The following is a 57,671-nucleotide window of genomic DNA, read 5'->3' as shown; positions in this document are numbered from 1 at the left end:
CCCGGTGTATCCACGAGAACAAATCCTTCCGCAAAAGGCGCATTCGCCAGCGGCACCTGTACTTCTCTGACATAACAGGCCAATGACTCATCTGCAGTGAAAGAACGCAGCTCGTCCAACGTTGCGTTCCATGATTGTCCAAGACGATGACGCATAACAGGATAACCTTTGCTGACCGCTTTGAGATAGGAAAGGGAAGTTCTCGCTGTTTTGCCATACTGAGCTGGCTGCAAACTCTCTGCTTTGGCAAGCGCAGTCTCGAGAGAATCTGCTTCTAACTGGATGCGTCGACAGGCATCAGATACATCTTGCCAAACCTCATCTTTCGATTTAGCTTCAATCCATAATTCACCCTGACGACCAGCAAGAATTTTTGTCACTGTCGCTGTCGTAGGATTGGGAGAGACGGTTAATACAGGTTGCTCCAGCAAAGCGTTGAGCAAAGAAGACTTGCCTGCTGAAAAAGCACCAAAAACAGCCACCATGACTTGACGATTCTGAAAACGTTCCTTTGCTAAGACAAGGCTTTCCTGAAAAGGCTGCCCGTGCGGTAAATCCGCCAGTAAATTTTGAGCTGCTGCAATTTTATCTTGGATGGTATGTTCAACACCCATTACCCTGCGCCCACCTCCGAAAATACAGGAATTTCATTTAATTTCTGGCGCCATTCCCGTTCAATACTCTCATAAACCTGCAACCAAGCATTCAAGGCGCGACAGGCTTCCACATCAGGAGCAAATGTTTGTTTGATAGACTGTTCTTCTTCCTGCAGTTGAACAATGGCCAATTGTTGATAATCGTCCAGCATCATTTGCAAACGCGCCAATGTCTGGCCGCGAATTGCCGCTACCACATCCCGAACGTACTGATAACCGTAATCTGCAGAAACCAGCGCACCAGATTTGATTTGTCTCTGCAGCAATTCAGAGCTTATGGGAACTGTCAAATTGTCAAGTTGCGCAGCATCCCAGGTTCCGGAACTGAGTTCCTCCTGAAGAAAGGCGCGCAAAGCAGACTGAAGCGGCCAAAAAAGATTTTTTTGAGCGCGATCGGTTAAATCATTCAAGAAGTTCTGGATACGCTGTTCGCGTTCCTGCTCCGTTTTTTTCTCGCGACCAAACCAGCCTACACGAAAATCACTTCGCAAACTCTCAACATATTTTCTGCCCAGTTCCGTTGTCTCATAAGGAGAAATCTGCGCCAATTCAATGAGACGAGCCAGTTCAATACGCTCATGATTCCATTTGTCCTGTAGCTCATCCAGCCGCAATTGGTAGTCTTTTTGTACTTTTAGAATAGATTTCGATCTCGTTTCTAACCACTGCCTGGCTTCTTGAGCGTTTTCCGGGAATTGCCCAAAGATGTCCATAACATCTTCCTGTACCTTTTGCCATTCTTCTTGATGACAAATTTGTGCGAATTGACGAAGGATTTCCTGCACACGAATATAGATGGAAAACTGTTTCTCCCAAGGACTGATATGCGCTAATCCTAGAAGGAAAGATTGGAGCTCGACAATTTGTGAATAGGGTGAAGGACGCGTGGAAGTATAGAAAATCCGCTCGGGCTCCACACCAAAAGCTGAAAATGCTGTTTCCACCCGTTCTTGATATTCTTCAAACGACAATTCAAAATCGAGATGTTTGTCAACCTGGTGGACAATTAAAATGAGCCGCTTCCCCTCATCTTGTAAGCGTTTTGCCCATTCCAGATGCTCGTCAGCCTCCACGTGTTGGTAATCCATGACAAGCGCCACGAGATCTGCCAGGTAGAGGTGTGCAAGCGTTTCCGCTTCGTGACTCGCATCCGTTGAATCAATGCCCGGTGTGTCCAGTAGATCGATTTCACATCCAAGTTCTTCATTGACCATTGCCGCTGTTTCTACTTTGGCAGTTGTAGGTACGGCACCAGTCGCAAGAGAAGCACCTGTAAGCGCATTGATGAGGCTGGATTTACCAGCGGAAAACAGGCCACAAAAGGCCACCACTATCTTCCATTGACCCTCCCGTAATGGACTGACAATAGCGCGCAAGCGCTCAGACAATTCATTTTGACCTTGCTTCTCCATCTCTGCGCACACTTGATTCAATGCCCGCTCTGACTCAGGTGTCCATGCTGTGTCAGCGACTGTTCTTTGCTGTACCATACCGTCTGCTTCCTTTCATTTATCACAATCTCCACTCAATGATCGTAATCTCCACCTACACTATGATACGCAAGTTTAAGAATCTGTGGAGATTTTGTTGTGATACAATGAGGCGGAATTCTGACAATAGAGCGACATTGCCTCATCTATCACAAAAAGGGAGGATAAGAACATGCTATTTTCGCAGGAAGACTTACAGTATACTCAAGATTTTTTGCTGCGCCTGTTAAATATTCCTAGCCCTACCGGAATGACGAAGACTGCCATTGACTTTGTTGAAGCAGAAGCCAAAAAGCTCGGAATTCAGTCGACCAGAACACATAAAGGTGCGCTTTGTTTTACCATCCAAGGAAAACAATCTGAGTCTAGCCGTTTGCTCACGGCTCATGTCGATACGCTCGGTGGCATGATTAAAGAAATTTTGCCCAGTGGACAAATGCGCATACAAAAAATTGGCGGCTATGCCTGGAGTACTATCGAAGGAGAAACTTGTCGCATTTTTTCTGAGAAAAAGACATTTACAGGCACTGTTCTCCTGGAAAACACCTCCGTCCACGTTAACTCCAAAGTCAACGAAACTGAACGCACTGCTGACAATATGGTGATTGTGCTTGATGAAGTCGTACACTCAGCAGAAGATGTCAAGAAACTCGGTATCTCCGTAGGAGATTTTATCGCTTGGGATCCACGCGCTGTTTTGACTGAAAGTGGATATATCAAGAGTCGGCACTTGGATGATAAAGCGAGTGTGGCCATACTCTTTGGTGTGGTTCACGCATTGCAAAGAAACAACCGCGAATTAGCTGTAGATTGTACTTTTCTCATCTCAAACAACGAAGAGATTGGCTATGGCGGTAATTCCAACATTCCGCAACAAACTGTAGAATATGTCGCTGTAGATATGGGGGCTATTGGCAAGGGTCAGACAACAGATGAGCACTGTGTTTCCATATGTGCTATGGATGGCTCAGGACCTTACCATTTCGGATTACGTCAGCACCTTGTACATATAGCTCAACAACACCAGCTTCACTATGCAGTTGATATTTATCCACATTACAGTTCTGACGCTTCTGCAGCAGTCCGATCCGGTGCAGACATCAAGCATGGTCTGGTGGGACCCGGCGTTGCCCATTCTCATACTTATGAACGCCTGCACTCAGACGCTTTAATCCACACGTCCGAATTGCTCATTCACTACCTGCAATCACCGCTTTGCGAAGTTTAAGCATAAAGGCATGTGGATTCCGCTTAGCATGACTGAGAAATACAGAACATGCATAGAATGTTAGACACAGAGCAGTGAATGAACGCACATCAGGAATGAGGCGGTTGTCCGCTACTCGCACACATCAGTTGCATATGGTAAAGCAGAAGCCAATGAAGAATTACCCTAATGCGAGGTGTATGAGCATGCAATTGAACACCATGCTAAAATTTGGGGGAATGGCTTTTGATGTGGCGCGCGATGAGCGAATTCAAGAATTAGTCAAAATGGTTCATCAGGGCGCAAAAAGGCGCGGACTTTACGGACAAATTCATGGACATGCGTCTGTGCCGAAACCGGCTATCCCCTTTGCTCCCAAAACTCAACAACCCATTCCGTCTCAGGCAGGTTTACCTAGTTGGCTAAATGCCGAGAATGCCAAAAAGATGTTAAGTGTGGCAAGCGATGTAGGTCAATTGCTGTTAAAGTAAAAACAGTTGTAGCCACTGTGTTCAACGAAGAGAGGAGGCTGCTGTGACGAAACGATTGTCTGTAATAGCTCCACCACAGTTCCTCTATCGTTTGTTTCATGATGTGATGCCAACGGCGCGCGCCGAATTAATGTATTGGCGCCGCCGGGCTGAAAACATTCCGGATACAGAATTGCGTGTTCAAGCACTTGCCAGTTTGACTGACAAGCGTTTTCACGCTGATGGAGGATGTGTTTACGCAGCCGCCAAGCCTGAATCGAGAATCTTGCTCGTCAAGATTATTGTTGCATTACAAACCATCAGCGATTATTTGGACAACCTCTGTGACCGATGTCAACGCACAGATGCCAATGATTTCCGCGCATTGCACGACGCTATGCGCGATGCCGTACGTCCAGGACAAGCTCATCAAGAATACTACCGATTTCGCAAATCTTGTGATGATGGCAATTATCTGGACGATTTAGTCAGTACATGTCAAAATGCTCTGGAAAAATTGCCTGGTTATGCAGCAGTCCAACCTGATGTAGAGTGGCTTGTAGAACGATACTGCGAATTGCAAGAAACTAAGCATATTGAACCTCACTTGAGGGAAGCAGCTCTGATTGCATGGAGCCGCCCCTATCTGCGCGAATTTCCGGAAATTGAATGGTGGGAGTTTGCTGCAGCCACTGGGTCTACCTTAGGTATGTTCGCTTTATTTTTAGCCGCTACAGAGCCATTGGAATCAGATTTGGCCAACCAGGTACGGGCTGGTTATTTTCCCTGGCTTTGCGGCTTGCATATCCTACTGGATTATCTGATCGACGTAGAAGAAGATATTCGTGAAGGTGACTTTAATTTCGTGCTTTGTTACCCTTCCCCCCGCGCTGCTCGCAAAAGGTTGCGCCGTTTTATGAAAACAAGTCTATGGGTTTCTCGACGGAAGCCCTTAGAAAATAAAATTCACCAGTTTGTTGTCAAAGGTTTATTGGGGATGTATCTTTCAGATCGGAAAGCATTGCGGCAAAAAGGTATTCGCAAAGCGCAATGGCTGCTGTTGCAAGCTGGCCCAACGGCCTGGATGTTCTACTGGGCTTGCCTTTTGTATCGGATCATCCGGTGATCAAGAATTTACCACTGAATCAATGTGTTTTTAGTTTGTTCGGGGATCTTCCGGCCGTTTGGTCAATGAGTTACACTGGCATAGAAGGAGTTGCTTAAGCGACAGAATCGTTTGAGTAGGGAGAGATCGTGCGTGCCTGCGATTTTTATGCCAGTACTGGTTGTCCATCTTATAGCTGTTTGTTCGAAACTTACCATTTTCTTCGCCATTCCTAGATTGCGTTCGGTAGCTGGTGTGACACGTTTCATCCAACGCTACCGCCCTTTTGAAACCACCGCCAATATTTTGTTGTGGATTACGGGCGGCTTACTCGTTCTTTTTTCCAGTCTAAAAATGCTTGAACAAGCATGGATGATTATTTCATTACTCCTCTATCTTCTGGTATTTGTCGCTATTCGTTACGGCCTATTTCGAGAGTTACAAAAAATATCTGACAGCCGCAAGATTTTGGCTGAAGCCGAATTAAAACGCTTGCGAGTCAGCAACTGGTGTATTGGTATTCTTGCTGTCGCCCTGCTTGCCATTATCGCCTATTTAATGAGTGTCCAGCCCTAATGCACAACCTCAAGCATCCCAGCATCATAGCATCCAACTCAACGGGTTTAATGACGGCGTCGCGTCATAAGCACACTCACCGTTTCAAAAATACCGGGGATAGGCGCCCCCGGTTTTTCAAGTTCCACCGTGACTTCTTCCACCAGCAGAAATCTTTCCAAAAGCACTTTCGCAACATCTTCTGCTACAGCCTCAATCAGTCGACGAGGAACTCCAGTAACAACTTCCTTTACAGTGCGATAAACAGCTGCGTAATCAACGGTATGTTTAATAGAGTCGGTAAGACCTGCCTGTTTTAAATCAATTTTTAAATTCAGATGAACGATAAACCGTTGACCTGTAACTGTCTCCTCTGGCATCACACCATGATAACCAAAAAACTGCAGACCACGTAGACGAATTTCATCCACTTGCTCATTCTCCCTTTCCTTGTCACATTGCCCTCATTCATACATCTGCTGGATGCGGCCAACTCTATGGTTCAATGCCAACCTTGCCAAATCTCTAGCGAACCATCCCAAAAAACTTCTGGCGAGTCACGGTATTTTGCCAACTCAGCCACTTCCGTCATTCTCCAGAAATTACTGCTTGGCAAATCTGGCAAGTGATGTTTTTCAATAAGACGTTCTAAAGAGGAGCGCATACTTTCAGGTCGGCTTGATTGGTTATGCCCAGCGAGCGATATTTGATAGAGCACACTGCAACCTGGTATGCGAACAGGAGATATTAGACGAGCCAAACGCAGCCATAAATCCCAGTCCCAATAATGTTCCATATTCACATCCAATCCACCAGCTCGCTCGAGAAGTGAAGAATGGACGGCAACAGCCGTAGCAAGCAAAGTATTGTAGTGTAAAAGCAGCCTTTCTCCATGCTGAAATGCAAACGTCCGACGTTCACGAACAACACCAGAAGCATCTCTAGCTACCATTTCCGCGTCTGTATAGACAAAGTTCATACCGTTTAGCAGGGCTTGGGCAAGCCGTTCTGCATGCTGAGGCAACCACCGGTCGTCATCATCACAAAAGGCAATCCATTCGCCATTGGCCCGCTCTATAGCGAGCTGACGAGCCTTTACTTGTCCAACCGGATCGCGCAACTCTAAAGCATTCACACGAAGGTTACGAGGTTTATCCAGCACCGACTGAATAGACTCGCCGCCATCGTTCACTACGCAAGCTTCAATCACACCTTCATAAGTTTGATGAGCCAGAGCATCTAGACAAGCAGACAAGTCTGGAAGTCGATTTTTTGTAGGAATAATGACTGAGAAAGTTGATTTCTCCAACCTTAACGTCCCCCCTTGATTTTATCCAATGAAAATGTTGGGTCGTTCACGATTCAAACTGAAGCATCCATTGATGAGATACTGCGGCACCAAACAAAGCGAGCGTGCTTGCCACATACATCCACAAAACAATAATCATTAAAATCGCCAGAGTGCCATATACCATCTCATACCGTACAAAACTCTCTGCATACCAGACAAACATCTGGCGAGCGATATCGAGAAGTACCGTTGCCACAAAGGCGCCAATCAATAACGGACGCAGTGGTGCATTATGGGTAGGTAGCATCCGATACAGAAGCACACAGGTAACAAACAGAACAAACGGAAACAAAAAATTAGTAATCGAAGGATAAGGGAGATGATGAAAGATAGAAATTCTCCAGAAAGCTGAATGGGAAAACGCCGCAGGAAACATGGCAAGCGCAATAGAAGTGACCATCATGACCAAAAGCAATAACGCAAACATGGCAAACCCTACCATACGCCGAGAAAAATAAGAGCGCGGTATCTTCACTTCAAAGATGACGTCAAGTGCCTGTTGAAGTGCAATAAAAGCGCTTGTGGCGCTCCACAGCAGCGAAATCAAGGAAAACAGCGTCACTTTAGCCCCAAGTCCAGCCAAACGTGTAATGTTGTCAGCAATAAATTTTTTCGCATCAGGAAGAGCAGGAAAAAAAGGCCTAACGGATTGAACCAAGGCGTGTTCCACCAAGTCGTTAGGAGCTAGAAAAGAGAGCGAATATAGAATTAACAACAAGAGAGGAAACATGGAGAAAAGTCCATAAAAACAAATCACTGCTGCAAGTGAGGCAATGTCTTTACGCGTCACATCCAACAACAAAGCCCAACAAAATCGTATGGTAACCTGAACTCTTTGTATCATGCCTGTACCTCTGCCCCATTCAGTTCTTTGTAAAGATGATGCAATTTTCTATCGAGTCGATGGTCTCCCACAAGTTCAAGCACAGGTTGCCAAGCTTGCGGCCAATGAGCAGTCAATAAATGAGCCTTCCCAGTATATGGATGGACAAAGGATAAAGCGTGAGCATGCAAAAAAAATGCTTCTTTGGTTGACTCTATTGCAGAATGATGATTCACTTGTCGAGCGGAGGACAACCTAGGCTGCAGAGCACCATACAAGACATCTCCCACAACAGGACAACCCCGCGAAGAAAGATGAACCCTTATCTGATGAGTGCGTCCGGTTTTTAACTGACAAGCAAGCAATGATACTTTCTGCTGACCATAAAAGAGTGGCGAGAAGAGCGTATGATACTCTGTAACTGCTGGCTGACCGCCTTTAGATACTCGATATCGTCCCGCATGGTGGCGATCCTTTCCTATAGAATCATTCAAGGTTCCATTCAAAGGCGACAGATTTCCTTCCACCAGAGCTACATAAAGCCGACGAATTTTATGTTTTGCCAACTGATGGTCAAGCGATCGCAACATCAGCGCATGCTTGGCGTATAGTACGATGCCACTCGTACCGCGATCGAGCCTATGCACATGATAGACAAATGGACTGCCCAGTTGTATAGAAACTCGTCTATCCAATGTGTCCTCTTCTGGTCGTTCACTATGTATCAGAATACCAGCTGGTTTTTGTACGGCCAGCAAATGAGGATCTTCAAAAAGAATCTCCGCACCAGGTGACTGAGTGGACACACGCTTCAAGTCGAGTTGTTGCAAAGTCGTAGGTGGTGCAAAAGCAGATAAATCTATAACGATTCGGTCGTCTGGATATATTTTGCTTTCAACATGCAAACGATTGGCGTCACGTGAAACGAGTCCTTGAGCATGCAGTCTACCAACGAAACCAGGAGGCAAAAACAACGCTTGTTCGAGCCATGCGCGGCTTGTACAAGGCTCATGCAAATCTCGTGCCAAGATTTCTAATTTCTGACCCTTGAGTTCCACTTTCAAGCGTTGCACCTCCTTCCTATCCATAAGATTAAAACGTAACCCATCCGTCAGCAACAGAAAGGCGCGTCGATTCACTGAACGACACGCCCCTGATGCCTGTTATGGTAAAATCTATGTCCAAGCAGTCTTCAACATGCCTCCACATGCTCAACTTCGGGTATTTGCTGGCGGATGGAGCGCTCAACTCCCATTTTCAAGGTCATCATACTGGCCGGGCATCCTACACACGCGCCAAGCAGGGAAACATAGACCGTTTTGGTCAAACTATCATAGGAAACAAACTCCACATCACCGCCATCTTGTTGAATGGCTTCCTTGATGGGAACCAACACTTCCCGAATCCGATTTTCCACATCCATATGCGCTCAACCCTCCTCACTTCGAGGCTCTACAATCTTTTCCCTAGTAGCATACCCCGAATGGCAAAAGGCTGCAACTGCTCCTGCTGATAGCTTTCTGCAGATCAGAACCACGATATGCGAAACTGGCACAGGAAAATTTCCGGTTTTTGCTCAAAAACTGGACACATGGAAAAGTCTCGCGGAGCGCATACTCTTTGTCGAAGGGGGTGGAGTTCCCATGAACAAGACAGCATTAGTTCTAGTTATCATTGGGGCACTCAACTGGCTGCTCGTTGGATTGTTCAAATTCGATCTTGTAGCAGCCCTGTTTGGTGGCACTACCGGACTTATCAGTCGTGTGGTTTATGTCATCATTGGGCTGGCTGGCCTCTATTGCATTTCCCTGCTCTTCTCTGATAGGGAAACCGTCTAGACACTCCAGCACTTATCCCCGCTAGCTGCATGCCTTCTGGCAGGCAGCTTTTTTGTTATGAGTCTTTTGTTGCGGGGACTGGCCATACGCATTGGCGCCACTCGTGCTGAACATGATGGGGAAAATCATCGACGATAAAAATTGTGCCTGGGTAAACGAGATCGGCAGATACTTGGCAACCATCCTCTTGACGAAGATGGATACGAGTTATTGACTCGGCGTGTGAACCAATAATTTTGGCAAAGACAGCCAAACCTGCTTCAATGTTGGAACCCAGAATGACGCCCGGCTTACCGAGTGCTTTTACAGTACCGCCAGCCCGCACGCGACATTGGTAAACTCCCTGATGTGTAATATCCACATCCCCCGCAGCACGCAAATCAGATGACTGCGCATAAGCGCACTGTATGGCGGCCAGTTCAGCTGACACTTCCCAGTTTTCTATCACACTCAACCACTTTTCCACTTCAGTACGATGAAGTACCCAACGCTGTATTGTAGTTGATTCCAAATACGCTTGGCGCATCCATTCTCCAGCCCGGCGCAATCTCCCCAGCCAGGGACCGAGATCGAGCGTAGGGTGCAACTCTATAAATTCTTGAAATCGCGTTGGCCAAACCAGTATCTCACGATATTTATCTGCCAAAAGAGAGGCAACAATGCGCGCATGGGAAATTTCTGAACCACGCGTCTTAACTGCTTCTTGCAAGCGTTCAACGGCCGATTGAAAAATTTGCCATTCTTGTAAGAAATCCTGAAGAAAATGGTATAGTTCTTGCAGGCAATGATAGCGCAGACCCGCATACAACTCTGACTGAAAAACTCCACCCGATATGATAATTCCCGCATCTCCAACAATTTTAGCCCGTGATACAATCCCTTGGACAAAAACTTGTCCTGAAGCAGCAATTTCTACACCTTGCTCCACATTGCCACGTACCAAAACATCGCCGTCAAACTGCACATGACCCTGCTTCGCCGTAAGAGATTCATTAAATTCCAACGTGGGAGCCACATCAAGCAAATCAGGACGGTGAATTACACGTCCTCCTCGCACAGAAATGAAAACTCCTTCATCGTTTTCTGCCAGCCCATCTCCAATACGTGGCAATTTGGCAGGAGGCGTATAAGGAGGGATGGCCGTACCATAAACACTGACGCCTGCCTCACCGCTTTCTTCCGGCAGACGTTTGGCTACGGAAACACCTTTTTGTACAGAAAGAATGGGACGCACTGGAACAATTCCATAGAGAGGTTCATGAACGGGCTGAACCAGAATGGTTACTCGCTCCGGCAAACCATCCACCGGCGGAGTACCGGAAGCGCAAACACAACTACCAGATTCACCGGAAGCGAGCAAACTATCAATAGCTTTCCAATCCACACCTTCAACAATTCTCTGTTCAGCAAGCAATTGTCTCACGTCGCTTCGCGTATAGGGCTGCGGCAAAACAGCTTCTTGAATGACATGCAATAGACAGACTGCAGTTGGAGGAGAATCGCCCAAGCGAAAGTGTTGCCCTTTTTGATATTCAATTTCGAGTGTAGCGTGAAGCGTATCTGGAGAGACTTGTATGCGTATCTCCCGATAAGGTTCCACATCAATGACACTGACCTGAATTTCCTGAAAGGCGTGCACCTGTACACGACCCACAACCTCCACACCGTCCACAAGCACATGCAAAGAAGGGTGACGAGCAACAATCAATGTCGGCGGCAAATCTTGTGGCTCGGCGAGTACCCGGATTTGATTATGCTCCACCTGTATGCGCCCTTGTGACAGTGTTTCTGACATCTGTGACGACTCCCTTTTATGTCCCGATCACGCTATTTTCTTTCTCCTCTCTATCAAATTCGACAAAATCCGCACGAATCCTTGCCTAAAGAATGCGTTTTTGGAAAGCAATTGAATGCGGTTCTAAACGAAATACTTCTTGAAAGCCAAGTTGCCTTGTAAAGTTGAGACTCTTTTCGTTATTCTCTTGCACAAAAACCTCAAGTACTTGAATTCCCTGTTCCTTTGCTCTCTTTTCAATACGCGCCATAACCTCGCGACCAATGCCGGATGACTGATACTGAGGCTCTAGCACCATTGCAGAGATATGCATTTTTTCTGCTGGCCCTACCAGATAAGAATAGTAGCCAATCCTTTTTCCGTCCTTTTCAATAATGACTGTTGGCGCCCCAGATTGCAGATAGTGCAGAAAAGTTGATTCTGGAAAAGGTTCACCAAATGCGTTCTGATGAATTCCTCCTAATTGTTCACTGGTCAATTTCACAATATATTCATCATCTTCTGGACGGCGCAGACGATAGGTTAACGCTGTTGGTAAACTGACGGAAGGCGTTTGACCTGTCGTTTGAGCTGTTTTTCTACCTTGCGGACGCTTTTTTTTGCGCACACTCTGTAATCCGGTAGACGTACGGCGTTTCTGTTGCATGCTAGTTCCTCCTCGCTTCGCGGGCTTCATCCAATCTCCACTGGAGACCACTGCCCCTCGCTTCACGGATCTCCATACAATCTGAATCGAAGACCCAGCCCAACTCACAACAGCCTATGCAAAAACATAGGCGTTGGTCCGTAGAAGAAGCATTCAGCATGCAAATTCATGTAAAAAGCTGTTCTCCTGTCCATCCTGCGGATGACTTTGAGAACAGCTTTGAATTTACGATTTCACGTTTGATTTCTTATTGTTTTTGCCTTTGCTCTCCGATTTTTCTCCAGTCGTTTTGGACGACGACTTTTTTTGTTTAGAAGGCGTCGGTGCTATCACATTACCAATATAATTTCCCGCAATGTCCATTTTGTATTTATGGTTGATCTCGATTTTATCGTATTCCTGTTTGGTGGTCCGAAATGTGACTGTCTGCATCTTACTCATCTGCATTCCACGCATAGCTTGAGAGACAGTAACTCGGCCTACCACTTGATAAGATTTCATTTTCATAAATCGCGCCCAACCCTGTTGTGGTCTTTCTTTAGTAATTTTCTTATTGAGAACGAAAACTTCATGTCTTTCTTTCATAGATAGGTATTGCTCATCAAACGCTTTTTGTTTTTTCCTCGTGTAGAGAAATACACCCAGATAAACTGCGACAAAAACCACAAAAAGGATGCCAATGATTATCCAGTAACGCACACTGATTTGCCTCCTGACCGCAAGCCTGTCGGTTCTTCATTATTGTATAAACTTGCGATGGAAATGTATCCGTATTGTACCACGCTCACTGAACAACGGAAACGAGATCGGCCTATTACGCTTTTTTTCGTTCCACAGCAGGCTTGGCGTAACGTTTGGGAAACGTCTTCATCCCAATGCGCGGATGACACATTACAGTTAACTGTTCTTCACCCGTTTTGACATCTTTGCCAATTTCCAAAACAATACCTTCTCCAAACTGTGGGTGAATCACTTTATCTCCCGCTGAATAAGAGTAAATGACATCATTGGTTAATCTTTCACGCTCCACAAGTTGGGCAGGTAACTCGGCCAAAAAACGCGAAGGCTCACGCATGCTGGTCTGTCCAAAAAGAGTACGCTCGCTGCAATACGTTAAATATAACTTGTCTTTAGCTCGCGTTAACCCAACATAACAAAGGTTGCGCTCCTCTTCTATGCCCTGTTCATCATCTAGAGAACGCGCATGAGGAAACAGCGTCTCTTCCATGCCAACCAGGAAAACGACAGGAAACTCCAGGCCTTTACTCGCATGCAAAGTCATCAGTCGAACACTGTCCCGCTCCTTGCCTTTATCTTTATCCACATCACTCAGCAGAGAGACTTCCGCCAAAAACTCAGCCACTGAACCACCCCGACGCCGATCAAATGATTGGCTGACGGTCAGAAGTTCATCAATATTTTCAAGGCGCTGCTGGTCTTCTGTTTTGTTGCTCTCCGCATACATCTTGCGATAGCCTGTCCCATGAAGAACTTCGGCCAGAAATTCTGTCACACTCATGCCTTCCATCCATAGTCTAAGCTCTTCGAGTGTCTGATAGAACTGTTCAGCGGCTAATGCCGCTTTTTCTGTCAAACCTGCTTCCCGTCCAGAGGCAAGTGCCTCATACAAAGTTTTATTTTCAGCATGCGCATAGTCTAACAGTTTTCCCAGCGTACCATCACCGAGTCCACGTCTTGGTACATTGGCAATTCGCAACAAGGAAATTTCATCTTTGGGATTGACAAGAACACGTAGATAGGCAAAGACATCTTTAATTTCTCGACGATCGTAAAAAGTCAATCCTCCTACTATGGTATAAGGTATGGCTTGACTCATCAAAGCTTCTTCAATAGCCCGTGACTGAGCATTGGCACGATATAGTACAGCACAATCTCCAGGGCGTCCGCCGGATTGCAGGTGCGCTTGAATGGTGTCAGCCACATATCGCGCTTCTGCTTCGCTGTCTGTTAACTCGGCCACACGGATGGGCCAACCTCCTTCACGAACGGCTCGCAGGTTTTTTTCCTTCCGGCGTTTGTTCTGGGCAATCAAGGCATTGGCCGCATGGAGAATGGTTTCAGTAGAACGATAATTGCGTTCTAATAAGATAACCTTCGCTTCTGGAAAATCCTTCTCAAAACGCAGCATGTTTTCGATATCTGCTCCACGCCACGCATAAATCGCTTGGTCAGAATCACCAACAGCGCAAAGATTACGATATTGATCAACCAACATCCGGACAAGAAGATATTGGGCACGGTTGGTGTCCTGGTATTCATCAATATGCAGATAGCGGAATTTTTCTTGATAGTATTGGAGAACATCCGAATGATCGCGAAAAAGTTTGACCGTCAAACCTATTAAATCATCAAAATCCATACTTGAAGCGGCAAAAAGACGATCTTGATAAACGGGATAAATTTGTGATGCTACCGCCTCTGTCAAATTTTTGGCCGATCTCGATTTGGACAATTGTGCTTCTGTCACCAATTCATTCTTCCAACGCGAGATGACAAAATGGACTGCGGCTGGATCGAATTTTTTCGGATCGTAATGTGCATCCAGTAACGACTGAGCAATTAATGCTCGTTGGTCATCACTGTCGAGAATTGTAAAATTCAAATCATAGCCCAGTCTGTCAGCATGGCGGCGAAGAATTTTTACACATATTGAATGGAAAGTCCCCATCCACAGATCGCGCGCAGCATCTCCAACCAGTTTCTGCACGCGTGTTTGCATTTCGCGAGCCGCTTTATTGGTAAACGTGATCGCCAAAATTTGATGAGGGTTAGCCAAGTGTTGGGCAAGCAAATACGCTATGCGGCGGGTAAGCACACTCGTCTTGCCACTACCTGCCCCAGCCACCACAAGCACTGGTCCCTCTGTTGTCTGAACGGCTGTACGCTGCTCATCATTGAGTCCGCCAAGCAGTTCCTCAACGCGCACGGGTATTGATGTTTTGTCTTTCATAGAGAAACAGCAACTCCTGCATGACTTTTTTTCCTGCTGCGTGTACGATGCAGATGAAGAAGAAAGCGAGGTGTACACAAATGAAAGCAGCATTGTTGGCATTTGAAGGTTGTTCTCTCTGGCAGATGGGTCAAGTCAACCAGAGTTTAACAGACGCGGGCATCGTCATTCGCACCCTAACTCCGGGAGGAAATAAAATTCGTCTGGATGGGCAGCAATGGTTGCTTGCTGATAGCGCACTGGAACCATCAGCCGCATTTGATTATACCATCGTTCTAGTACCAGGCGGGCGATATACGCCAACAGTTGCTGAAAATCCTCACGCCATCCGTTTTTTGCGCCAAGCAGACAGTCATCACGCCTGGATATTAGCTACAGGCCAAGGCGTTGGTTTATTGGCTACGGCTGGTTTGCTTGGCGGTCTGCAAGTGGCTATTGACGACGAATGTGAACAACTCTATTCCTATCGACTGCAAAATGTGCAAAAATCAAATCAAGTACTGGCTGTCCACGGAAATATTTTGAGCGCGCACGCGCATGCCGGAGCCAGTATGGCCAGTTGGTTTTACAGGCACGTTCTTTTAAACGACTATTTAAAGAAAGGATGAGAAGGCTGGCAAGAAAAAATTGGATTTGGATTATTTTATTGGCAGGTTTTCTAATCATCTATAAGTTGCATAGCACTCCGAGTGCAGAAATACCTGCACATTATAGCGACGGTTCATCTATTCGCATTCCCGTCAAAACGCAAAACGTGACAACCCAAAATGAAACTTGGACACTGACGCGAAACAGCGCTGGAGCTGCTTTTGTCAGCGTGTATAACCATCAGCGACTGGTACAGATTTTCCCAAGCTCTGGGCATCCCGAGCACCGACATCAGGATCTGGTATTTGCCACGCATGGAAATATCACCTTGAGTGGTGTTCTGTATCAAGCAGAACAGATTGTTGTCGATCCGGCAAATCAATCAGGATTTATCATTCTCAAAAAGGTTAATTAGGGTCTGCTGAACGGGTCGTGCATCAGCTGGATTGGGCGGCGTGACAGTAGTATGGAACAACAATGCAAGAAATAGAGTCATGAAACCGTTCAGCAGATTCTAATAAAAAGCAGAACCTAAGAACTAGGTCCTGCTCCAAGAGGAATTTTTTTGTTCTTTGTTGCGCAATTCGACACGCCGGATTTTCCCACTGGTTGTCTTCGGCAAATCTCTAACAAATTCAATTTTTCGGGGATACTTGTAGGGTGCTGTCAGTTGCTTTACATGATTTTGTAATTCCTCAACTAACTTCTCACCCAGAAATTCATCTTCCGGATTGCGCAAAACGACAAAAGCCTTGACAATATGGCCACGCTCTTCATCTGGACTGGCAACTACTGCACATTCTGCTACTTTGGGATGCTTGACTAAAGCGTCTTCAACTTCAAAGGGCCCTATTGTATATCCCGCAGATATGATGATGTCATCTGAACGACCTTCAAACCAAAGATAGCCCTCTGAGTCTTGACGACCTTTATCCCCGGTAATGTACCATTCTCCTCGAAATGCCGCCTGGGTTCGTTCTGGATCATTTAAATAGCCACGGAAAAGTGCTGGAAATGACTTATGCACAGCAATATGCCCAACTTCTCCTACCGGTAGCGGCTGACCTTCCTCATTGACTATGGCAATACGCATTCCAGGAAAAGGTTTGCCCATGGAGCCGGCACGAACTTCCATATCTTTGAGCGTACCCACCAAAAGACTATTCTCCGTTTGACCGTAACCATCTCGAACTAAAACTGAAAATTCTCTCTGAAATGTATCAATAACCTCACGATTTAGAGGTTCTCCGGCAGAACAGGCTGATCTTAACTTTAACTGGAACCTTTGCAAACCATTCACTTTGGCCATCAAACGATATTCTGTAGGTGTCGCACAAAGTAAAGTGATTCCGTAATCATTCAGCAATTGCAAATAAGTTTCGGGTTGAAAACGTCCGGTATAGACAAACCCTGTTGCGCCATTGCCAAGCACCGAAACAAATGGGCTCCACACCCATTTAGCCCATCCAGGACCAGCTGTAGCCCAAGCTAAATCTTCAGGTTTCGCATCAAACCAGTATGTTCCTGCTACTTTTAAATGTTCTCGAGGCCAACTGTATACGTGCTGAACTCCTTTAGGACCACCCGTCGTACCACTGGTATAGGAAAGAAAAGCCAATGCTTCATCATCCATAGGTTGAACCAGTGGATGATGAGAAACTCCTTGCACAATGTCATCTAACGATTTCCAACCTTCATGCGCCACTCCAGCCACAAAGCGATATTTGACCGGTTGTTGCTCAAGCGCCTTTTCAACCTCAGAAAGCAGTCCTTCATCCGCAATGACAGCTTCTACACCAGCATGTTGGAGTCGATAGACTATATCATGAGAACGCAACATTTCCGAGCCTGGCAATATTGTGGCACCAATTCGCAATAAGGCCAAATAGACAGTGTATGGCAAAATACCACGCGGCAATAGTACAAGTACTCGTGAACCCATATGCAAACCCTGCAGTTGTAACGCTCTAGCCAGTTGAGAACTGTGCGCAGTCAACTCGGCATATGTAAGGTGGCTTTCCTTTCTATTTTCGTCCACACAAATCAAGGCCAGCTTATTTCCAGCTAATTGGGCAATTTCATCAATTTTCTCGGCAAAATTATATGTCACATAACCATCTCCAAAGGAATGATTTTCTATGATTATGTATTCAATCTACCTTATTTAACGCTACACGGAAAAGAAAATTTGGTCAATATTGAATAGTAGAAAATTTTTATGGGAGCATTTATGTATGAGACGTTGAAGGAAAAACAAACTAATTCAGTAACATGTGCAGATTCGATGCGATTTGCGACAATTTCAAATGAATGGCAGGAGGTCTTCATGAAAAACTATCGATACGTTTATCGCTCTATTCAAACTGGCGCTTTTTTTTCTGTCGTCTTAGGATTGATGTTGCCAAACATCGCTTCCGCTAAGGATAGCCCATCAACTTCCTCCTACCGGCTTGAAGTTTCTCTTTCTTCACAACATGTGCTCGTCTATCAGGGAGATCGGCTGCTGGCCGACATGTTAGCGTCAACAGGCAGTCCGCATGAAAAAACACCTCTTGGCCACTTTCACATTCAAGCAGAACGCGGGGTGTGGTTTTACTCACCTTTATACAATGAGGGAGCAAAATACTGGATTTCCTTTAAAAATCACGGAGAATTTCTGTTTCACAGTATTCCCATGGATATCCACCAGCACATTTTAAAATCAGAGGCGCAAAAATTAGGTCAACCAGCTTCACACGGCTGCGTGCGTCTCTCCCTGAAAGACGCTCAATGGCTGTATACACATATTCCTAATGGAACGGACGTATACATTCACCCCTAGCTTTCGTCTATATCGACATGCCTTTTTGACCCATCTGATCACACTTAGAATAAGGGTAATCTTGAATCACTGTTGCGAGCTTTCTGTATTTCATTGACAGCTGCTTCGGAAAGCATACGCAAAACCACATCATCCATAGGCGGATTATGCAATCCCGCGCGCACGTCACGATAAAACCGTTCTAAAGGATAAGAACGGGAAAGACTTTGTGCCCCCACTACACGCATAGCGAGATCGACCACATCCATCGCAGCTTGGACTGCAATTGTTTTGACCGCACCAAGAGCAGGCCTCAATGTAGGACGATCCGATTTACTCGCTCTATCCCATCGTCTCGCCATGTCGTACATCAACGTTCGAGCGCTTAACAATTTCATTTCCATCTGTCCCAATTTTTCTTGGATATGCGGAACATGCGCAATGGGTTGGGCTAGACTATTAGGCTGATACTCCGCAGCATAGCGGACAGCAAAATCTCTGGCAGCCATTGCAATACCAAGATAACAAGCCGGAATATGCAACATCCAACCACCACCATCACGATTGCGCGGTGATTTTTCTCCCGGCTTTAAGCGTGCAACCAAATAACGATGGGGCACAAAAATATTTTCCATGACAATATCATGGCTTCCTGTTGCTCTCATACCCATCATATTCCATGTTTCTACAATTTGGACTTGATTGCCGGTAATGAGAAATTCGCCGACATCTTCAGAATCTTCAATACCAGCTGTAATTAGAATCCAGTGTAATTCAGGAGAAAGTGTGCTAAACGTTTTTCGGCCAGTCAATAGAAATCCATCTTCCACTTGCCTGGCAGTTGTTTGCGGTCGTCCGCCGCGACTTGGACTTCCTGTGGCAGGTTCCGTTGCGCAAGAGTTCATGAGCCAGCCGTTTTGAACAGCGGTTGTAGCAACTTCCGCAAACACTTCTTCTGGTAATGCGTCGGTGGCTGATAAATTCAGGAACAAGCCCATATGCCAACCAATCGCAAGCGCGGTAGACCCATCGCCCTGAGCTAATTCTTCTTGATGAGCCAGCAATTCATATAATGATAAACCGAGACCACCATACATTTCTGGAACTGTCCAACCCACATAACCCGCCTGTCGCAGTGCTGCAATATTTTCGTGGGGAAATGATGAATCTGTATCGTGAAGTGCTGCCCGATTTGAGAACTGCTGCGACAATTCACGAATGATTTTAAAACGCTTTAACGCCTTTTCATCATCCAAAAACCAATGAAGTTGACTCATACTCCCACCTCATTTTGGAATGCTTGCCTTCTTTCTCGAATAAACAGACTGCCTATCACGCCGAGCAAGGTAAAACCTGTGGGCACCAAAAAGGCAACCGCATATGCCGTATGGATACCTTGGCGAAGGTGAGCATCATACAGTGCGCCAAACAGTACAGGTAAAAGAACTGCTGATAAAAAGCCGCCCGTATTGGCAAATCCAGAAGTCACACCAGCACGCTCTGCAGGAGTCTGATCTCGAATCACGGCAAACGTCAGCAAACTACCTCCCGATCCCAATCCGAGTACAAACATAAGCATATAGGCAATCAGTACGGGTGGTTGCCCAGCAAAAAGCGGAACAGACAGCCAAGAGAGACAAATGAACACTTGCAGGACAATATAGGTACCACGACGCGAACCGATACGGTCAGTCAGCGTACCCGCAAGCGGGCCACCGATCAAGGCACCTACAAAGGCTGTCAAAGTAAACGTTGTGGCTAAAGAACGGTTGACTGCATACGTATGTTCAAAATAAGGAACAGCCCAAAGCCCCACAAAACCGATATACGTTCCAACCGCTGAAAAATGGCAAAAAAACGTAGCCCAAGCATTTCTGTCTTGAATCACAGTAGATAAAATGCTTCGAATGGGAACAGGTTTAATTTTAAACTGCTCTGGTTGATCCGATAGGACAGACACCCTATCCAAGGTTGGCCTTTTTTTCCGAATCACTGCAAAATCAAATACGGCCGTGATGACGAGCAAAATTCCAAGAAGAGCAAAAGGTTCACGCCAACCAGCAACTGTCGTCCAGGCGGCAAACGGAATCGTGGTCAACAATGCGCCCACATTTCCTGCTGTGGACACAATACCAAGTAAAGCGCCAAATTGAGACGGGAGAAAGTAGCCTCCGATGATCAATACAATATTCACCCAAATGAGCGCATCACCTAAGCCAACGACAGCTCTACCGACTAGAAGCATGGCAAACTGGTGGCTATCCGCAAAACAAAGCGTTCCTATGCCGTCTAAACAAACGCCGGCTGCCAGAAGCTTCTCAGGGCCAAGTTTGTCTCCAGAAAGCCCAACTGGAATCTGCAAAATCATATAAAGCAAATATTGCACGCTGGTCATTGTGCCTAATACAGCGCCACTTACATGGAAAGTATGCTGCAAAGTGGTCGACACAACACCCGGTCCTGTCCGTTGCATAAAAGCCAATAGATAAGACATACAGAGAAGTAGCCCTATCCAAAATCTTTTCCCCAACATAGTCTGAATTCGAGCTTGCCAGGGCATGTTCTTTCACCTCTCTCGGCAAGTCAAACGGCGCCCCGGAATATTTTCCGGATCGCCGTCGCCTGCTCTCCCAGCTCTTTTTCTTTTCTTACACTTGATATATATCGCTCATTTTTTGTTGCAAGTAACGAATGAGATAATCTGCAGACAGCGGTTTCCCTGTAGCCTGCTCGATCAATTCGCTTGGTAAAAGCACTTTTCCGTGACTATGCACTCGAGTTGAAAACCATTCCAAGACTTGCGAGAAATCCCCTTCTGACCACTGTTTTTCAATATCGGGAATTTCTTTGTAAAGCGTCTCTCGAAACTGAGCTGCGTATAGATTGCCAAGCGAATAAGTGGGAAAATATCCAAAGTCTCCCCCCGACCAGTGTACATCCTGCAAAACGCCCAGCGCGTCGTTTGGCGTCTCAAGCCCTAGATAATCGCGAACCTTCTCATTCCAGAGTCGAGGCAAATCACCAACTTCACACGTTTCTTCAAAAAGTGCACGTTCAATTTCATAACGAATCATAATGTGTAAATTATAAGTCAATTCATCTGCCTCAATACGAATGAGTGATGGCTCAACATGGTTTGCTGCTTGATATAGAGTCTCAAGATGGACATCAGCAAACAATCCAGGAAATGCTGCTTGAAAGTCTCCATAAATCGCCTGCAGAAAAGACCGGGATCGACCCAACATGTTTTCCCAGAAACGAGATTGAGATTCATGAATACCCATAGAAGCTCCATGACAAAGCGGTGTACCAATCAGTTCAGCACTGACGTGCTGTTCGTAAAGAGCGTGGCCGCCCTCGTGTAAGGTGCTGTACATAGCGTTCAATACGTCATCGAGAACAAACTTGGTGGTTACGCGCACATCATAATGATTGAGGGATTCCTCAAAAGGGTGAGCGGTCTCATCCAAACGTCCAGCCTGAAAATCATATCCAATTCGTTCCAAAAGTTTTTCACTAAAATGACGTTGCTGATGAATCGGCGCTTCCCGACGCAACGAAACAGGGAATTTAGGAAAACCTTTCTCGCCGATCCGTTGTACCAAATCAACGGTAGCCTCCCGCAGTTGTTTAAAAATCGGATCTATTTTGGCTACTGTCAGTCCTGGCTCATATAAATTGAGCAAAGTGTCGTAAGGGTGATTTTGAATCCCCCAATATTGAATAAATTCTCGCTTAAAAGCGATGATTTTTTCCAAATAAGGCTTTAAAAGACTAAAATTAGCCTGTTTTTTAGCCTCTTCCCATACAGATTGCGATTTAGCAACAAGCATGACATACGCTTGGTGCCGTTCGGGAGGGATTTTTTTGCTGCGCTCATACGTTTCACGCACCACGCGAAGCAGAGCGCGATCGACCTGAGACAGTTCCGCTTCCGCACTGGTCAGTTCATTCAGATAACGGCCCATATTTTCACTGGTTAACATGGCGAAAATCTTTGCCGACAGTGTTCCGAGCGCTTCCGCACGCAATTCATGTCCTTTTTTGGGCGCTCCAGTACGTAAATCCCATTCCATCAGCCGTGTAGCTTCCTCGTAATGTCCAATTTCTCGCAGTTCACTTCGAAACTTTTGCAGTAAACTCTGCAAGTCCTGATTCATATAGAAAATTCCTCCTCACCTGGTTTGTAGAGCATTTTCCCTATGAGATATCACTGTCAAAAGTCACGGCAAGATGTACTTGTTTTCATCCTTTTCTCCTGTGGCTATCAGAGCATTGTGATGACTGATGTAATCGCTCCAACTTCCCGGATAGAGACGAATCTGGCGAAGCCCAGCCCGACGCAAAGCAAAAATCAACGAGCAAGCCGTTACTCCAGACCCGCAATAAGCAATAACTGGCGTATCTTCAGACAGTTGCAAAGATGCAACAATTTCTTTTGCTTCTTGCGGCGACTTCCATGTCCCATCGCTATGAAGGAAATGCGTCCAAGGTAAATTTTTGGCCGTTGGTATATGACCGGCCACGGCATCAATAGGCTCGGATTCACCACGAAAACGAACCGCGTCACGAGCATCCAGCAACTGAAACAACCCATTGCCTGCTTCTGCAAGGGAAGCAACTTCCTCATAATCGACAGTCCAACCTTGCATCGGCATAGCTGTAAAAGTTTGGCGCGTCTTCTGCTCTTCTCCTTGTCGAAGCGGGTACCCAGCCCTCAACCAAGCATCTATTCCGCCATCTAGCAAAAACACATGCTGATGTCCAAGATAAGTCAATAACCACCATGCACGAGCCGCCATACCCTGATTATCATCGTAAACCACAATAAGACAGTCCTGATGAATTCCCTTCTCTGCAAAACAGGCAACTAAATCGTCTATTTCAGGCAAGGGGTGACGTCCACCCGGACGAGCTGCTGGCTTCGACAATTCCTTTTCCAAATCAATATATACTGCGCCAGGAATATGACCCTTTTGATACATTTCCAAACCCGCTTCTGGTTTCCCCAGTCGAAACCGCGCATCAAGCACAACGATATCTTCTTGTTGCTGCATAGCAGCATGCAATTGTTCTACAGAAATGAGCAATCCTAGTCACATCCTTTGCAGACCGAGACTATTTCTGAACGGGATGTCTTGCTACCTTCCCTGCACCCGCTTGATCGGTCGGTTTGACCACAATCATGTCAATATTGACATGTTGTGGCCGAGTAGCGGTATAAACCACACAATCGGCAATATCAGAGGCCGTCAGAGGCTGCATACCTGCATAGACCGCATCTGCCTTGCTTTTATCACCGTGATAGCGAACAACAGAAAATTCCGTTTCAACCATGCCTGGATCAATCGTACTGACACGAATCGGTTGACCCAGCAATTCTTGACGCAAAGCGTCTGTTATAGCTCGAACAGCAAATTTGCTGCCGCAGTACACAGAGCCTCCTGCATATGCCTCATGTCCAGCAATTGAGCCAATATTGATGATATGTCCACTACTGCTTGTCTGGATATGCGGTAAAAATAATCTTGTCATTCGCAATAAACCCATAACATTGGTTTCCAACATCTCTTGCCAATCCGTTTCATCTGTCACTTCAGCCACATGCGCAGTGCCTCGAGCCAAACCAGCATTGTTGACCAATATATTTACTTGTTGGAAATGTCCAACGACACCCTTGACAAACGCCTCAGCACTCTCCCGCCTTGTCACATCCAATTCAGCTATGTATACTTCAGTCTTCCATCGCTCTGCGATTTGCTGAGCCACTTGCTCAAGACGTTCTTTGCGTCGCGCGCCTAACGCCAAACGAAAGCCAGCTTCTGCCATACCATAGGCAATAGCTTCACCGATTCCTGAACTTGCTCCAGTAATGACAGCAACGCGATTTTGTCCCTGAAATCCCATAAACAAAACCTCCCCTCTCTATTGTAAACCAAACTCAGCCCCTGCCAAGTGTTCAAGAATTCACCGTTTTCTTTCATACTGGTATACTCATATCATGAGACCTTGGACTGATTACAGCACCCTTATTTTTGATCTTGACGGAACATTATTGTCGTCTGCTTCCTTCATCCTGCCAATTTACAAAAAAATCATTGCCCAATATGGCGACAAAGCGCCGGATGACCTAACCATGACGCGCACATTCGGGTTGCCCGATGAGCAAATTTGGGAAGTATTGATGCCCAACTCAACTGGGCAAATTCGTAGGCAGGCTGAGACAGACTGCGGAAAAGAGGTAGCTTTTACCCTGTCTCATTGCGATATTCTTTTTCCTGAAACAAGGTTTACTTTAGAAGCCCTAAAACAAGCAGGTTATACTTTGACCACAGCTAGTAATTGCGGTTGTGATTACTTAGACGCTGTTCTGTCAACCCAACACCTTGATACGTTATTTACGCTTCCACTTTGCCTAGAAAGCGTTCACGGTAAACGAAAAGCGGATATTTTGCGTGCACACTGCAAAGTATTCGATATAGAGAGTATGGTGATGATAGGTGATCGACAGAGCGACGTTGAGGCTGCGAAAGAAATTGGAATTCCTTGTATAGGTTGCGCATTTGGATTTGGACATGATGACGAATTGACAAACGCAGACGTAATTATCACGAATTTGTCACAATTGCTCACCTTATTCAAGGTTCAGAATGAACGGCCCTAACGTAACTTAGATGACGCGACTTTGTAACATTTCGCAAAGTCAAAACGTCTAACAGAGTAGAGAAATAAATATGAGAAAAACCGCCTTGACCATAACGAAGCCATCGGGCTTGAGCGGGGATCCAACTGAGCTATGAGCAGTTTGGAGAGGGGTGTCTGTATGACCAACAAAATCCTTCACTGGTATCGAATGATTGGGCAGGAACGTCCTGTCGATTCGTCACAAGAAAAAAATCGTTCCATTATTACTTATGTAGAAGCTTCTTCGCCAAAACGAGTGATTCGAGAATATGGTGGTCTTCATCGTATTTTAAGTTATGCGGGTGAGATGATTGTTGTCGATTATCCGCAACACCCAAATCACTTGGAGATCCTAGAAAAAAACTGGCATCCCCCCACTTTAAAATCAATGATTCGGCAAGTCGATCCGATGACACTAGAAAGATATATCCCCGCTATTCGTTATCTATGTACTTGTGGACGGATGCATATATCTGAACATCCGTACCCTTCTGTATGGTGTACTTGCGGACAGCGGGCTTATCCAGTGGAACCTAAATCTCCAGAAAACATTTTACCTAGCCAGGACAGCCATTTGACTCATTAATCAGCTATTGAAAATTGCGAAGGGACGGGCAGAGGTTCAATCTCTGCCCGGACTGTATCCCTCTGCATACCATACGCAGGCACAGCACCACTCTGCCACTCAATAATTGCCAAAGCGGAGTCTTCATTCATCTATTTGAAACACTTTTTACTTTTTCTGCTTACTCTATCATCTAACGCTGTTTCTCCCACATCGATGGCGGCAACTTGCCCACCGACTCCAACAGGAGAGAATATAAATCTTTTTGTAGAGCTTCTTCCAAAGAGATACCCAACAATTTACATATATCTTCCAATCGATAAGATTCTTTTCGCAATGTACGCATGGCTTTTTCCCACTGTTGTAAATGAGGCCCATGATAGTCAACCAGAACTTCCCATTTCTGAGGATCGATTTGCATGCAACATTCCATCATGTCACTGACCACTTCAACAGTCGCCCCTTGCGCTCCCCTTTCAAAGAGTCGCTGACGAAAGACATGTTTGATGAGCGCTTCTTCAGAGAATTCAAAGAGAAAGGGCGGCATGATATAGCCCACAGGCAATTTGGCACGCGCCGCCTGCATTTGTTCAACCCGATCCGTTTTAGCCAATTGAATAACACGACGAATGCGGTCAAGTTCTTCCGCATACTCTTCTTCATTCCTCGCCTCTACAGGCAATTCAAACCCCCAGGGCACATTAGCTCGCTGCCCACCAGCAATCCGAGTGGGTCGACCGACCGTATAAGTTACCAGATGATCGTAAACCGGTTTGCCAATACCAATAAACAGAAAGAGTATGGTTTCCCCTCGAATCGGTTCGTAGGAATGTCCCGCAGATACCATGCTTTTCAAAAACCGTTCTGTATTCGCCATATCTTTATATTTGCCAAGATATAGGCTTGCCTTGAAAGCTGATGAAAGTCGTTGTTCATCAGTAGCCCTTAGAGCTATCACTCGTCCATGTTGAACCACATTCCAACCTTCGTCGACATAACACAGGTTAATAAATTTTTCGATCCCGTCCATATGTTCATCAATAGGTACTACATCTTGTAAAAATTTTAATCTTGGATGTTCCAAGATAACTTGGCGATTGATTTGAAACATTTGATTCTCTCCAATCCTGTTTAAACACTCGCTGCAGCGGAAATTACCAGTATAATCATCTTGAGTTTCGACAAAAAGAACGCGTATCCTCCAGTCACCCTATGGAGGAAAAGTTCATATCGAAAACAGTTTACCTCTTCTTGACCGCATAGATAAAATTGCGCAAACTACTAAGGTACGAGCGCTTGCATGGCAAAAACCGTAAGATGGTTATGCATATGAAAAGCCCAAGCCAAGAAATAAGGAGGGAACAACATGCACAAGGCTTCCTCTCCAAAAAGAATTGTTGTAGGCATGTCAGGCGGAGTGGATTCTTCAGTGGCTGCATGGCTTCTGAAACAAGCAGGACATGAAGTGATTGGAGTCTTTATGAAAAATTGGGACGATACAGACGCGGAAGGACGCTGTACTGCCACAGAAGACTTTGAAGATGTGGCCAAAGTTTGCGAAATCATTGGCATCCCTTATTACGGTGTCAATTTTGAAAAAGAATATGAACAACGCGTCTTTCAATATTTTCTTCAAGAGTATCAACAGGGAAGAACGCCTAACCCAGACGTTCTTTGTAATCGTGAAATTAAATTCAAAGAATTGTTGGATGTTGCCCTCCAACTTGGGGCAGATGGACTCGCGACTGGTCACTATGCCCGTATGGAACAACAAGATCAAGAAGCCATCCTGTTGCGAGCGGCGGATGACCAAAAAGACCAAACCTATTTTTTGCACTTACTCAGTCAGGAAGCTTTACAAAAAGCTGTTTTCCCAATTGGTCATTTGCCTAAACCAGAAGTGCGTAAAATTGCCGCCGAAGCAAAATTGCCGACAGCAAAGAAAAAAGACAGTACGGGCATTTGCTTCATTGGCGAAAAAAACTTTAAACAATTTCTACAACAGTATTTACCAGCTAAGCCTGGAGAAATTATAGATGCAGACGGACATGTATTAGGAACACACGATGGCTTGATGTACTATACTCTCGGCCAACGTCATGGATTAAACATCGGTGGTAAACGTGAAGGTAATGGTGAACCGTGGTTTGTGGTGGACAAAATATTATCTACCAACCAGCTTGTGGTTGCTCAAGGATTGAACAACCCCTTGCTCTACAGTACTTCATTACAAACCCGTGAAATTCATTTTATCGCTGGTCATTCACCTGCTGAGACTTTTCGCTGTACAGCCAAATTTCGCTATCGCCAGCCTGATCAACAAGTTACTGTCTATATGCACGCTAAAGGTGCGCACGTCCTCTTTGATACACCCCAAAGAGCTATTACTCCCGGACAATCGGTTGTACTCTACAATGGAGAAGTTTGCCTCGGTGGTGGTATCATTGAGTCGTTCGAACCATACGTCAAGTCATTCTCTCCGCACGTCGTCCGCCCGTTAGCTGCTGATATGGCTCTATAATCTGTTGATATTGTCAAACAAAAAAGGTTGCCCTTAGGGACAAGCCAAGCTCTGCCATCTGTGACTAATTGTAAATGCACAGAGCGATTTGACTTTTTCCGTGAGGGACAACCTTTTTTGCTGACTTCTTACTACCAAGTTGCATCAGCATCCCTTTCCCATTTGTCGAGACAAGAAGAACATACTTGGCGATAATTTACTTCCCGCTCTTCTTGCTCCATTTCCGACCCGCAAAATGCGCATTGTGAATGATTGTATTCCATCTGAATTCCTCTCTTCCCCAGGCTTGTATTCATCGCAATCCGCAAATATTTCAAAATTCACAGACATTGAATGCGAACGCGATTTCAGCCTTTTTTCTCGATTCTCTAAGGAATCGTTTCTTAACATTATATTAGAAATTTTCAATTAATTCAATCTTCTTTTGCTCAAAAGTTACCCATTTCTTCATAGACAGCCTCTTATAGAATAGAAAGCCGCAGAAACCTGCTCATATGCAGGCTTCTGCAGCCTTTCTAATAAGACAGATTAGGGCATAACACCCTTTTCTGGTTGTTGAGCAGCAAAAGTTGAGCTCCAATTGGCCGGAAATTGGGGATTAATCCATTGACTTTTAGGGAAAAACTCGTGATGCAATTGAAAATACGCATTAAATAAACGATGAGCTATATGTGAAGCAGTGGTTGTACTCGCTCCACCACCTGGCACCATGACAGCAATAGCAATTTGTGGATGGTTATAAGGCGCAAAAGCAATGGTCACGGAGTCGTCCACATTGCGCCCGTTTTCAGAGATCTGAGCAGTTCCTGTCTTACCAGCAGCGTGATATGGAGATCCAGCAAATCCACCCTGGTAAAGTAATCCCATAGGATTATTGGCCATCAAATACATACCTTGCAACGCAGCCTGCATATACGTTGGATTAATGTTAAGCCGTGCCTCTACTTTAGGCTTAAAAGTGTATATCGGTTTACTGCCAGGACTGCCAGGCGCTTCGTCCGCTGGATAAATGGCTTGAAGAACATGCGGCTGAAGTTTTACTCCGCGATCGGCCAAAGTCATCACATATTGGGCCATTTCGATAGGCGTAAATTCTTGTGACTGGCCTATGGCTGCAAACGCTAAATCAGGTACTGCCCCCCAGTTATCATAATAGCCTTTCTTCTTTAAAGAAGCTTCTGCTTGCTTTAAGTCATAAGGAACTTCCAGATAGTTCTGCTGCGTGTCTTCTTCCCAGAACATACCAGGTACTTCTCCCGGCAAATCAATGCCGGTCATGGCGCCAAGACCAAACCGATATTCCCAGCCAAACAGTGTATTCAGGGCTTTGACAAAACGAGTTTTTACCCACTGATTGTAGGATTCTCCATTGGGGTAACCGGTATTGTTATTCCATCCCCCCAGCCATAATCCAAGCTGGTAGAAAAACGTGTCATCGGAAAGTTCAATAGCCTGCGTCACATTAACCGGTCCAAATCCAGGAAGATACCAGTTGTGAAAAATGCGGTTACCAATTTGCAAGAAACCGTGATCGTACACTATCGTATTCGGTGTAATTGTTCCCGACTGCATACCTGCAATCGCGTTTGCAGGTTTGACAGTAGAGCCAGGATATTCAGGGCTTTGAATCACATTGTTAATCAACGCATCAGATTTTTCTAAGTAAGTAGCGTGTTTTAAATAATTACCATTCAAAAACCAATTGGGGTTGTAATAAGGATAACTGACCATAGCTTCCACCCCGCCTGTTTTGACATTCAAAACAACAGCGGAAGCTTCTGAAATCTCATATTTAAGTGGTGAATTTTGAATATAATTGGCCACAATTTCTTGGGCCAACGCCTGATAGGTAGAATCAATTGTTAACTGCAAATTGTCTCCCGACTGTGCTGGTGGCTGCATGCCAATTGACTTTATAGGCACACCTGCACTGTTGACCAGGTCTTCCTCTTCTCCTACATGTCCCTGCAGATAGGACTCATACTGCGCTTCCACGCCCGTTTCACCAACAATTTGTGAATCAAGATACCCCAGTTTGTTATAGTAAGATTCAGAACTGGAGGTAATCGGTCCGACATATCCAAGGATATGCGCTGCCAAATCGCCATAAGGATAATAGCGAATTGGATCGACCTCAACACGCACTCCCGGCAGTTCGCTTCGATGCTCATAAATGTAAGATACAGCAGCTTCAGAAAGATTTCGTTTAATGAGCACTTGAGTAGCAAGCGGGCTCGTTTTCATGGCCGTCAATACTGCTTTCGGACTTTCACCCAACCAAGGCGCCAACTTGTCTGCCATATTCTGAAGATTTTCTGAAACATTGGGCAAGCGAGTTAGATAGGCATCATATACTGGCTTGTCCTCAGCGAGCACAGTTCCGTTACTGCTATATATAAATCCGCGGGGTGGTAAAACCGGGTAAGAAACCACCTGAACATTCGTTGATTCTCCGCGAAACTGCGAACCTTCCTTGACTTGCACATAGCCTAGGCGCAATAAAAGTCCCGCCAGAGCAAGAGTGGTTATACCGGATACGACCCACAGGCGATTAGCAGGATTGTGTCTTTTCACGCGTTTGCCTCGATTCTTTCGTTTCAGCATGACAATCCTCCCTGTGTAAATATCAGTTTTCTCGTATCTATCAGCCATTTTCATCGTCAACAATTGACAGTCATCGACACGAAAAAACCCACATTCTCTAGTTTACTCTGAAATTGCGAAAAGAGGATGGAGAAATCTTGGCAGCATGACGAAATTCTCATCAATATCTAATTGTTCCTTTCAAGCAGCACATGATAGAATGCAGAAAAAGGTCAGTTGGGTGATGATGTGGATACACGTGATGTAGAGCTTTTTTTGGCTATAGCAAGGCTAAAATCGATTTCCAAAACGGCCGATAGCCTATTTATGTCACAATCCACCGTCACTACACGTTTGCAGCGACTGGAACGAGACTTGGGCTATGCTTTGTTCGATCGCGTTCCGACAGGAGTTGAATTAACTGTTGCAGGACGACAGTTTTTACCCCTCGCTGAGCGTATGCAACGGCTGGTCACTGAAATGAGCAAGCCCGAAAGTTCACCTTTACCTATTTTGCGCATCATGTCCGGCCGCGCTTTTGTCTCTACTGACGTGCCTAGTTGCCTTGCCACCTTTCACCAACAAAGTCGGATTCGCCTGCAAGTACAAATGGGACTTTACGATGAAATGGTGGAAGCCTTGACCACTGGACGCGTGGATTTTTGTTTTTTAGGTGAGCCGATTTATCATCCACGTGTGCGTCTTGTAGAGTTTGTTCCAGATAAAATTGATTTGGTAGTTTCGAAAAACCATCCTTTTACACATCATTTTCCTGGTCCTCAGGCACTGGTCAATGAACCTTTCGTCGCATTCAGCCGGGAAACAGCGCCTTTTCGCAAGCGTGTTATGGAACTCCTTGCCAAATCACATGTCTATCCCAAAGTGAGTATGGAACTCGACAGTCTTGACGCTATTAAAGCCATGGTTGGACTCGGTGTTGGATATTCTCTGTTACCAAGAAGAACTCTTGCAGATGCGGCCCACAAGGGCTGTTTAGCTATTGATGTGGGACTGGAGGATTGGGTGCGGCCGACATTACTGGCTTATCCAGAAGAAATGGCCGAACATCCTATCACCCATCAGTTTTTAAAAGTCGTGCGTGATCATTATGCATCACTGACATAAAACATTCTCTACATACCGCGCGGGGGTACATTACGTAACTATCATTTCAGCGCAGTTGAAAAAGGAGCTTCTGAAATGCGTCAATCCATGACTAAAGAGCAACGTCATCAACACATTCTGAATACTGCCAAATGGCTCTTTCAAGAATATGGCTATGACGATATTACGATTGCCGATGTCATCAAAGAAAGTAACATTGCACGCGGCACCTTCTACCTGCATTTCAATTCACTCGAAGATTTGCTCACCGCTTTATTTGACGAGATGGTGGAGCAGACCTGGTCTCGAATTTCTCCCATTCTTGACAATCTTGAAAACTCTTTTGAAGAGGCAACTGAAGCGACAGTCAGAACCGTTCTGCGCATGTTTGACCATGATAAAGCTATGGCGTCAGTTTATTATTCGGGTGGCGGCCGAGCATTTATGGAAAGAAAGCAGGAAGCTATGTATGGTTCTCTCGGTGACAAACTGCTAGAGGCTCTCAATCGTCGCCACGAGGGACGTTTTCAAAGCAAGGAAGATCGCTGGACGATTCTCATGCTTATCTCATTGGTGGGAGACATGGCTTATTATGCAGCAATGCATATTGAGGAGTCAGATAAAACAACATTTGAAAACCGTATTATTCGTTTTGTCATGGCAGGATTACAAGCTCATTTACAATCATCGGAAACTCTTTCCTGAAATTACTGAAAACAATCATGATTGTTTGAAGAGAACAAGCGATTTCTGTCCTTCGAGCATTGAACAAATGGGGCGTCCACAAGGACTGCCCCATTCTGCATAGAAATTGACGTTTAACGATTTAAAATGGCTTTTGCTTTTGCGATGACGTTTTCCACGGTAAATCCATATTCTCGCATCACAACTTCTCCAGGGCCAGAAGCGCCAAATCGTTGTATGGTCAACGTATCACCATCCAACCCCACATACTTGCCCCATGACATGGGGTGAGCCATTTCCACGGCAAGCCGCTTACGCAATCCACCGGGCAGGACGCTCTCTCGATACGCCGCATCCATTGATTCAAACAATTCAAAAGATGTGACGTTAATCACACGCACCGCGATTCCTTCAGCAGCCAAACGCTTGGCAGCTTCGAGTACAAGGTGCACCTCAGAACCAGTAGCCATGATGGCTAATTGTTGACCATCCCCATGTTGATACAAGACATAAGCACCCTTGGCAAACTCCGTTCGATGTTTTTGGATTTCAGGTAAAACCGGGAGTTTTTGTCTGGACAAGGCTAGCACAATCGGTGCCTCCCGATGCGTCAATGCATATTCCACCGCATAACCTGTTTCCTGAGCATCTGCCGGACGAAAAACCACTAATCCTGGGATAGCGCGCAGAGAAGCCAATTGTTCAATCGGTTCGTGCGTCGGTCCATCTTCACCAACAGCAATACTATCGTGTGTAAACACATATAGTGCTGGTTGTTTCATCAGTGCAGCCAAGCGAATGGATGGACGCAAGTAATCGCAAAAGACCAGGAAGGTCCCAACATAAGGGAATATACCTTGATGCAAACACAGTCCGTTGATCATGGCTCCCATGGCATGCTCACGTACTCCATAAAAAACATTCTGACCGGCATAATTTTCTGGTCCAAAATGATCTTTTCCAGCAATTAAAGTTTTGTTGGATTCTGATAAATCGGCAGAACCGCCAAGCATTGTTGGAACGTGAGGAGCAATGGCATTGATGACTTTTGCAAAAGCATCGCGTGTCGCTATTTCACCTTCAAACTGCGGCATGACTTGCGGAAAATCAACACGAACTTTCCCAGAGCGGGCTGTATCTAGTTCTTGAGCCAGCTCAGGATATTTCTTTTGGAACTCCACGTAGACAGCGTTCCAAGCTGCTTCCCGAGATGCACAGGCTTTTTTGAGTTCTGCAAACAATTCTCGAACTTCGGAGGGAACATGAAACGGATCGTCATGACCCCACTGATAAAATGCTTTTGCTTTAGCTGCTTCCTCTTTACCCAACGGGGAACCATGAGCTTTGGATGTCCCTTGCTTGGTAGGCGCGCCATATCCAATGATGGTCTTGACTTGAATGAGTGTAGGGGCGTTAGCGTGGCGAGCTTCTTTGATAGCCTCCTCAATTTCTTCCAAATCGTTACCATCTTTCACATGCAAAACGTTCCAGCCGTAAGACTGATAACGCGCTTTTACATCTTCCGTAAACGACCAAGAAGTAGGCCCATCAAGAGAAATATCGTTAGAATCATAAAGAACAATGAGTTTGTTCAATTTGAGATGACCTGCTAGTGAAGACGCTTCACCCGAGATACCTTCCATTAAATCGCCGTCGCCGACAATCACATAAGTGTAATGATCAACCACTTGCGCATCAGGACGATTGTATTTAGCAGCCAAAAATCTTTCCGCAACAGCCATACCCACAGCTGTCGCAATTCCTTGTCCAAGCGGTCCAGTTGTAGTGTCCACTCCCGGCGTGTGTCCGTATTCTGGATGTCCTGGTGTACGTGAGCCGTATTGTCGAAAAGATTTCAAATCGTCTATGGTCACATCGTAACCAAAGAGATGGAGCAGGCTGTAGAGTAACATAGAACCATGACCAGCTGACAGCACAAATCGATCACGATTAAACCAATGGGGATTTTCAGGATTGTGTTGCAAAAAACGGGACCATAATACATAGGCCATAGGTGCAGCACCCATGGGCAATCCTGGGTGGCCGGAATTCGCCTTTTCAATGGCGTCAATAGAAAGTGTACGAATCGTTTGAACAGCTAACAAATCTTTTTCTGTGTACGGCATTTCTCCACTCCTCTGCAACAAAAGATGGGCAACGGAAAATATGAGTGCAACGTGGACAAAACGCGCTGCTTCTCCGCATATGATAACATTTACAAAGTAAAATTTGGACAACAGGGCTTACGAACTGTAGAGGTGAATCCGTCATTTTACAGGAAAAAACCAACAAACTCCAAAAACGTTTCTGGCCGATAACCTATCTTACCCGTTTTCAACATTCTAATCTCTTCTGGGTCGTCCTCATCAACATTTTGCTAAGAGGAGCCTTTCTTTTATACATGCAACCGCCACAACGCGCTGATTTTGAGTGGTATTTTATCCATGCTAGAGAAATGGCGCTTGGACAAGGTTACCATTGGCGCGGACAGGCAACCGCATACTGGCCGATTGGCTGGCCATTTATCCTGTCCATCATTTATCGTCTGACCGGTCCGCTAATGATTTCTGGGTTGATTTTTAATACGCTCCTGAGTATTGGAATGGTCATCTTGATTTACAAATTCATTGAACACTTTACCCATCATGCTCGGCTAGCTACTATTGGTGCCCTGTTTTACACTCTCTTGCCAAGTCAAATAGAATGGAACGCTGTCAACGGATCGGAAGAATCGTTTACTTTTTTACTTGTGGTTGTACTCTTTGCCTTAACCTTGCTTTCAAACAAAAAAGAACACCGTTGGTGGCCGTTTGCGCTTGTAGGTTTACTACTTGGTCTAGATATTGATATACGTCCCATCCCGCTGTTGTTTCCTATCTTTTATTTATTTTCTGAACGTTGGTTAGGACAAATTGCATGGCGTATAGCCTTTCAACGAACGGTTTCATTCGTCCTGGGCATGGTCGTTGGCATCTTTCCAGTGACGCTGCGCAATTGGCTGGCCATGCATCATTTTGTCCTGGTATCGACAAATGGAGGAGTCAATCTTTGGCAAGGGATTATGACAAATTCAGGATACTATTGGTCATACAATCCCAACATCAATCCATTACTTGCGGCTGGTAAAAACGAAGTTCTAGAAAATGCAATTGGCGAAAAAGTAGCGTTTCAATACTACTGGACTCATCCCTGGCAGACATTCCTGAATGGCTGGGCAAAAATTTATCATCTATACAATAATGACGTAAACGCTGTTCGTTATACATTCATCAATGCTGGAGCCCAACCATGGTTGGTGACAACCATGCGTAACGTGGATACAATTGCCTATTGGATTTTTATGCTCTTTGTGCTACTCGGCCTGATGTATTTGGCCACCCAAGCAGAAAAACGCCCACTGCTTCGACAATGGGCCGTTATTCTCTGCTTTTTAGTTTACTATACGCTTGTTTTTTTCTTTTTCCCTGCTTGGGATCGTTTCCGTTATCCATTGATGCCTTTATACGCTCTCTTTACGCCCATGGGTTGTGCAGCGTTCCCGTGGATCTGGCATAGGACCATTCGCCACAGGTTTAAGGGTGAGCAAAAATCATAAGCAAAGCGAACACTGAAACAGGAAAAGCGAGAGCAATAAAAATATCCAAAGTTCCATAGGACACATCACGGTAAAAGCTGCGTTCCTTAGCGGACGCAGCCGCATCACCCTGCAAACCACGAGATTCCATAGCCATGGCTACACGCTCGCTCATGCGTACAGCCTGAGCCAATAGCGGCAACGCAAAAATACCGATGCGCCATATCATCCGTTTAGGGGATAATCCTCGCACGCGACGTGCATCTTGAATTTTATTCCACTCAGTGTGCAGCAACGGCAGTATGCGAAAACCTGCCAGAAAACCATAGGCGAACTTAGGCGGCAAGCGAAAATGTCGCGTCAGTCCAATGGTCAATTCTGTTAAATCCACGGCATCCACATAGAGCAGGCCAAGCGCCAACGTGCCAATCATTCGTGTGGCGAGCACGATACCATTGAGAAGTCCGGCTATACTTGGATGCCACCAAAGAATCGTCACGCTGGCACTTCCAGACGGTACTGCTGAATTCAATGTCAAAGAGACAAGGGAAAGAAAATAAATAAGGACAAATGGCGCAAGAATTTTTAATACACGCCAAGGAGATTGATGTCCCAAGGTCATGAGCAAAACCATAGGAAAGAGTAACATCGCCAAACCTTGTTGCCAGTTGTTTGCAAATACCATCAAGACCGCTGCCACCAGAATACCAATGAATAGCCAGACTGGGTGAATTTTACGAAACCAGGACAAACGAGCATGATTCTTAGGAACACTCTTCGATTCCCAAGCATTCCAAATATCTTTCATGCTCAATTCCGTTCGTTGCAACTCTGCCGCAATCAATTCCTGTTCCGATAAAAGATGAGCTTTTGCTCGAATCGCTTGATGATTTTTTAAATCCTGCGGCAAACCATCCCAAATCAACCGACCATTGACCACCACCCAAACGCGCGTAGCATAACGATAGACGAGTGACAAGTCATGGCTAACCATGATCAGAGTTTTACCGCGAATGTGCAACGACTCCAAACGTTCCATAAGAAAACGGGTTGTCGCAGCATCCTGACCAAACGTTGGCTCGTCAAGCAAATACGCCTCATGTTCCTTACGTAACATAGAAGCAACAGACAAACGGCGTTTCTGGCCTTGGGAAAGCATATAAGGCGATTGTTCAGCTAAACCTGCCAGGCCAAAATCACTGAGCCAGGACTGGACATCATCAGGAATGTCACCTGACAGACGTTGATTGGCTATCTCTTCTCCCACTCGTTCATAAACAAACTGATGCTCTGGATTTTGAAAACTCACAGAAATTCGTTGATACAATTCTTCTGCCGACCAATCCTTGAGTGGACGTCCAGCATACGACAACTCTCCAGACTCAGCCGGAACCAATCCCGCGAGCGCTTCAAGTAATGTCGATTTGCCCGATCCGTTTGGACCCACAATGGCTATCCATTCGCCTTGCCGTATTTCTGCATTAACCTGCTTCAACACTTCACGCTTTCCACGCTTTACGTCCAACCCACTCAAAGTCCATAGCGAATTGCCCAAAGACAAACTGGACGCATCATTAGCGCGCCGCACCGCAGTTTGGACAAGCTCATGACTTTCTGCTACTCCTTCTGCCAGCATCCATGCCCATTCTTCAGCAACCACTTCTCCAGCAGGACCTTGGCGATGAATGCTACCATCTCGATTGAACAAGACCACCCTATCCACATAGGGCAGAAGAGGTTGAAAATGATGCTCAATTATCAGCAAGCTAGTCCCTTGTTCGCGCAATTTTTGAATGGTCGTCAATACCTGTGCACTAGCTAACGGATCGAGATTAGCTGTAGGTTCATCCAGGACACAAAGTTGAGGACGAAGTGTCAAAGCGGAAGCAATTGCCAATTTCTGCTTCATTCCGCCCGAAAACTCATGATGAAGATCGTTTGGAGCAACGGGCAACAAAACATTGGCCAAAGCTTCTTTCATTCGTTCACGCATCTTGGCGCGGGGAATTTGCCGATTCTCCATGCCAAACGCCAATTCGTCATCCACTTGCAGCATGCAAAACTGTGTATCCGCATCTTGAAAAACATAGCCAATATTCCCCGGCTTGCGCAAAGAATCGCTAGAAAAGACTTCTCCTTTGACTTCTGCCTCAAGAATCCTGGGTATCAGACCAGCAAGTACCATAGCTAATGTGCTTTTTCCCGATCCGCTTGGGCCAAGCAGCAATACAGATTCACCTGGATGCAGGACAAAATCAATATGGCGCAAAATCCATGGCCCATGCTCCTCATAGCGCAAACAGAGATCCTTTACAAAGAGAAGCGGACTTGCCATCTCTTCGAGGGTACGAGGACTCTGCTTCAGTTGGCTACTCACTGTGAAATCCCCTTAGCTCGCTGACCAATCGCGTAATTGCGAAGAAGCCCTGTACGCGCAAGAGCATCATCAATCCATTTCGGCACAAATCCAGCAAAAAATACTCCTGAAATACAGTTGATGAGAACGGCAAGAATAAAATCCAAATGAGTGAGGTGATTACCGCCATACTGATAGTAATATTGCACAGCGTACCCCACACCGGCCAGCGCACCTGAGAGTGATAAGACGCCGAGATTGTAGCGACGATAAGCAAAGAACAGATAGGCCAATTCGCCGCCAAGACCTTGCAATAAGCCAGAAAGAACGCCACTAATTCCATAAGGACCAGCGAGCGCCCATTCAACGACGGCAGCAAGCACTTCTGCCAAAAGCGCAGCCCCTGGTTTACGAATGATATAAGGTACCAAGCCGACAGCAATAAACCAGACACCGTTTAAAATATTTTGACCAGGCGGCCAGACAATATTGCCGATTTGCAGAATGTTGTACAAGAAATCGAAAATACGGAAAATCAGACCACTGACAACCGCGAGAATGGCTAACAAGACAATGTCTCGCAACTTCCAACTCATAAACATTCCCCCAAATTATGATTGTTTTGCGAGAGTAGACATAAAAAAACACCTCTCCCGCTAATGGCGTGAAAAGAGGTGACTCTCCCCGAACTTGGCACTTCCTCTCGCTGGCATTATCCAGATCGAGTCTAAAGGGTTGACATAGGTCTCTCAGCCAAAGGGCACCCCTAGCGCCTCTTTTCTTTATGCTGTTTGCAAGCAGTGTAGCAAATCCGCGTCTGAGTAACAAGAGACTCGTTCACAAACCGCTTAAGCGAGTCCTGCTACTAACATTCCGAAATAGGTAGGACACTCATATTCGCATTCTATAATTTTACGATCCGCTTTGGACACAGCACCAGCTAACATTAAAATTTGTGGGATTCCGTCGGGTTTAGCAGCTTCAACAAATGAAGAATCCCAATCTGCCATTTCTTCCCATTCACCACGCATAAGTACATCCCGAACTTTTTGATCCAACTCCACGGCTTCTTTGGCAAAACCATAAGGTCCGCCCTCATGGTGCGTATGCGCCCAGTCACAGGAGGCAATCAAGCCAACACGTTTTTTCTGACGCACTGTCCACTCTGCCAATAGCTCTCCACAGCGAATGTACGACGCTTTATCCAAATTTCGCGCTGGGGTGATAATAACAACAGGAACATCAGGCATAAACCAGAGCGGAACCATACTTCCCCAATCAAGCGGTAAAACAGAGAGCGGTCCTGCTGCCGTGGCAAACTGAACACCCAAAAGTGGTAAACCTGCAGCCTCAGCAGCCTCTACGTAACCCACTGCAAAAGACTGCGCTACAGGACATTCCATGCTGGCTTCTTCTCCGTCGTATTCCGCTAACCCGCGTACCCAAGTGCTGGTTGTTACTGTAGTGTAACGGGTCGTGCGCAGTCCATGCGGTGTCAAAACCACCAATAAATCAGGTTTAGCAGCTGTCATACGTTTCCCTTGCTTTTCCAAAGCACTCCTTAAACGCTGAATTCCCGGACGTTTGGCTGTGTCGAGCGAAGGAATCAGTTCAAATCCGTGAGGCGAAATAAGCGTGTGAACAAATGGATTCAATCCGACCGTTCTCCTCTCTGTTGTCTACCTAGAAATAGGCTAAATAGAATAACGACACTTCCGACATAAAAGGATGCTTCCGGTTGAATGTGAAGCAACCAAACGGAGAGCAAAACCCCAAAAACGGGTTGCAAATAGAGAAACAACGCTGCAAAAGAGGCGTGAAAAACACGCAAAATAAGATTCCAGAGCACATAAGCGCCAGTCGTACAAAAGAGTGTCAAATAGGCTGCTGCATATATATCTTTGGAAATCCATTCGTGCGGCAGCGGATGATGGAGCAAAAGCCAGATAGGCAAACTGCCAAGGGCACCAAATAACAATGATGCTGAAGCAGCTGGCATAGAAGGTACAGAATCGGTCAATTTTTTTGACAACGCATTGTACACAGCATAGCACAGAACGGCGGCCAACATAAACAAGTCGCCAAGCCAATAGCCTGGATTGTCTGGACGAGGAAACCCTGCAATCGCATAAGCACCTATCAGCGCTAAAAACAAAGCAAAAATCCGTCGCCATGTTAGCCGCTCTCGCAAAACCATAGCAGCAATGAAGGTTGTAAAAAGAGGTTCCATCGCTATAGAAATGGCAGCTACAGCTGGAGTCGATTGATACAGACCTTCTGTCTCGAAAAAAACTGGCAAGGAAAAACCGACTACACCCAAGAAGGCACTGAGTGCTAACACACGAGGATGGAAAAGGCGACGCGCTGATCGCAAAAAAAGCCAAGGCGACAAAAGCAGTCCGCCTACCGATAGGCGCATCAGTGTCAAAAAAACGGGAGGAAAACTATGTACGGCAAACGCAGTGGCCGGAAAACTCGCAGCCCAAATAAGATTGACAAAAAGGACGGAAAACAAACCAAATGCCTCGCGCGATGGCGAGGCAGGCACTTCACCAGGAGGTGGTACAACTTCTGACTGCATCTGCGCTATCTGCTCCTCAACACTGCCATTACATCCGCCGGAGAAACGCCAGAAGCACTCCAAAGAACCAGCAGGTGATAAAGTAGGTCAGCGCTTTCAGCCGCTACTTCTTCCCGCTGTCTGACAGCATCTGACGATTTGGCTGCCAGAGCAACTTCGACAGCTTCTTCTCCAACTTTTTTGGCAATTTTGTCCATGCCCTGCGTGAAGAGATAGGTGGTATAACTTCCTGCAGGCATTTCCGATTGTCGACTGATGACAGTATCCCACAAATCAGCCAGCAGTGTAAAGTCAGTTCCATTATCTAACACTTTTCTCGCAGAATCGTCTGTCTGTTTTTCTATTGACCTTTCTATACTCACTTCCCCACTCAGTTTATCCGCCTGTTCAGCCACACTGTCCGATACCAAGGTTCGATAAAAACAACTACGCTCACCTGTGTGGCATGCAGGTCCAACAGCTTCTACCCAATAAATGAGGCTGTCCGCGTCACAATCGACCCAGATAGAAAGCACATTCAGCGTGTTTCCAGAAGTTGCGCCTTTGCGCCAATATTCTTGACGAGATCGGCTGAAAAACCAGGCTTGACCTGTCTCCAACGTACGTTTGAGAGCTTCGCGATTCGCATAAGCCATCATCAATACCTCACGCGTCTTAGCCTCTTGGACGATAACCGGCACCAATCCTGTTGTTGCATCGTAACGGACGCGAGCCAGTGCTACAGACTGCATGGCAGATTCGCCTGTTGCTAAATCCATCGAATAGCCACTCCTCTCTGGCGGCAATACGACTTGACTTCACGAATAGAAGTTTCAGAAAAATGGAAAATTGTAGCAGCTAGTGCCGCAGCTGCTTCTGTTTGAGTAAAGACATCGTAAAAATCTTCTACACAACCAGCCCCGCCTGAAGCTATTACGGGCACAGAAACTGCTTCTGCAACCGCCCGCGTCAATGTAATATCAAAACCACTTTTAGTTCCATCTTGCACAAACGAGGTGAGGAGTATTTCACCCGCCCCAAGGCTGACAGCACGGCGTGCCCAATGGACAACTTCAAGCCCTGTCGACTGTTTTCCGCCTTTTATCATCACTTCATAGTCGCCTGTCAGAGAATTTTTTTTAGCATCAATGGCCACAACCACACACTGCTCGCCAAAACGGCGGGCTGCTTCCTGTATGAGCTCTGGAGAACGCACGGCCCCCGTATTCATGGACACTTTATCCGCTCCAGCCATCAGCAAATCACGCACATCTTGAATACGATTGACACCCCCGCCTACGGTGAGCGGAATCTGAATACGAGAGGCCACTTCCTCTACCACTCGCAAGACGGCCAGTCTGCCTTCCAAAGAAGCCGAAATATCCAAAAGTACCAGTTCATCGGCTCCTTCTTCAGAATAACGCTCTGCTAACGCTACTGGGTCTCCTGCATCGCGGCGATTTTCTAAAAAACCTACGTGTTTCACCACACGTCCCGCATCCACATCAAAACAGGGGACAATTCGTTTGGTCAGCACGACACATCCCCCTTTTCACTTTGCCACCAAGCTGCTACTTGAGAAAGTTCTATCTGACCACTATAAAGCGCCTTTCCTACTATGACCCCAGCTAATCCGGATTTTTGCACTGCTTGCACATGGTCAAGATGGGCTACACCGCCTGAAGCTATCACGGATAAACCGGTCGCTTCAGCAATTTCCCGAGCGATTTGTAAATTGGGTCCTTGTCCGGTTCCGTCCTTACGCACATCCGTCACCACAGCAGTCCTTACCCCAGCCTGTCGTGCCCAAACAGCGACTTCTATCAGCGGTTGATTGGTTTGCTCTTCCCAACCCTGAACGGCAAGTTTTCCATCTCGTCCATCCAGTCCCACAACTACAGCTTCTGCGCCAAAACGTTCGACCGCCGTTTGCAGAAAACCCTCTTCACGAGCAGCTGTGCCCACTACACAGCGACTTGCTCCCACTTCCAGCCAAGCGGCAAGATCAGCCAAGGAACGGACGCCGCCACCTACTTGGACTTTTGCATTGCAGGTAGACGCAAGCCGACAAATGTCCCGTATAATCTCACGATTCACCGAAGTTTGCGCAATGTGCTTCGGAGAACGAGCCGCATCGAGATCGACCACATGCAAATAACGGCAGCCAGACTGCAGATAAGTTTCGGCTGTAGCCAACGGATGGGTACTGACTTCCGCTGCACTTCCATATTCTCCCTGATAGAGCCGTACACAGCGGCCACCCAGAAAGTCGAGCGCAGGGTAAATCCTAAACTCGGACATTCGGACGTACCCCCTGTTCGGACAGTTCCACAAAGTTTTCTAGTAACTTGGCCCCCACGCGACCACTCTTTTCCGGGTGAAACTGCATTCCAAAGAGTTGTCCGCGTCCAACAATTGCAGGCACTTGTACACCTGCATAATGGGTAGCAGCAAAGACAATTTCCTCTTCAAGAGGTACTGCATAGTAAGAATGAACAAAATAGACAAAATCACCAGGGTCGATCCCGTTTAAAAGCGGATGCTTGCGCAGGACGTCCAGTGTATTCCACCCCATATGCGGCACCCGATCGACAGAAGGAAATCGAACGATTTTGCCCGGCAATAGTCCCAATCCTATGGCACCTTGATGCTCTTCTGAAGTACTGAATAAGAGTTGCATGCCCAGACAAATACCGAGAATCGGAAATCCAGAGGCAGCTAGTTTTTTTAGCGGCGACAACAACTGACGGGACCGTAACTGGAACATGGCGTCACCAAAAGCACCAACACCTGGCAAAACTAAGGCTTTGACTTGTGAGGATGGATCAAAGTTCATCTGCCAATCGTGGAGATTCGCCAAAACTACAGTCTCAGCCCCCGCCCTGGCGAGACCAGCACGTACACTCGACAAATTCCCAATACCTAAATCCAATACCGCAATCATTCGAGCACCCCTTTAGAGCTAAGCAAGCGTTGATGATGTTCGAGTGTCACAGCTTCTCGCAAGGCCGCAGCATATGATTTAAAGAGAGCTTCTACCATATGATGATGATTGGATCCATAGAGAACCGCCATATGCAGCGCCATACGCGCTTCATTGGCGACTGACTTAAAAAATTCTTCAACCAATTCGGTAGAAAATTGACCGATTTTATCTTGACGAAATTCCGCTTGCCAAACAAAGGCGCTACGCCCAGAAAAATCGAGAACCGTGCGAGCCAACGCTTCATCCATAGGTGTATAACGTTGACCGTAACGACGAATGCCCACCTTATCTCCTAGAGATTCGTAAAGCGCTCGCCCTAGACAAATTCCGATATCTTCTACCAAATGATGATCATCGACTTCAATGTCACCGCTCGCCTGAATGGTCAAATCACATCCACTGTGAACGGCAAACAAATGGAGCATATGACTCAAAAAAGGCACCGGTATATCCAATTGCGCCTGTCCTTGACCGTCTAAACAAAGTTCCAGTTCGACTGACGTCTCACCCGTTTGACGAACAATCTTCGCTTTTCGCACAGATGGATAGCCTGTTTCATCCTCTTTCTCAAAACGATTTACATTCACGAACGCTCACCTTCCAAGCGAATTTGTACAGCTCGCGCATGGCCGTCAAGTCCTTCGGCTTCTGCCAATCGGATAATCGATTCCGCATCACGAGCTAAAGCGGATGAATCATATGACACATAAGTAAAACGACGCAGAAAATCATGCACAGAGAGCCCAGATGCAAAACGGGCTGTACCATGTGTCGGCAATACATGGTTGGGTCCGGCCAAATAATCGCCTACAGGTTCTGGCGTATATTCACCAAGAAACACCGCGCCCACTGTTCTTAACTCAGGCAAAATTTCGTATGGATGAGCCACATGTAATTCCACATGCTCTGGTGCCATTTGATTGGTTAACTCAATCGCTTCAGTCACTGAAGCCACTTCAACCAGCGCACCCCATGTCTGTAGAGCCTGAGCAGCAATCGATCTCCTCGGCAAAATAGCCAATTGCCGTTCCAACTCGCTTGCTACTTCATCCAACAAACGGCGATCTGTACTGATACAGACAGCACCAGCAGCTTCATCATGTTCTGCTTGAGCTAACATGTCAGCAGCTACATAGGGGGCTTTAGCCGTATGATCAGCTATTACAAATACTTCACTTGGTCCAGCGATGGAATCAATTGCAACATGTGACTGAACCTGCTGTTTGGCTGTGGCAACCCATTGATTGCCTGGACCGACAATTTTCTCAACAGCGGGTACACTGGCAGTCCCATAGGCAAATGCGGCAATCGCCTGTGCTCCGCCTATGCGATACACCTCTTGCACACCAGCAATTTCAGCTGCCGCCAATATCAGAGGATGGGGCCAGCCTGTCTCAGCTTGTGGAGGAGAGGCCAAAACAATTTCTGTTACACCTGCTACTTGAGCGGGTATAGTATTCATGAAGACCGTGGATGGATAGGCTGCTTTACCACCCGGCGCATAAACACCCACTCGACGCAACGGACGCCAAACCATCCCAAGCGTTGCTCCTGCTTGTTCAAATTGACGATTATCCGGAAGCACGTCTTCGTGGAAACGGCGAATGCGCTGAGCCGCTTCTCGCAAAGCCGTCTGAAGAGACGCAGGTGTTGCCGCTAACGCTGCTTCGCGCACAGATCGCGGTACAGAAAGAGGCTCTTCAGCGTTCATAGCTCCTTGCCATCTATCGAATTCCTGTGTGTAACGACGCAAAGCAAAGTCTCCGTCTCTTCGAATAGTTTCCAATATCTCGGATACCTTGGATTGAACAGCTGTTTCTGATGTTAATGTTCGTTGCCAAATCCATTGGTCTGAACTGTAGCGACGGATGATCATATCCAACCCTCTCCATCCGTAGTAGCTTTTTGTAAAGCAACCAACAACGGTTCCAGTTTGTCTTGTTTGAGACGAAAACTGGAGCGATTCGCAATCAGGCGTGCAGAAATTTTATGACACTCATGGAGTACTTGAAGTCCATTAGCGGCAAGCGTTGCTCCAGTTTGCACCAAGTCAAAAATAGCATCTGCCAAACCGATCACAGCTGCCAGTTCAATACTCCCTCCTAGTTCTACCAATTCTACCGACAGCCCTTCGCTGCGAAAATACGCTTCCGCCAATCGCGGATATTTCGTTGCGACACGACGAATTTGGTTCATCTTTGTTTCAGGTTTGCCAGCCAGACAAAGCGTACAGCGCGCTGTCCCCAAATTGATTAATTCATAGACATCAGATTGCTGCTCAAGCAAAATATCTTTGCCAACAATACCGAGATCGGCCACACCATATTGAACGTATGTCGGCACATCCATAGGCTTGGCCAACAGATATTGAAGCTCCCCGAGGATTGGGCTGTGGGCAGGGAAAACGAGAGCGCGACTGGTGAAAAAATTTTCTGCAAGCGGCCAGCCTGACTGCTCGAGTAAAGGCAACGTATCTTCTGCTGTGCGTCCTTTGGCAAGAGCAATCGTCAACAAAGTAATTCTCCTCCCCGATTTGTTATCGACGCAACAACGTTCAAGAGACGTTCCAATTCCAGGACAAATCCGACTGCAGGAGCGTCAGTTCCATATTGCTTCAATAACTCGTCATATCTTCCTCCGAGAGCAATCGGAGCCCCAACGCCGGGAGCAAAAGTTTCAAAAAGAATACCTGTGTAATAAGCTATATTGCGCGTCAGCGTAAAATCGAAAGTATATTCTTGTTGACGGCCAAGTTCTGTAATTTGTTTTGCAATAGATACAACTGTATTCCACACTTGATACAATTCTGTGTTCTTCTGTACAGCCTGCCCACAACGCTCCAATTGTCTTTCCAGACTTTCCGAATCATATGGATTGAGTTGACGCAGACAAGTCAGTAAGGATACAGACGGATGGTAAGTCATCATAAGCTCTTGAAAACCGACATAGTCCCCTCTGACCAGTTGCTGTAAACTTTTCGCAATCACATCTTCAGAAATTCCTGCAGCATTCAAAAACAAAACTGCTAAGCGAGCATGTGAAACTACCGTCCGCGCTCCCTGGACCGATAACTGTTGTAACGCTTCATGGCAAAGCAAAAGCAAGTCAGCATCTGCCGCCTCGCTTACTCCCATCCATTCCACTCCCACTTGTGTAGATTCCACAGCGTCCACAGCAAGTTCAGACCAGGAAGAAACACTTCCAGGTTTGCGATAAACACGTTCAGCGTAACACCAGTAAAGCGGCTGAGGATGTTGTTGCAAAACAGGAGCTGCCATACGCGCAATGGAGGGTGTCATTTCCGGGCGCAATACCGCCAACTTTCCAGGAGCCATAAGTATTTGATAAGCATCATCGACGGAAAGTGACGTTTTGGCACGCCAAAATGTATCTAGTGACTCAATCGCGGAGGCACTGACTAAAGAACATCCACGTTGTTCGAAATAGTCAACCAGTTGTATTTCCAACGCTCGTCGCTTCGAGGCATAGGAAGGATAGGCATCTCTCAAGCCAGCAGGACGATCGCCATTGTTTGAACCGGAAAAAGTTACTGGTTCTTCAAAGAAAACTCGATTCACACTCTCACTCTCCAGCAGACAAGTACCTGCGTCATTTGCTTTAGTTCGCTAATATAATAAAGCATTTGACCGTAGTCTACTGAAAATAGATTCGGTTGTCAATGAAGCGTCGTAAATCTTGCACTGAAAAGAACCCATCTAGACATCTGGATAACAGTTTCAGGAGCAAGGGACGGCTATTCCCCTGCTCCTGAAACAAAAACTCCGCGACCATACAATTATTGGTTCACTTCACGCATTCCTGGAACGCTCTCCGGAACAACATAAGCATCTGGATGTGGCTTTAAAACACGAAGCATCCAATAGGGACGGTAGAGTCCACCCGGTCCTGGCGCAGGCCGCGTCAACTCAAGCCAACGTTGAAAAACTTCGTAGGACTTTTTAGGATCGGCTACAATTTCTCCATAGTGACGTCCATTTTCTACTTTCTCTACATGAATTCTCTGATGCCAACACATCATGCCGCTAATCGGATCGGGCTGAGGAGGGAAAATAATATTTTGATGCACACCCCCATCGGTCCACCAAACTCGTCCGGAATCAGGATCTTTACTTTTCCAGGGAATCGGACCATGAATTTGTTTCATCGTCCATTGACCCGATTGATTTTTTTCAATTTTAACCAGTGACGAACTCCATCGATCACTACCTATCTCTTCATGTAATCGCCACCTGCCCAAATGATGGGAGCACGCAATCACGCCTGGTTTGATACCTTCTGTAACCCAAACCTTATCTACAATTGAGCCAACTTCCGTAGAAATACGCACTTCATCTCCTGTTTTTACACCCAGTCGAGCAGCATCTACAGGATGAATCCACACGGGATTGGTATGGGCAATCTCATGCAGCCACTTGGCACCATTGGTTCGAGTGTGAATCAACATGGGCAACCGGAACGTTGGCAATAAAATGTAATCTCCTTTGGCTGGATCTATGGATTGATGATGCACTTGACTGACAATATGAATCATGGATTGACGTTCTCGCTCATTTCTTGGATAAATCGGAATGGCGTATTCCGGCCATCCCCAATCTCTGAGCGTTGTGGAGAAATACTCCAATTTCCCTGAAGGCGTTGGCCAGCCTTTCACAGCTTGCTGGTCTACCAAAATACCCGCTCTCACTTTGCCTTCCTTATTCTTGAACGGTCCAGGCAAGGGAGCATGATTTGCGGAATGTGGCAATTTATCCACCCATACACCAGGCTCTTGACCCTGTAGGTTCCGTCCTTCAGAAGGTTCCGGAACAATAACGGCATCCTGCAAAACAGATTCTTCTACTGGTCTTTTGTAAACTCCGTACACATCTTTCGTAATTTCAAAAACGCCATATCGTTTCATGTAGGCTAACGGTGTCATATTTTCAGCCGCCGCTGCCTCTGGTAAACCTGGAACAGCATTTTCAAAAATCCATTGATAATATTCATTCACCGTAATTTTTTGTCCCGGACGATATGGAGACTCATGATACTTGCGAATACCCAAACTTCCATCAGGGTCGATTCTCCACGAGAGTTCAATCCAAAATTCATTTTCTTCCCAAACCTCACCTGGGTTAGCGTCTCTCGTATCACCTGTAAAATTACCTTTTCGTTCTTTTGAAACTCTCAAGACAGGTTGACGAAAACCTATCCATTGTGCAGCGTGCGTCTCATAACTATGCAAATCGTGCCGCTCTGTGGCCAGACCAACAGGCAGAATGTAATCAGAAAATTGGGCGGTTTCAGACCAAACCGGAGATAAGGTCACATGGCAACCAACGCGATCGGGCTCTTGAAACATTTCAATCCATTGGAAGCCATCTGGAAAAGTCCAAACCGGATTCATAACTTTAGTAATATATACTTCCAAACGTTTCTTTCGTTTTTTGAGGATATGTGGAAGACAAAAACTCATTTCAAAATAAGAGAGCGGAAATTCGCGTGGCCAATGATTTTCATTCCAAACTCTAATAGGCTCTGGCATCGTATGACGTGTAGGAACAAACTTGACCCATGTGTTAGGAATCATACTTCCAGGTTCTCCAACTGCGCCCATCAAGACATTCAAAAACATCAGACTGCGAGTAATCATCCAACCTCCACGATGTCCTGCAGCCGCATTGCGCCAAATATTACTTGAAAACGCTGTTCCTGCGCGGGCAATTTCTTCAGCCACACTTCGAATTAAATCGGCTGAAACACCACATTCCTCTTCTGCCCATTCGGGAGTATAACTCGCATAAATCGATTTCAAAACGTTCACAAAGTCCCGAAATGTTTGTCCTGTAGGGACAGTATCCAAAAAGCCCCTCTGTTTCAAATCTTGCAAATACTGTCGATCCGCTAAAAATTCCCTCCAGTTTACCCATTGACGTACAAACTCTTGATTAAATCGCTCACTTTGAATCAACACATTCGCAAGAGTCAAAAGCAAGCCAGCTTCCGTACCCGGCCACGGTGACAACCAGTAATCAGCTTTCGAGGCCGTATTGGAGAGCCTGGTATCAATAACCGCGATTTTCGTTCCTTTTTGTTGAGCTTCTATAATACGCTGCGCATTTGGATTAAAATAGTGGCCGGACTCTAAATGCGCACTCATCATTAAGATAAACTTGGCGTTTGTGTAATCTGGCGAAGGCCGATCCATTCCCATCCAAAAAGCATAACCTGCACGTCCTCCTGAAGAACACACATTGGTGTGAGAGGACAACCCATCAATACCCCATGTTTTCAAAACTCTTTCTGTATACTCGTCTTCACCCGGTCTACCTACATGATAGGTAATTTCATCCCGCTTTCCGGCTAAGATACTTTTACGAATACGAGCGGCAATGTCGTCTAAGGCTTCATCCCAAGTGGTTCGTTCCCACCGGCCTTCTCCACGCTTGCCCACACGTTTGAGTGGATACAGAATGCGTTCCGGATTGGTCATTTGACTTACCGTTGCTGGGCCTTTAGCACAATTTCTGCCACGACTAGCCGGATGCAGAGGATTGCCTTCCAATTTCTTGACTTCTCCTGTTTCTTTGTCTATATAGGCCAACAAACCGCAAGCTGCTTCACAATTGAAGCAAACGGTTGGAATGAGTTCATAGTGATGCTCCACTTTTTTCGGCCATGCTTTGGCATCTAATTCTTTCCAGTCATCCCATTTAGCTGGTTCAGGATGGGAGCGCAGATGACCAAAGCCCTTGGTCATTTCCAAATGTTTCTCCTGAATACCCAAATTCCACACCTCCAAACAAAATATGAAATAGAGAAAATAGCATCGATATGGTGTCAACTTAATGGTGTCAACTTAACGGTATGGATTGACCTGCTTGAACGTAAGCGTGTTCATAAGGAAAAAGTCCCAGCAGAGCAAAAATTGAACCTACTATTTCTAAAGTATGGTTGTGCATAAAGAAACCAAGCACAAAAGGAACGAGTCCCCCAGCTAACAACCCGGTCCAGAAAAACCATTTGTACCGACCGTAGATCATCTGATGAGCAGCTCGTTTAGCATCCTCAATGGTATGCGGAATCATCATTTCACTGCAGACCAAAGCTAAATGTACGCCAGCTGAGACGATGAGTGTCGTTTGTATGATAAATTCCATTTTTCCAGACATGGGGATAAAGAGTCCGACAATAGCAAACGACGCGGCTCCTGCCAACACTGCCTGAGACAAAAGATGTAACGGCAGGGCGGGATTTTGCCACAAATCGCGTCCTTTAGCCTGAGCAAATAAAAATGCGGTGTACATGGCTGTAAAAGCACCCAAAAGAAGTCCGGCAACAGCGACAAACATTTCTGGTTGCTGTTGATGGAAAAGGCTCAGTAAGAATTGCAGCAGAAGAACAATGCCGTACCCGGCAATGATGAAGGAACCGCGAACCAGCCAAGATTTCCATTGAGGGCGTGTAAAAATGCGGATAAAACGCCAGGGGTGTTCCAAATCGTAAATCAACAGGATACCTGTAATACCCAAAAATACAAGTCCAATTGCAGCAGCAACCATCTCTATAGTCGAATCTAATGAAACACCGCTGAGCGCAAAAATTGCCAGCATAATAAGAGCTCCTGCTGAAATTGATTTCGTCCATGTATACAGAGAGACTTCCCAATGCCATGGTGAATGGTGCGGAACATCATAAGCCAAACGAGCAGCGGCGACGCTATGTTTACCTTTTTGACGGTGCTCATCATGGACAGGATAACCAGTTCTCTCTTCAGCGTACATATTCATTGTTTCGTAGCGAGCTTTGGAAGGATTCAATGTGTAATCGCTTGCACCAACATAAAAAACTTTAGGATTAGTTCCTTTTTCGGGTTTCCTGACATCTGCTTTATGGCGTGAGATAAGCTGTAAAACTTCACTGTCCGGTTGATTGAGATCTCCAACCACAATCGCTTCCACAGGACATACTATGACACAAGCCGGTTCAAGCCCTTGGTCGATCCGATGCGCACAAAAATTGCACTTTTCTGCGCTGTGAACGTTAGGATTGATATAAATCGCATCGTATGGACAAGCAGCCATACACGCTTTGCAGCCAATACACACATCGCGATCGAAATCAACAATACCGTCATCACGTTTAAACATCGCTGTGACTGGACAAATGGGTACACAGGGAGCATCGTCGCATTGATTACAGCGAGTAATTTGAAATTCCCGGGAGACTTGAGGATAAACGCCGACTTCAACCTGTTTGACATACGTACGGTTGACACTGAGAGGCACATCATGTTCCATTTTGCAGGCTACAGAACAGGCATGGCAGCCGATGCAGGTTTCCTGATTGATAACTTTACCCCAACGTATAGGTTTTTCTTCTTGTAAAGGAGAAGAGACCATGATTTGGCTCAACCTAAAGACCTCCTTTTGACAATCTGCATACTCAAAGCGTATCACTGTCAGGAGCCTCTAGGTTATGCGAAAATTGCAACCGGGTATCGAGTTCTGCATCTTTGTCCAGCACACGATTGCCATTCACCCTGCCCGTATGCAAATCTAGCACGCAGGCTGTGCATAAGGTTTTCTGGCTTTGGAATCTCCCCCCTAACCTAACAACTCCGTGGAGAATTTTTAAGCTTCCACTTCTCAACCTTCAGGGGCAGCTAATTGAATGTGATCGACACCTATAAATTCGAACGACATTAGGCATCCGTCTTCCTATACTTCGTAACCGATTGACGGGCATCAGAATATCTTTAGGGTGAGTATTTCACAAATAGTTTTGTAGTTCGGTAAGCTGTCTTCATGTCAACCACACGTACTATCAGTTGAGTAGCTACTGTTGCAGACGAAAACGTTCAAAATGATAGATTCGCGAATCGGTTTGGATATGAACCTCATAAAAAAATGAATAAATGATTTGTTCTTCCATATCCTCCGAAAGACATGACCAGATGTCAATTGCTTGCAGTTGCTCTCTTTTCGGCTTATATCCTTCTAAGGAAAGCAAATTCTGTTCTTTAGGAAGATCAAAATAAACTTTTCCTATTTTTAACTCCCGAATAGGAATGTGAAAATAGTATTCTTCTGTAACAAAGGGTGGAGCAATATACAAACCGTGTTCAAAAAAATGCAGTTGGACAGCTGTGTCTGATATTTTTTTGCCACCATCTTTGTATTGAAGAGCGTATCCATTAAATAACGTGGATTCTACACCCAATTCAGTAAACATACCTCGCCATTCGCGATATCCCATTGGCATTTGCAAATTAAACTCCATAAAACCTGTATCCGGCGTAACCATTCCCTCCGTCATAGATAACATAGGAATCCAGTTCATGTTTTCAACTCCCGTCCGTCTCGGTGTTTGGAAGAGGAACTTTCTTTTAATAAGAGCGATAAAAAATGGGCAACCATGTATCGCGCATAACGTTCTTGTCTTTGCACAATGTATAGTTTTCGATGAATGCGAAACTCACTGACCGGGATTTCTACCAACGTACCGTTCAAACAATCCTCACGAATCACTAGTCTTGACAGAAAAGCAATACCCAGGCCAGCAGTAATCGCAGATTTAATCGCCTGTGTACTGCCAAGTTCCATCATAAAAGATACTCGATCTAAAACTCCTGCTTTATCAAGAGCTTGCTCTGTAATTTGCCGCGTACCGGAACCTTCTTCACGACACAAAAGAGGTTCTTGTAAAACTTCTTGCAAAGTAACTTCTGATTGATGAACAAACGGATGAAAAGGTGGACAAACTAGAACGAGATCGTCCTCCATCCATTCAGTAATTTGAAAATCGGAAGCAGATTTTACCTGCCCCTCGACAATACCAATATCAATACTGTGATGGATTAAAAGCCTCAACACTTCAGCTGTATTGGCTATACGCATGCGAATTTCGGTAAGAGGATACTGTTTTTTTAATTCACCAAGAAGTTCAGGAAGCACATATTCGCCAATCGACAAGGTTGCTCCTACGCACAATCCCCCGCCTTGACTGCGCAGACGAAATATTTCTTCTTTAGCGCGCATATGACAACTCAACATATCTCTGCTAAAGGGATACAAGGCATGTCCGAGCGATGTCAGTGTCAATCCAGAAGCACTTCGCTCAAACAACAAGCCTCCATATTCTTCTTCTAACACCTGTAAATGACGACTTGCTGTAGACTGCGTCATATGCAATAAATGCGCTGCACGGGATAAGCTCCCATGCTCAACCACAGCACAAAACACTTCATGACTTTCTATGTGCATCAATCGTCTCTCCCGACCTTAAACCGATTCCCTGCTTTGCTCTCTGTGTTCTTCAATCCTTTCTTTCAGTGCTATTAGACAGTCTTGATGACTTTGAGGGAGTTCTTTTGTAGAAGACAATGTCAATGATTTTTGAACGAAGAGATATAATTGTGAAAGAAGAGCTTCCGATTCGGAGGCTGGCAAAAAAAGAGTGACTTCTTGCTCCGCATGCAGTGGACTTTCTCCATAACGTAATTTTACGCAGTCAGTCCTCCAAGATATGAGTAGCTCCCACACATCCACCTGCTCATGTGGAGACGTCGGCAATTCGCGGGGAAGCAACAATTCTAACGTATCTTCACCCACAAACAGATAGAGTATCAAACAAGGCTGCCTGTCTAATTCGCCAATTCCCCACTGAATTTCTGATACAACCTGTAGAGGACGCGGCAACAGAATCGCCATTTCCGGTAAATGATCCCAGAAGGTCAACAAATCATTGGATTGCCCTAAAGCTTTCGGTATAAACTGCATCATTTTCTCCCCCATCGGCAATCAGTTGAATCGATTCGATAACTTTGTCAACGATTGTACGCCTGAAAGAAATAGAATTCACCTGGTTTATTTTTAAATAGTTTTTTCAAAATAAAAACCGCTTGCCACATTTGCTCGTATTAGACTGTGATAGACATCATTACACAGAAAGGTGAGGAATTTCTTAATGAAAAAAAATTATTGGAAAGCTGCTGCGCTTGGGGGTTCTATATTTTCTCTAGCAGCATTAAACGTACCCACCGTATTTGCAGCCAATTCTTCCATGATGGGTGTAGGAAATATCAATCAACTCAATCAAAATTTTGTGGTTTCCTCCACTGTTGACCCAACAAATGGAGACAACAATCCCTACGCAGTTGTCGTAGATAATCGACCAGGTTCAACAACTTATGGAGAAATTTTTGTTTCTAACTTCTCCAACAAAGCAGGTACCAATGGAGCCGGTACAACGATTGAACGGATTGTAGCAGGTAAACCTGTTCCTTTTGTCACAAACGCCAATGGACCTGCTGCTATGGCCTTTTCTCCCAAAGGCCCGCTCTGGATTGCTAACTTTGGACAAAATGGAACAGACGGAAATGTACAAGTGACAAAACCAAATGGTACATCCTTTGGTCAAGGAGGCTGGATAACCAACCCAGTATTGAAAGGCCCATGGGGACAGGCCTTTGCACCTGCTTATACAACATCGAATGGAAGTACTGTGCCAGCAGCCTTTTTTGCAACCGGGGCTCAAAATGGCACAGTGGTGGCCATGTTTGGATTTTCACCACCTGATTTTCAAACAACGACTCACTTTATCGTCCTCGGCAGTGGTTTGGCGAAAAGCGGTTGGGGTGCCAACAATATTGAAGGCCCTCAGGGAATGGCCTATGATACTATGACTCATACACTCTATGTCACAGATACAGCCGATAATTCTATACGCGCTTTTCAATGGGACGGTACAGCCAGTAAGAATCAAGGGATGGGTAAATTGGTTTATCAAAACGGACTTTTGAATAAACCAGCAGGTCTGACGATTGATCCTGTGAATGGAGATTTGTTAGTGGTGAATCAAGGAAACAACGATTTGATTCAACTGCGTATCCTGCCCAACGGTAAAGCACAGCCTGTGGCAAAAGTGGTGCTTGATAAAACTCCAGTGAACCCTAAAACTGGTGCAGGATCAGCATTATTTGGCATTGCCGCGAGTAAAGATGCAAGCGGAAATTTGGTAGTCTATTATACGGACGACAACAGCAACACGGTAAACGAATTGGACTATCAACCTTCGTTACAAATCACAGGTAAAATGCAAATGATGATGCAAGTGAATCAGCAAACGGTTGAAACTCCTTATGTTTATCAAACGCAAGCCATGGATATGGGAAAAAGTGAATGGTATGTACCTGTTTATTACTTGCAGCAAGCTCTTCATGCCATGAATTTTTCTTCCACTTGGAACGGATCGACATTGAACATTTCTACTTCGAGTCAGATGTCATCGATGATGTCCAAAGATATTCCCAGTTCATTGGGCGATCCGCTGACAAGCGCTACTCTGATGGTGAATGGTACGTATGCAGGGATTGTTCGCAAAATGGTTGAGAGCGATCCGTATACTGGAAAACCTACGACATACGTTTGTCTGTCTGACTTAACATCCGTACTGGAGAATGCGGGAATATCCCTGCAATTGTCCAATGACAGTTTAAACTTGTCAATGAGTCATTAAAATGACAAATCGTTAAGGGGCTTTTCCAACAGTCATTCTAAGTGACTGGAAGGAAAGCCCCTTTATTTTGACTTCACGAGTCTAATCTCACACGCAACAGTTCCATGGACACGTCTCATCTTTAGACATGTGACACTCCTAAAACTTTAGGGCCAACAGGATGAGTTGTATTTGGATTAGGTTCCAAAGTAATCCCAATTCCATCGATTTGATGAAAGGAAATAGGAAACGTTTGAACAAACGTTCCTTTCCCTTCTGCATTGACTGTCATCACACCTGCACTGCTTCGTGTACCATGATGCCAAAACCAGATGTGGTAAACTTGACTGCCTACGGTTGGTTTTAAATGGTTAACAACGACAATGACGCGCAGAGAATTCCCTTTCGGTATGAGAATGACCTCACCTTGTCCCTCCTTATCATACGACGTTGCATGCATGGATAACATCGCAGGAGTATCTTGCATTTGCTGTTGCAACTGTGTAAGTAGTTTGTGTTCATGATTGAGTTGCAGGCCCAAACCTCCGCAAAGAAAGAACAAAATAGCATAACCAAGCCCTATCCAAAAGGGTCGACGCCTTTGATAACCCGGATGAAAGGATTCAAGCCGTGAAAAAGGTTGCCCTTTTGCTTCTTGTTCTTGCTTGTAGTTTTCAACCTCCTCTGTACTCTCTACTTGAATCGAAGACATCACTCGCTCTTTAAGACTACCGGGGGGTTCTATCAACTCTAGATGGATGGATAAATGGTCAAACAGTTGTTCTATATCTTTCAATTCAGCTTGACAAGCCGTACAAGAGTGAAGATGCTCCTGCATTCGACTGTGTTCTTCAGGAGACAATTGATTCGATAAATAAGCAAGCCAATCCATGGATTCACACGTTTGCCCGCTCATCATCTATGCCTCCTTCCCAACCGCGCATGTACGATCTCAAACGCCGTAAAGTTTTATGCAATCTGGTTTTTACCGTACCAATCGGTAAATGGAGTTGTTGTGAGATTTCATTCAGTGTATATCCTTGAAAGTAAGCTAATTGAATAATGGTTCGTTCTTCGGGACGCAATTCTGACAGCGCATCTTCCATATCTTTACGAAACCAGCTCTTTTCTATTTCATGAGTCGATCCGTTCCTTAACATCTCTCGATTCGTATCCCATTCCAATGAAACGGATTTTTTCTGAACCTGCTGTGACGGGCTTCTCAGTTTGTCATAACAGATATGGCGAGTCATCGTCAGTA

Annotated in this window: 54 protein-coding genes and 1 riboswitch (2 of these 55 only partly in view); of the genes, 15 read left to right on the top strand and 39 right to left on the bottom strand. The window is 45.7% G+C overall.

Annotated elements, in window-relative coordinates:
* On the bottom strand, positions 1 to 614 hold the beginning of the coding sequence (locus ACOJUR_RS05715) for a dynamin family protein (RefSeq protein ID WP_420949496.1). The gene continues 1,348 nt to the left of window position 1, outside the view; the window shows 614 of its 1,962 coding nt (coding positions 1-614); it begins with the start codon at positions 612 to 614; the stop codon falls past the left edge of the window.
* Positions 614 to 2,146 carry a dynamin family protein gene (locus ACOJUR_RS05710; protein ID WP_420949495.1) on the bottom strand — a complete coding sequence of 511 codons (1,533 nt, stop codon included), beginning with the start codon at positions 2,144 to 2,146 and terminating at the stop codon, positions 614 to 616. The genes ACOJUR_RS05715 and ACOJUR_RS05710 overlap by 1 nt, the downstream gene beginning before the upstream one ends.
* Before the next feature lie 172 nt (positions 2,147 to 2,318).
* Here ACOJUR_RS05710 and ACOJUR_RS05705 point away from each other — a divergent pair, with 172 nt between their 5' ends.
* From ACOJUR_RS05705 to ACOJUR_RS05690, 4 genes are all read left to right on the top strand, one after another.
* The gene (locus tag ACOJUR_RS05705; RefSeq protein ID WP_420949494.1) at positions 2,319 to 3,374 is read left to right on the top strand and encodes a M42 family metallopeptidase; all 1,056 of its coding nucleotides are present in this window, start codon (positions 2,319 to 2,321) and stop codon (positions 3,372 to 3,374) included.
* A gap of 185 nt (positions 3,375 to 3,559) precedes the next feature.
* On the top strand, positions 3,560 to 3,844 hold the full coding sequence (locus ACOJUR_RS05700) for a hypothetical protein (protein ID WP_072872833.1): 285 nt from the start codon (positions 3,560 to 3,562) through the stop codon (positions 3,842 to 3,844).
* A 43-nt stretch (positions 3,845 to 3,887) separates the two neighbouring features.
* Entirely contained in the window at positions 3,888 to 4,949 is a 1,062-nt protein-coding gene (locus ACOJUR_RS05695) for a tetraprenyl-beta-curcumene synthase family protein (protein WP_242650225.1), read from the top strand.
* A 132-nt stretch (positions 4,950 to 5,081) separates the two neighbouring features.
* Positions 5,082 to 5,504 (top strand): DUF2269 family protein, encoded by a 423-nt coding sequence (locus ACOJUR_RS05690; protein ID WP_072872832.1) that lies wholly within the window; start codon positions 5,082 to 5,084, stop codon positions 5,502 to 5,504.
* A gap of 47 nt (positions 5,505 to 5,551) precedes the next feature.
* On the opposite strand, the gene folB is transcribed toward ACOJUR_RS05690, so the two are convergent.
* The 5 genes from folB to ACOJUR_RS05665 form a co-directional block, all read right to left on the bottom strand.
* Positions 5,552 to 5,914: a dihydroneopterin aldolase gene (gene folB, locus ACOJUR_RS05685; RefSeq protein ID WP_072872831.1), complete on the bottom strand. Its 363-nt coding sequence runs from the start codon at positions 5,912 to 5,914 to the stop codon at positions 5,552 to 5,554.
* A 71-nt stretch (positions 5,915 to 5,985) separates the two neighbouring features.
* On the bottom strand, positions 5,986 to 6,792 hold the full coding sequence (locus ACOJUR_RS05680) for a glycosyltransferase family 2 protein (protein WP_420949493.1): 807 nt from the start codon (positions 6,790 to 6,792) through the stop codon (positions 5,986 to 5,988).
* A 46-nt stretch (positions 6,793 to 6,838) separates the two neighbouring features.
* Entirely contained in the window at positions 6,839 to 7,678 is an 840-nt protein-coding gene (locus tag ACOJUR_RS05675; RefSeq protein ID WP_203114531.1) for a YihY/virulence factor BrkB family protein, read from the bottom strand.
* Complete coding sequence (locus tag ACOJUR_RS05670) at positions 7,675 to 8,796, bottom strand: RluA family pseudouridine synthase (RefSeq protein ID WP_420949492.1); 1,122 nt, start codon at positions 8,794 to 8,796, stop codon at positions 7,675 to 7,677. The genes ACOJUR_RS05675 and ACOJUR_RS05670 overlap by 4 nt, the downstream gene beginning before the upstream one ends.
* Before the next feature lie 53 nt (positions 8,797 to 8,849).
* A complete protein-coding gene (locus tag ACOJUR_RS05665) occupies positions 8,850 to 9,080 on the bottom strand; it encodes a NifU family protein (RefSeq protein ID WP_072872827.1) in 231 nt (76 codons plus the stop codon).
* Between the two features lie 220 nt (positions 9,081 to 9,300).
* Between ACOJUR_RS05665 and ACOJUR_RS05660 the strand changes: the two genes are divergently transcribed.
* The gene (locus tag ACOJUR_RS05660; protein ID WP_072872826.1) at positions 9,301 to 9,495 is read left to right on the top strand and encodes a DUF378 domain-containing protein; all 195 of its coding nucleotides are present in this window, start codon (positions 9,301 to 9,303) and stop codon (positions 9,493 to 9,495) included.
* 55 nt (positions 9,496 to 9,550) lie between these two features.
* On the opposite strand, the gene ACOJUR_RS05655 is transcribed toward ACOJUR_RS05660, so the two are convergent.
* The 4 genes from ACOJUR_RS05655 to ACOJUR_RS05640 all read right to left on the bottom strand — a co-directional run bounded on the left by ACOJUR_RS05655 (position 9,551) and on the right by ACOJUR_RS05640 (position 14,907).
* Positions 9,551 to 11,290: a FapA family protein gene (locus ACOJUR_RS05655; RefSeq protein WP_420949491.1), complete on the bottom strand. Its 1,740-nt coding sequence runs from the start codon at positions 11,288 to 11,290 to the stop codon at positions 9,551 to 9,553.
* Between the two features lie 85 nt (positions 11,291 to 11,375).
* A complete protein-coding gene (locus tag ACOJUR_RS05650) occupies positions 11,376 to 11,936 on the bottom strand; it encodes a GNAT family N-acetyltransferase (protein ID WP_203114534.1) in 561 nt (186 codons plus the stop codon).
* A gap of 225 nt (positions 11,937 to 12,161) precedes the next feature.
* Positions 12,162 to 12,635: a hypothetical protein gene (locus tag ACOJUR_RS05645; RefSeq protein WP_420949490.1), complete on the bottom strand. Its 474-nt coding sequence runs from the start codon at positions 12,633 to 12,635 to the stop codon at positions 12,162 to 12,164.
* Between the two features lie 115 nt (positions 12,636 to 12,750).
* The gene (locus ACOJUR_RS05640) at positions 12,751 to 14,907 is read right to left on the bottom strand and encodes an ATP-dependent helicase (RefSeq protein ID WP_420949489.1); all 2,157 of its coding nucleotides are present in this window, start codon (positions 14,905 to 14,907) and stop codon (positions 12,751 to 12,753) included.
* A gap of 80 nt (positions 14,908 to 14,987) precedes the next feature.
* Between ACOJUR_RS05640 and ACOJUR_RS05635 the strand changes: the two genes are divergently transcribed.
* Both ACOJUR_RS05635 and ACOJUR_RS05630 read left to right on the top strand, forming a co-directional pair.
* Positions 14,988 to 15,515, top strand: a complete 528-nt coding sequence (locus ACOJUR_RS05635) for a DJ-1/PfpI family protein (RefSeq protein ID WP_072872821.1) — start codon at positions 14,988 to 14,990, stop codon at positions 15,513 to 15,515.
* A gap of 38 nt (positions 15,516 to 15,553) precedes the next feature.
* Positions 15,554 to 15,910, top strand: a complete 357-nt coding sequence (locus ACOJUR_RS05630) for a hypothetical protein (RefSeq protein ID WP_165611919.1) — start codon at positions 15,554 to 15,556, stop codon at positions 15,908 to 15,910.
* Positions 15,911 to 16,033: 123 nt separating this feature from the next.
* Here the strand turns inward: ACOJUR_RS05630 and ACOJUR_RS05625 are convergent, their stop codons facing one another.
* Positions 16,034 to 17,605, bottom strand: a complete 1,572-nt coding sequence (locus ACOJUR_RS05625) for an acetate--CoA ligase (protein WP_420949488.1) — start codon at positions 17,603 to 17,605, stop codon at positions 16,034 to 16,036.
* Between the two features lie 216 nt (positions 17,606 to 17,821).
* On the opposite strand from ACOJUR_RS05625, the gene ACOJUR_RS05620 reads away from it, so the two are divergent.
* A complete protein-coding gene (locus ACOJUR_RS05620) occupies positions 17,822 to 18,316 on the top strand; it encodes a L,D-transpeptidase (protein ID WP_165611918.1) in 495 nt (164 codons plus the stop codon).
* 44 nt (positions 18,317 to 18,360) lie between these two features.
* On the opposite strand, the gene ACOJUR_RS05615 is transcribed toward ACOJUR_RS05620, so the two are convergent.
* The 5 genes from ACOJUR_RS05615 to ACOJUR_RS05595 form a co-directional block, all read right to left on the bottom strand.
* Entirely contained in the window at positions 18,361 to 19,572 is a 1,212-nt protein-coding gene (locus ACOJUR_RS05615) for an acyl-CoA dehydrogenase family protein (RefSeq protein ID WP_420949487.1), read from the bottom strand.
* Positions 19,569 to 20,855, bottom strand: coding sequence for an MFS transporter (locus ACOJUR_RS05610; protein ID WP_083573998.1), 1,287 nt, complete (start codon positions 20,853 to 20,855; stop codon positions 19,569 to 19,571). Before ACOJUR_RS05610 ends, ACOJUR_RS05615 begins: the two co-directional genes overlap by 4 nt.
* An 88-nt stretch (positions 20,856 to 20,943) precedes the next feature.
* A complete protein-coding gene (locus tag ACOJUR_RS05605; protein WP_420949486.1) occupies positions 20,944 to 22,455 on the bottom strand; it encodes a carboxypeptidase M32 in 1,512 nt (503 codons plus the stop codon).
* Positions 22,456 to 22,518: 63 nt separating this feature from the next.
* Positions 22,519 to 23,385 carry a sulfurtransferase gene (locus ACOJUR_RS05600; RefSeq protein ID WP_420949485.1) on the bottom strand — a complete coding sequence of 289 codons (867 nt, stop codon included), beginning with the start codon at positions 23,383 to 23,385 and terminating at the stop codon, positions 22,519 to 22,521.
* Between the two features lie 28 nt (positions 23,386 to 23,413).
* Entirely contained in the window at positions 23,414 to 24,202 is a 789-nt protein-coding gene (locus tag ACOJUR_RS05595) for an SDR family NAD(P)-dependent oxidoreductase (protein WP_420949484.1), read from the bottom strand.
* Between the two features lie 94 nt (positions 24,203 to 24,296).
* Here ACOJUR_RS05595 and ACOJUR_RS05590 point away from each other — a divergent pair, with 94 nt between their 5' ends.
* Positions 24,297 to 24,959 (top strand): HAD family hydrolase, encoded by a 663-nt coding sequence (locus tag ACOJUR_RS05590; protein WP_306953131.1) that lies wholly within the window; start codon positions 24,297 to 24,299, stop codon positions 24,957 to 24,959.
* A gap of 159 nt (positions 24,960 to 25,118) precedes the next feature.
* Positions 25,119 to 25,565: a hypothetical protein gene (locus ACOJUR_RS05585; RefSeq protein ID WP_072872812.1), complete on the top strand. Its 447-nt coding sequence runs from the start codon at positions 25,119 to 25,121 to the stop codon at positions 25,563 to 25,565.
* Between the two features lie 172 nt (positions 25,566 to 25,737).
* Here ACOJUR_RS05585 and ACOJUR_RS05580 read toward each other — a convergent pair whose 3' ends face one another.
* Positions 25,738 to 26,655 carry a hypothetical protein gene (locus ACOJUR_RS05580; protein ID WP_420949483.1) on the bottom strand — a complete coding sequence of 306 codons (918 nt, stop codon included), beginning with the start codon at positions 26,653 to 26,655 and terminating at the stop codon, positions 25,738 to 25,740.
* 255 nt (positions 26,656 to 26,910) lie between these two features.
* Here ACOJUR_RS05580 and mnmA point away from each other — a divergent pair, with 255 nt between their 5' ends.
* Positions 26,911 to 28,065, top strand: coding sequence for a tRNA 2-thiouridine(34) synthase MnmA (mnmA, locus tag ACOJUR_RS05575; protein ID WP_072872810.1), 1,155 nt, complete (start codon positions 26,911 to 26,913; stop codon positions 28,063 to 28,065).
* Positions 28,066 to 28,593: 528 nt separating this feature from the next.
* On the opposite strand, the gene ACOJUR_RS05570 is transcribed toward mnmA, so the two are convergent.
* The gene (locus ACOJUR_RS05570; RefSeq protein ID WP_203114545.1) at positions 28,594 to 30,669 is read right to left on the bottom strand and encodes a peptidoglycan D,D-transpeptidase FtsI family protein; all 2,076 of its coding nucleotides are present in this window, start codon (positions 30,667 to 30,669) and stop codon (positions 28,594 to 28,596) included.
* A gap of 228 nt (positions 30,670 to 30,897) precedes the next feature.
* Between ACOJUR_RS05570 and ACOJUR_RS05565 the strand changes: the two genes are divergently transcribed.
* Both ACOJUR_RS05565 and ACOJUR_RS05560 read left to right on the top strand, forming a co-directional pair.
* Positions 30,898 to 31,773: a LysR family transcriptional regulator gene (locus tag ACOJUR_RS05565; protein ID WP_072872911.1), complete on the top strand. Its 876-nt coding sequence runs from the start codon at positions 30,898 to 30,900 to the stop codon at positions 31,771 to 31,773.
* A 75-nt stretch (positions 31,774 to 31,848) separates the two neighbouring features.
* Positions 31,849 to 32,457 carry a TetR/AcrR family transcriptional regulator gene (locus ACOJUR_RS05560; RefSeq protein WP_072872808.1) on the top strand — a complete coding sequence of 203 codons (609 nt, stop codon included), beginning with the start codon at positions 31,849 to 31,851 and terminating at the stop codon, positions 32,455 to 32,457.
* Positions 32,458 to 32,570: 113 nt separating this feature from the next.
* Here the strand turns inward: ACOJUR_RS05560 and tkt are convergent, their stop codons facing one another.
* Positions 32,571 to 34,562, bottom strand: coding sequence for a transketolase (gene tkt / locus ACOJUR_RS05555; RefSeq protein WP_420949482.1), 1,992 nt, complete (start codon positions 34,560 to 34,562; stop codon positions 32,571 to 32,573).
* A gap of 275 nt (positions 34,563 to 34,837) precedes the next feature.
* On the opposite strand from tkt, the gene ACOJUR_RS05550 reads away from it, so the two are divergent.
* Positions 34,838 to 36,031: a glycosyltransferase family 39 protein gene (locus ACOJUR_RS05550; protein ID WP_420949481.1), complete on the top strand. Its 1,194-nt coding sequence runs from the start codon at positions 34,838 to 34,840 to the stop codon at positions 36,029 to 36,031.
* On the opposite strand, the gene ACOJUR_RS05545 is transcribed toward ACOJUR_RS05550, so the two are convergent.
* The 17 genes from ACOJUR_RS05545 to ACOJUR_RS05465 all read right to left on the bottom strand — a co-directional run bounded on the left by ACOJUR_RS05545 (position 36,009) and on the right by ACOJUR_RS05465 (position 54,708).
* Entirely contained in the window at positions 36,009 to 38,387 is a 2,379-nt protein-coding gene (locus ACOJUR_RS05545; RefSeq protein WP_420949480.1) for an ATP-binding cassette domain-containing protein, read from the bottom strand. The two genes, ACOJUR_RS05550 and ACOJUR_RS05545, sit on opposite strands and share 23 nt — an antisense overlap.
* A complete protein-coding gene (locus tag ACOJUR_RS05540; RefSeq protein WP_306953145.1) occupies positions 38,384 to 38,962 on the bottom strand; it encodes an ECF transporter S component in 579 nt (192 codons plus the stop codon). Before ACOJUR_RS05540 ends, ACOJUR_RS05545 begins: the two co-directional genes overlap by 4 nt.
* A gap of 85 nt (positions 38,963 to 39,047) precedes the next feature.
* A riboswitch (TPP riboswitch) is annotated at positions 39,048 to 39,144 on the bottom strand.
* Positions 39,145 to 39,214: 70 nt separating this feature from the next.
* On the bottom strand, positions 39,215 to 40,021 hold the full coding sequence (locus ACOJUR_RS05535) for a DODA-type extradiol aromatic ring-opening family dioxygenase (RefSeq protein WP_420949479.1): 807 nt from the start codon (positions 40,019 to 40,021) through the stop codon (positions 39,215 to 39,217).
* Positions 40,018 to 40,947 (bottom strand): DMT family transporter, encoded by a 930-nt coding sequence (locus tag ACOJUR_RS05530; protein ID WP_203114551.1) that lies wholly within the window; start codon positions 40,945 to 40,947, stop codon positions 40,018 to 40,020. Before ACOJUR_RS05530 ends, ACOJUR_RS05535 begins: the two co-directional genes overlap by 4 nt.
* 5 nt (positions 40,948 to 40,952) lie before the next feature.
* The gene (gene hisIE / locus ACOJUR_RS05525; RefSeq protein WP_420949478.1) at positions 40,953 to 41,705 is read right to left on the bottom strand and encodes a bifunctional phosphoribosyl-AMP cyclohydrolase/phosphoribosyl-ATP diphosphatase HisIE; all 753 of its coding nucleotides are present in this window, start codon (positions 41,703 to 41,705) and stop codon (positions 40,953 to 40,955) included.
* The gene (hisF, locus tag ACOJUR_RS05520) at positions 41,696 to 42,463 is read right to left on the bottom strand and encodes an imidazole glycerol phosphate synthase subunit HisF (protein ID WP_072872801.1); all 768 of its coding nucleotides are present in this window, start codon (positions 42,461 to 42,463) and stop codon (positions 41,696 to 41,698) included. Before hisF ends, hisIE begins: the two co-directional genes overlap by 10 nt.
* Positions 42,457 to 43,227 carry a 1-(5-phosphoribosyl)-5-[(5-phosphoribosylamino)methylideneamino]imidazole-4-carboxamide isomerase gene (locus ACOJUR_RS05515; RefSeq protein ID WP_072872800.1) on the bottom strand — a complete coding sequence of 257 codons (771 nt, stop codon included), beginning with the start codon at positions 43,225 to 43,227 and terminating at the stop codon, positions 42,457 to 42,459. Before ACOJUR_RS05515 ends, hisF begins: the two co-directional genes overlap by 7 nt.
* On the bottom strand, positions 43,214 to 43,870 hold the full coding sequence (gene hisH / locus ACOJUR_RS05510; RefSeq protein ID WP_072872799.1) for an imidazole glycerol phosphate synthase subunit HisH: 657 nt from the start codon (positions 43,868 to 43,870) through the stop codon (positions 43,214 to 43,216). The genes ACOJUR_RS05515 and hisH overlap by 14 nt, the downstream gene beginning before the upstream one ends.
* The gene (hisB, locus tag ACOJUR_RS05505; RefSeq protein WP_420949477.1) at positions 43,867 to 44,499 is read right to left on the bottom strand and encodes an imidazoleglycerol-phosphate dehydratase HisB; all 633 of its coding nucleotides are present in this window, start codon (positions 44,497 to 44,499) and stop codon (positions 43,867 to 43,869) included. The genes hisH and hisB overlap by 4 nt, the downstream gene beginning before the upstream one ends.
* Positions 44,496 to 45,788 carry a histidinol dehydrogenase gene (hisD, locus tag ACOJUR_RS05500; RefSeq protein ID WP_420949476.1) on the bottom strand — a complete coding sequence of 431 codons (1,293 nt, stop codon included), beginning with the start codon at positions 45,786 to 45,788 and terminating at the stop codon, positions 44,496 to 44,498. Before hisD ends, hisB begins: the two co-directional genes overlap by 4 nt.
* A complete protein-coding gene (gene hisG, locus ACOJUR_RS05495; RefSeq protein WP_072872797.1) occupies positions 45,785 to 46,426 on the bottom strand; it encodes an ATP phosphoribosyltransferase in 642 nt (213 codons plus the stop codon). The genes hisD and hisG overlap by 4 nt, the downstream gene beginning before the upstream one ends.
* A complete protein-coding gene (locus ACOJUR_RS05490) occupies positions 46,420 to 47,490 on the bottom strand; it encodes an ATP phosphoribosyltransferase regulatory subunit (RefSeq protein WP_420949475.1) in 1,071 nt (356 codons plus the stop codon). The genes hisG and ACOJUR_RS05490 overlap by 7 nt, the downstream gene beginning before the upstream one ends.
* Before the next feature lie 218 nt (positions 47,491 to 47,708).
* Entirely contained in the window at positions 47,709 to 50,699 is a 2,991-nt protein-coding gene (locus ACOJUR_RS05485) for a molybdopterin-dependent oxidoreductase (protein ID WP_072872795.1), read from the bottom strand.
* Between the two features lie 67 nt (positions 50,700 to 50,766).
* Complete coding sequence (locus tag ACOJUR_RS05480) at positions 50,767 to 52,326, bottom strand: 4Fe-4S dicluster domain-containing protein (RefSeq protein WP_083573991.1); 1,560 nt, start codon at positions 52,324 to 52,326, stop codon at positions 50,767 to 50,769.
* 424 nt (positions 52,327 to 52,750) lie between these two features.
* Positions 52,751 to 53,254: a hypothetical protein gene (locus tag ACOJUR_RS05475; protein ID WP_420949474.1), complete on the bottom strand. Its 504-nt coding sequence runs from the start codon at positions 53,252 to 53,254 to the stop codon at positions 52,751 to 52,753.
* Complete coding sequence (locus ACOJUR_RS05470; RefSeq protein ID WP_072872793.1) at positions 53,251 to 54,177, bottom strand: LysR family transcriptional regulator; 927 nt, start codon at positions 54,175 to 54,177, stop codon at positions 53,251 to 53,253. The genes ACOJUR_RS05475 and ACOJUR_RS05470 overlap by 4 nt, the downstream gene beginning before the upstream one ends.
* 18 nt (positions 54,178 to 54,195) lie before the next feature.
* Positions 54,196 to 54,708 carry a hypothetical protein gene (locus ACOJUR_RS05465; RefSeq protein ID WP_420949473.1) on the bottom strand — a complete coding sequence of 171 codons (513 nt, stop codon included), beginning with the start codon at positions 54,706 to 54,708 and terminating at the stop codon, positions 54,196 to 54,198.
* 172 nt (positions 54,709 to 54,880) lie between these two features.
* Between ACOJUR_RS05465 and ACOJUR_RS05460 the strand changes: the two genes are divergently transcribed.
* Positions 54,881 to 56,431, top strand: coding sequence for an NHL repeat-containing protein (locus ACOJUR_RS05460; RefSeq protein WP_420949472.1), 1,551 nt, complete (start codon positions 54,881 to 54,883; stop codon positions 56,429 to 56,431).
* A 121-nt stretch (positions 56,432 to 56,552) separates the two neighbouring features.
* Here the strand turns inward: ACOJUR_RS05460 and ACOJUR_RS05455 are convergent, their stop codons facing one another.
* Entirely contained in the window at positions 56,553 to 57,326 is a 774-nt protein-coding gene (locus ACOJUR_RS05455; protein WP_420949471.1) for an anti-sigma factor domain-containing protein, read from the bottom strand.
* Positions 57,307 to 57,671 carry the 3' portion of an RNA polymerase sigma factor gene (locus ACOJUR_RS05450; RefSeq protein ID WP_420949470.1) on the bottom strand. It continues 223 nt past the right edge of the window, so the window shows 365 of its 588 coding nt (coding positions 224-588); its start codon lies off the right edge, out of view — the gene reads right to left on this strand; it ends in the stop codon at positions 57,307 to 57,309. The genes ACOJUR_RS05455 and ACOJUR_RS05450 overlap by 20 nt, the downstream gene beginning before the upstream one ends.

This window comes from Alicyclobacillus tolerans, assembly GCF_048984885.1.
Classification (GTDB): Bacteria; Bacillota; Bacilli; order Alicyclobacillales; family Alicyclobacillaceae; genus Alicyclobacillus_I; species Alicyclobacillus_I tolerans.
The sequence above is the reverse complement of the archived record's forward strand: the minus strand, read 5'-3'. Positions and strand labels throughout refer to the sequence as shown.

Bases quoted from the DNA above. Each gene is read 5' to 3' on its own strand.
- ACOJUR_RS05660 (WP_072872826.1), top strand. From the start codon at position 9,301: ATGAACAAGACAGCATTAGTTCTAGTTATCATTGGGGCACTCAACTGG.
- ACOJUR_RS05530 (WP_203114551.1), bottom strand. From the start codon at position 40,947: ATGCAGTCAGAAGTTGTACCACCTCCTGGTGAAGTGCCTGCCTCGCCA.
- ACOJUR_RS05650 (WP_203114534.1), bottom strand. From the start codon at position 11,936: ATGCAACAGAAACGCCGTACGTCTACCGGATTACAGAGTGTGCGCAAA.
- ACOJUR_RS05640 (WP_420949489.1), bottom strand. From the start codon at position 14,907: ATGAAAGACAAAACATCAATACCCGTGCGCGTTGAGGAACTGCTTGGC.
- ACOJUR_RS05705 (WP_420949494.1), top strand. From the start codon at position 2,319: ATGCTATTTTCGCAGGAAGACTTACAGTATACTCAAGATTTTTTGCTG.
- ACOJUR_RS05550 (WP_420949481.1), top strand. From the start codon at position 34,838: ATGCAACCGCCACAACGCGCTGATTTTGAGTGGTATTTTATCCATGCT.
- ACOJUR_RS05475 (WP_420949474.1), bottom strand. From the start codon at position 53,254: ATGAACTGGATTCCTATGTTATCTATGACGGAGGGAATGGTTACGCCG.
- ACOJUR_RS05455 (WP_420949471.1), bottom strand. From the start codon at position 57,326: ATGAGCGGGCAAACGTGTGAATCCATGGATTGGCTTGCTTATTTATCG.
- ACOJUR_RS05460 (WP_420949472.1), top strand. From the start codon at position 54,881: ATGAAAAAAAATTATTGGAAAGCTGCTGCGCTTGGGGGTTCTATATTT.
- ACOJUR_RS05595 (WP_420949484.1), bottom strand. From the start codon at position 24,202: ATGGGATTTCAGGGACAAAATCGCGTTGCTGTCATTACTGGAGCAAGT.
- hisIE (WP_420949478.1), bottom strand. From the start codon at position 41,705: ATGGATTTAGCAACAGGCGAATCTGCCATGCAGTCTGTAGCACTGGCT.
- ACOJUR_RS05585 (WP_072872812.1), top strand. From the start codon at position 25,119: ATGACCAACAAAATCCTTCACTGGTATCGAATGATTGGGCAGGAACGT.
- ACOJUR_RS05665 (WP_072872827.1), bottom strand. From the start codon at position 9,080: ATGGATGTGGAAAATCGGATTCGGGAAGTGTTGGTTCCCATCAAGGAA.
- ACOJUR_RS05540 (WP_306953145.1), bottom strand. From the start codon at position 38,962: ATGAGTTGGAAGTTGCGAGACATTGTCTTGTTAGCCATTCTCGCGGTT.
- ACOJUR_RS05605 (WP_420949486.1), bottom strand. From the start codon at position 22,455: ATGAATCAGGACTTGCAGAGTTTACTGCAAAAGTTTCGAAGTGAACTG.
- ACOJUR_RS05590 (WP_306953131.1), top strand. From the start codon at position 24,297: ATGAGACCTTGGACTGATTACAGCACCCTTATTTTTGATCTTGACGGA.
- ACOJUR_RS05675 (WP_203114531.1), bottom strand. From the start codon at position 7,678: ATGATACAAAGAGTTCAGGTTACCATACGATTTTGTTGGGCTTTGTTG.
- ACOJUR_RS05700 (WP_072872833.1), top strand. From the start codon at position 3,560: ATGCAATTGAACACCATGCTAAAATTTGGGGGAATGGCTTTTGATGTG.
- ACOJUR_RS05635 (WP_072872821.1), top strand. From the start codon at position 14,988: ATGAAAGCAGCATTGTTGGCATTTGAAGGTTGTTCTCTCTGGCAGATG.
- ACOJUR_RS05465 (WP_420949473.1), bottom strand. From the start codon at position 54,708: ATGGGGGAGAAAATGATGCAGTTTATACCGAAAGCTTTAGGGCAATCC.
- ACOJUR_RS05515 (WP_072872800.1), bottom strand. From the start codon at position 43,227: ATGTCCGAGTTTAGGATTTACCCTGCGCTCGACTTTCTGGGTGGCCGC.
- ACOJUR_RS05655 (WP_420949491.1), bottom strand. From the start codon at position 11,290: ATGTCAGAAACACTGTCACAAGGGCGCATACAGGTGGAGCATAATCAA.
- ACOJUR_RS05580 (WP_420949483.1), bottom strand. From the start codon at position 26,655: ATGTTTCAAATCAATCGCCAAGTTATCTTGGAACATCCAAGATTAAAA.
- hisH (WP_072872799.1), bottom strand. From the start codon at position 43,870: ATGATTGCGGTATTGGATTTAGGTATTGGGAATTTGTCGAGTGTACGT.
- hisD (WP_420949476.1), bottom strand. From the start codon at position 45,788: ATGATCATCCGTCGCTACAGTTCAGACCAATGGATTTGGCAACGAACA.
- mnmA (WP_072872810.1), top strand. From the start codon at position 26,911: ATGCACAAGGCTTCCTCTCCAAAAAGAATTGTTGTAGGCATGTCAGGC.
- ACOJUR_RS05615 (WP_420949487.1), bottom strand. From the start codon at position 19,572: ATGAGTCAACTTCATTGGTTTTTGGATGATGAAAAGGCGTTAAAGCGT.
- ACOJUR_RS05570 (WP_203114545.1), bottom strand. From the start codon at position 30,669: ATGCTGAAACGAAAGAATCGAGGCAAACGCGTGAAAAGACACAATCCT.
- tkt (WP_420949482.1), bottom strand. From the start codon at position 34,562: ATGCCGTACACAGAAAAAGATTTGTTAGCTGTTCAAACGATTCGTACA.
- ACOJUR_RS05470 (WP_072872793.1), bottom strand. From the start codon at position 54,177: ATGCACATAGAAAGTCATGAAGTGTTTTGTGCTGTGGTTGAGCATGGG.
- ACOJUR_RS05610 (WP_083573998.1), bottom strand. From the start codon at position 20,855: ATGCCCTGGCAAGCTCGAATTCAGACTATGTTGGGGAAAAGATTTTGG.
- ACOJUR_RS05620 (WP_165611918.1), top strand. From the start codon at position 17,822: ATGAAAAACTATCGATACGTTTATCGCTCTATTCAAACTGGCGCTTTT.
- ACOJUR_RS05560 (WP_072872808.1), top strand. From the start codon at position 31,849: ATGCGTCAATCCATGACTAAAGAGCAACGTCATCAACACATTCTGAAT.
- ACOJUR_RS05710 (WP_420949495.1), bottom strand. From the start codon at position 2,146: ATGGTACAGCAAAGAACAGTCGCTGACACAGCATGGACACCTGAGTCA.